The organism is Nocardiopsis codii, assembly GCF_036327455.1.
In the GTDB taxonomy this organism is placed as follows: domain Bacteria; phylum Actinomycetota; class Actinomycetes; order Streptosporangiales; family Streptosporangiaceae; genus Nocardiopsis; species Nocardiopsis codii.
Window position 1 is genome coordinate 57,532 of sequence record NZ_JAUZMY010000009.1, and the last position, 57,671, is coordinate 115,202.

General features: G+C 72.1%; 40 protein-coding genes, 3 tRNA genes and 1 pseudogene (1 of these 44 running past the window's edge). 11 read left to right on the forward strand and 33 right to left on the reverse strand.

Annotation, left to right across the window (positions count from 1 at the left end):
* Nucleotides 1-137: 137 nt before the first annotated feature.
* Complete coding sequence (locus Q8791_RS11200; RefSeq protein ID WP_330091581.1) at nt 138-401, reverse strand: hypothetical protein; 264 nt, start codon at nt 399-401, stop codon at nt 138-140.
* Between the two features lie 482 nt (nt 402-883).
* Between Q8791_RS11200 and Q8791_RS11205 the strand changes: the two genes are divergently transcribed.
* Both Q8791_RS11205 and Q8791_RS11210 read left to right on the forward strand, forming a co-directional pair.
* Entirely contained in the window at nt 884-2,785 is a 1,902-nt protein-coding gene (locus Q8791_RS11205) for an SDR family oxidoreductase (protein WP_330091582.1), read from the forward strand.
* A 161-nt stretch (nt 2,786-2,946) separates the two neighbouring features.
* On the forward strand, nt 2,947-3,549 hold the full coding sequence (locus Q8791_RS11210) for a TetR/AcrR family transcriptional regulator (RefSeq protein ID WP_330091583.1): 603 nt from the start codon (nt 2,947-2,949) through the stop codon (nt 3,547-3,549).
* A gap of 110 nt (nt 3,550-3,659) precedes the next feature.
* Here the strand turns inward: Q8791_RS11210 and Q8791_RS11215 are convergent.
* From Q8791_RS11215 to Q8791_RS11240, 6 genes are all read right to left on the reverse strand, one after another.
* A tRNA-Glu gene (locus tag Q8791_RS11215) sits at nt 3,660-3,735 on the reverse strand.
* Nucleotides 3,736-3,844: 109 nt separating this feature from the next.
* Nucleotides 3,845-3,920, reverse strand: a tRNA-Glu gene (locus Q8791_RS11220).
* A gap of 47 nt (nt 3,921-3,967) precedes the next feature.
* A tRNA-Gln gene (locus Q8791_RS11225) sits at nt 3,968-4,039 on the reverse strand.
* Between the two features lie 142 nt (nt 4,040-4,181).
* On the reverse strand, nt 4,182-5,627 hold the full coding sequence (gene gltX / locus Q8791_RS11230) for a glutamate--tRNA ligase (RefSeq protein WP_330091584.1): 1,446 nt from the start codon (nt 5,625-5,627) through the stop codon (nt 4,182-4,184).
* 63 nt (nt 5,628-5,690) lie between these two features.
* The gene (locus tag Q8791_RS11235) at nt 5,691-6,728 is read right to left on the reverse strand and encodes a GDSL-type esterase/lipase family protein (protein ID WP_330091585.1); all 1,038 of its coding nucleotides are present in this window, start codon (nt 6,726-6,728) and stop codon (nt 5,691-5,693) included.
* A 95-nt stretch (nt 6,729-6,823) separates the two neighbouring features.
* Nucleotides 6,824-7,624: a fumarylacetoacetate hydrolase family protein gene (locus Q8791_RS11240; RefSeq protein WP_330091586.1), complete on the reverse strand. Its 801-nt coding sequence runs from the start codon at nt 7,622-7,624 to the stop codon at nt 6,824-6,826.
* Nucleotides 7,625-7,945: 321 nt separating this feature from the next.
* Here Q8791_RS11240 and Q8791_RS11245 point away from each other — a divergent pair, with 321 nt between their 5' ends.
* Nucleotides 7,946-8,764, forward strand: coding sequence for a DUF3152 domain-containing protein (locus Q8791_RS11245; protein ID WP_330091701.1), 819 nt, complete (start codon nt 7,946-7,948; stop codon nt 8,762-8,764).
* A gap of 170 nt (nt 8,765-8,934) precedes the next feature.
* Nucleotides 8,935-9,510, forward strand: a complete 576-nt coding sequence (locus Q8791_RS11250) for a Rieske (2Fe-2S) protein (RefSeq protein WP_330091587.1) — start codon at nt 8,935-8,937, stop codon at nt 9,508-9,510.
* Between the two features lie 43 nt (nt 9,511-9,553).
* Here Q8791_RS11250 and Q8791_RS11255 read toward each other — a convergent pair whose 3' ends face one another.
* From Q8791_RS11255 to gatB, 16 genes and pseudogenes are all read right to left on the reverse strand, one after another.
* Nucleotides 9,554-10,954 (reverse strand): ABC transporter substrate-binding protein, encoded by a 1,401-nt coding sequence (locus tag Q8791_RS11255; protein WP_330091588.1) that lies wholly within the window; start codon nt 10,952-10,954, stop codon nt 9,554-9,556.
* A gap of 61 nt (nt 10,955-11,015) precedes the next feature.
* On the reverse strand, nt 11,016-11,927 hold the full coding sequence (locus tag Q8791_RS11260) for a carbohydrate ABC transporter permease (protein WP_330091589.1): 912 nt from the start codon (nt 11,925-11,927) through the stop codon (nt 11,016-11,018).
* Entirely contained in the window at nt 11,924-12,778 is an 855-nt protein-coding gene (locus Q8791_RS11265) for a carbohydrate ABC transporter permease (protein ID WP_407941984.1), read from the reverse strand. Before Q8791_RS11265 ends, Q8791_RS11260 begins: the two co-directional genes overlap by 4 nt.
* 485 nt (nt 12,779-13,263) lie before the next feature.
* Entirely contained in the window at nt 13,264-14,874 is a 1,611-nt protein-coding gene (gene cimA / locus Q8791_RS11270) for a citramalate synthase (protein ID WP_330091591.1), read from the reverse strand.
* Nucleotides 14,875-15,268: 394 nt separating this feature from the next.
* Nucleotides 15,269-16,384, reverse strand: coding sequence for a branched-chain amino acid aminotransferase (locus Q8791_RS11275; RefSeq protein WP_330091592.1), 1,116 nt, complete (start codon nt 16,382-16,384; stop codon nt 15,269-15,271).
* A 235-nt stretch (nt 16,385-16,619) separates the two neighbouring features.
* Nucleotides 16,620-17,684: a 3-isopropylmalate dehydrogenase gene (locus Q8791_RS11280; RefSeq protein ID WP_330091593.1), complete on the reverse strand. Its 1,065-nt coding sequence runs from the start codon at nt 17,682-17,684 to the stop codon at nt 16,620-16,622.
* A 715-nt stretch (nt 17,685-18,399) separates the two neighbouring features.
* Nucleotides 18,400-19,899: a glycosyltransferase gene (locus Q8791_RS11285; RefSeq protein WP_330091594.1), complete on the reverse strand. Its 1,500-nt coding sequence runs from the start codon at nt 19,897-19,899 to the stop codon at nt 18,400-18,402.
* A gap of 143 nt (nt 19,900-20,042) precedes the next feature.
* The gene (locus tag Q8791_RS11290) at nt 20,043-21,527 is read right to left on the reverse strand and encodes a glycosyltransferase (protein ID WP_330091595.1); all 1,485 of its coding nucleotides are present in this window, start codon (nt 21,525-21,527) and stop codon (nt 20,043-20,045) included.
* Nucleotides 21,528-21,646: 119 nt separating this feature from the next.
* Complete coding sequence (locus Q8791_RS11295; protein ID WP_330091596.1) at nt 21,647-23,632, reverse strand: glycosyltransferase; 1,986 nt, start codon at nt 23,630-23,632, stop codon at nt 21,647-21,649.
* Nucleotides 23,629-24,516 carry a class I SAM-dependent methyltransferase gene (locus Q8791_RS11300; protein ID WP_330091597.1) on the reverse strand — a complete coding sequence of 296 codons (888 nt, stop codon included), beginning with the start codon at nt 24,514-24,516 and terminating at the stop codon, nt 23,629-23,631. Before Q8791_RS11300 ends, Q8791_RS11295 begins: the two co-directional genes overlap by 4 nt.
* A gap of 562 nt (nt 24,517-25,078) precedes the next feature.
* Nucleotides 25,079-26,668 (reverse strand): phosphoglycerate dehydrogenase, encoded by a 1,590-nt coding sequence (gene serA, locus Q8791_RS11305; protein ID WP_330091598.1) that lies wholly within the window; start codon nt 26,666-26,668, stop codon nt 25,079-25,081.
* A gap of 164 nt (nt 26,669-26,832) precedes the next feature.
* Nucleotides 26,833-27,828, reverse strand: coding sequence for a ketol-acid reductoisomerase (gene ilvC, locus Q8791_RS11310; RefSeq protein ID WP_330091599.1), 996 nt, complete (start codon nt 27,826-27,828; stop codon nt 26,833-26,835).
* A gap of 129 nt (nt 27,829-27,957) precedes the next feature.
* A complete protein-coding gene (gene ilvN, locus Q8791_RS11315; RefSeq protein ID WP_267946497.1) occupies nt 27,958-28,482 on the reverse strand; it encodes an acetolactate synthase small subunit in 525 nt (174 codons plus the stop codon).
* 20 nt (nt 28,483-28,502) lie between these two features.
* Nucleotides 28,503-30,287, reverse strand: a pseudogene (locus Q8791_RS11320) (acetolactate synthase large subunit); the annotation flags it as partial.
* A gap of 561 nt (nt 30,288-30,848) precedes the next feature.
* Entirely contained in the window at nt 30,849-33,554 is a 2,706-nt protein-coding gene (locus tag Q8791_RS11325; RefSeq protein WP_330091600.1) for a putative bifunctional diguanylate cyclase/phosphodiesterase, read from the reverse strand.
* A 433-nt stretch (nt 33,555-33,987) separates the two neighbouring features.
* The gene (gene gatB, locus Q8791_RS11330) at nt 33,988-35,484 is read right to left on the reverse strand and encodes an Asp-tRNA(Asn)/Glu-tRNA(Gln) amidotransferase subunit GatB (protein ID WP_330091702.1); all 1,497 of its coding nucleotides are present in this window, start codon (nt 35,482-35,484) and stop codon (nt 33,988-33,990) included.
* 327 nt (nt 35,485-35,811) lie between these two features.
* Here gatB and Q8791_RS11335 point away from each other — a divergent pair, with 327 nt between their 5' ends.
* The 4 genes from Q8791_RS11335 to Q8791_RS11350 all read left to right on the forward strand — a co-directional run bounded on the left by Q8791_RS11335 (nt 35,812) and on the right by Q8791_RS11350 (nt 41,764).
* Nucleotides 35,812-36,981, forward strand: a complete 1,170-nt coding sequence (locus Q8791_RS11335) for a thioester domain-containing protein (RefSeq protein WP_330091601.1) — start codon at nt 35,812-35,814, stop codon at nt 36,979-36,981.
* A gap of 410 nt (nt 36,982-37,391) precedes the next feature.
* Complete coding sequence (locus tag Q8791_RS11340; protein ID WP_330091602.1) at nt 37,392-38,597, forward strand: thioester domain-containing protein; 1,206 nt, start codon at nt 37,392-37,394, stop codon at nt 38,595-38,597.
* A gap of 464 nt (nt 38,598-39,061) precedes the next feature.
* On the forward strand, nt 39,062-40,279 hold the full coding sequence (locus Q8791_RS11345) for a thioester domain-containing protein (protein ID WP_330091603.1): 1,218 nt from the start codon (nt 39,062-39,064) through the stop codon (nt 40,277-40,279).
* A 303-nt stretch (nt 40,280-40,582) separates the two neighbouring features.
* Nucleotides 40,583-41,764, forward strand: coding sequence for a thioester domain-containing protein (locus tag Q8791_RS11350; protein ID WP_330091604.1), 1,182 nt, complete (start codon nt 40,583-40,585; stop codon nt 41,762-41,764).
* 156 nt (nt 41,765-41,920) lie between these two features.
* Here the strand turns inward: Q8791_RS11350 and gatA are convergent, their stop codons facing one another.
* The 7 genes from gatA to mnmA all read right to left on the reverse strand — a co-directional run bounded on the left by gatA (nt 41,921) and on the right by mnmA (nt 52,223).
* Nucleotides 41,921-43,417 (reverse strand): Asp-tRNA(Asn)/Glu-tRNA(Gln) amidotransferase subunit GatA, encoded by a 1,497-nt coding sequence (gatA, locus tag Q8791_RS11355; protein WP_330091605.1) that lies wholly within the window; start codon nt 43,415-43,417, stop codon nt 41,921-41,923.
* Nucleotides 43,418-43,420: 3 nt separating this feature from the next.
* Entirely contained in the window at nt 43,421-43,720 is a 300-nt protein-coding gene (gene gatC / locus Q8791_RS11360; protein ID WP_267946504.1) for an Asp-tRNA(Asn)/Glu-tRNA(Gln) amidotransferase subunit GatC, read from the reverse strand.
* A 259-nt stretch (nt 43,721-43,979) separates the two neighbouring features.
* Nucleotides 43,980-46,028, reverse strand: a complete 2,049-nt coding sequence (locus Q8791_RS11365) for a putative bifunctional diguanylate cyclase/phosphodiesterase (protein ID WP_330091606.1) — start codon at nt 46,026-46,028, stop codon at nt 43,980-43,982.
* 382 nt (nt 46,029-46,410) lie between these two features.
* Nucleotides 46,411-48,687 (reverse strand): NAD-dependent DNA ligase LigA, encoded by a 2,277-nt coding sequence (ligA, locus tag Q8791_RS11370; RefSeq protein WP_330091607.1) that lies wholly within the window; start codon nt 48,685-48,687, stop codon nt 46,411-46,413.
* Between the two features lie 49 nt (nt 48,688-48,736).
* Nucleotides 48,737-49,786, reverse strand: a complete 1,050-nt coding sequence (locus Q8791_RS11375; RefSeq protein WP_330091608.1) for a methionine synthase — start codon at nt 49,784-49,786, stop codon at nt 48,737-48,739.
* 590 nt (nt 49,787-50,376) lie between these two features.
* Nucleotides 50,377-50,982, reverse strand: a complete 606-nt coding sequence (locus Q8791_RS11380; RefSeq protein WP_330091609.1) for a DedA family protein — start codon at nt 50,980-50,982, stop codon at nt 50,377-50,379.
* Between the two features lie 152 nt (nt 50,983-51,134).
* Nucleotides 51,135-52,223 (reverse strand): tRNA 2-thiouridine(34) synthase MnmA, encoded by a 1,089-nt coding sequence (gene mnmA, locus Q8791_RS11385; RefSeq protein WP_330091610.1) that lies wholly within the window; start codon nt 52,221-52,223, stop codon nt 51,135-51,137.
* 176 nt (nt 52,224-52,399) lie between these two features.
* On the opposite strand from mnmA, the gene Q8791_RS11390 reads away from it, so the two are divergent.
* A complete protein-coding gene (locus Q8791_RS11390; protein WP_330091611.1) occupies nt 52,400-53,566 on the forward strand; it encodes a DUF695 domain-containing protein in 1,167 nt (388 codons plus the stop codon).
* A gap of 145 nt (nt 53,567-53,711) precedes the next feature.
* On the forward strand, nt 53,712-54,656 hold the full coding sequence (locus Q8791_RS11395; RefSeq protein ID WP_330091612.1) for a hypothetical protein: 945 nt from the start codon (nt 53,712-53,714) through the stop codon (nt 54,654-54,656).
* A gap of 24 nt (nt 54,657-54,680) precedes the next feature.
* On the opposite strand, the gene Q8791_RS11400 is transcribed toward Q8791_RS11395, so the two are convergent.
* Entirely contained in the window at nt 54,681-55,538 is an 858-nt protein-coding gene (locus tag Q8791_RS11400; protein ID WP_330091613.1) for an ion transporter, read from the reverse strand.
* Between the two features lie 470 nt (nt 55,539-56,008).
* On the opposite strand from Q8791_RS11400, the gene Q8791_RS11405 reads away from it, so the two are divergent.
* Nucleotides 56,009-56,560, forward strand: a complete 552-nt coding sequence (locus tag Q8791_RS11405; RefSeq protein ID WP_330091614.1) for a thymidine kinase — start codon at nt 56,009-56,011, stop codon at nt 56,558-56,560.
* A 57-nt stretch (nt 56,561-56,617) separates the two neighbouring features.
* Here Q8791_RS11405 and Q8791_RS11410 read toward each other — a convergent pair whose 3' ends face one another.
* Both Q8791_RS11410 and Q8791_RS11415 read right to left on the reverse strand, forming a co-directional pair.
* Entirely contained in the window at nt 56,618-57,370 is a 753-nt protein-coding gene (locus tag Q8791_RS11410; protein ID WP_330091615.1) for a hypothetical protein, read from the reverse strand.
* A protein-coding gene (locus Q8791_RS11415) for a C40 family peptidase (RefSeq protein ID WP_407941988.1) crosses the window boundary here: on the reverse strand, nt 57,363-57,671 show its final stretch. It continues 777 nt past the right edge of the window; only the last 309 of its 1,086 coding nucleotides appear in the window; its start codon lies beyond the right edge, outside the window; its stop codon occupies nt 57,363-57,365. The genes Q8791_RS11410 and Q8791_RS11415 overlap by 8 nt, the downstream gene beginning before the upstream one ends.

Consider the following 57,671-nt stretch of genomic DNA (forward strand, 5'->3'; position numbering starts at 1 on the left):
TCGCACGCCTGCGAGCCGGGCTGTCGCGACCACCACCGGAACCCGGGCAGGGCGCTCCGGCCCGCCCGGAGGCCGCTCACCCGAGGCGCGGCCGCACCGGCGTCCGCCCGCGGGTGACTCCCGGGGCGGTCCCTCGGTCACTCCTGGGGGCCGCGCGCCCCGCGCCTGGGGTCGTCCGGCGGCATCGGGCAGCGCCGGGCCTCCTGGCGGATCCGGCGCGCGGCCCGGCCGGAGTCCCTCGGCGTCCCGGGCACCTGGATGCGGGTGCAGCCGCAGTCGCAGTACAGCCGCCCCCAGTGCCCCTCTCTCCTGAGCACCCACCCCTGCTCCCCCAGGTCCTTGAGGACCTGGCGGACCTCCTTGTCCTGGTGGCTGCCGGGGCCGAGTTCACGGCCGGTCACGGCGCACCGCCCTCCCTGCGGGGAGGGGCGTGGGGCCGGGTCGCCCGGCTGGTGGGAGGAGGTCGCTATTCATACGCTCCGACAGGGGGTTGGGCGGTCGGGGGACTGCGCCGCCCCAGTATTCCAGGGGCGGCCCGCCCGCGCGGGCACACCGGTGCAACGCGCGGAGGCGCCCCGCGGTTTCCCGGGCAGATCGAGGACCCGTCTCCGCGGGTCGGGCTCCGCACCCCGAGGCCGTGCCCCGCGACCGGGGCCGCCGCCACGCCGCACCGGGATTCCGCCCCACCCGTGGACACTTGTTGACACTCTGTCTAACATGACGGCATGTCGCACAAGAGCGTGACGGGGGCTACATCACCTCCGGGCGAATGCACCGAGGACCATGCCTTCCGGCCGGACGGGGGCCCGCCGCACGCGCGCCGCAGGGCCGGCCGCGTCCCGCTCGCGACCGACGCCGCCCCGGCGGCCGGGGAGAGGTCCGCATGACCGCGCGACCGGGCCGCGACGGCCGGAACCCCCCGCGAGACCGGAGCGGCCGCGAGCGCGACCGCGCCCGCCGCTACATCACCGCCTCCGACGGCCAGCGCCTCGCCGTCTACTCCTCCGGCCCCGCCGACCGGCCCACCCTCCTCTGCGTCCACGGCTACCCCGACAACGCCTCCGTCTGGGGCGCCCTCACCGACGAACTCGGGGACGGCTACCGCGTCGTCTCCTACGACGTGCGCGGAGCGGGACGCTCCACCGCACCCGACCACCGCTCCGGCTACCTCCTCGACCAGCTCGCCGACGACCTCGCCCTCGTCGCCGCGACCGTCAGCCCCGACCGCCCCGTCCACCTGCTCGCCCACGACTGGGGGTCCATCCAGGCCTGGCACGCCGTCACGGCGCCGGAGCACGCATCCCGGTTCGCGTCCTTCACCTCGGTCTCCGGGCCCGCCCTCGACCATGCGGGCCAGTGGTTCCGCAGCCGCCCCGACGGCGCCCGCACCGTGCTCCGCCAAGCCGTGCGCTCGGGCTACATCGGGTTCTTCCACCTGCCCGGAGTCCCCGAGGCCGCCTGGCTGACGGGGGTCGGCGGCCTGGTGCTGTCCGCCGCCGAACGCATCGGAGGCGGCCCCGCCGTCCCGGCCCGGCGGGACGTCCGCGACTACCTCAACGGGCTGTCCCTGTACCGGGCCAACATGATCCCCCGCCTGACCCGGCCCGTCGACCGCCGAACGGACGTGCCCGTCCAGGTGCTCGCGCCCACCGACGACGCGTTCATGGTCGAGCAGATCCAGTCCAACGCGGGGAGGTGGGCGCCGGACTTCCGCTTCCACCGCTTCCAGGGCGGTCACTGGTCGCTGCGCTCGCGCCCCGCCCCCGTGGCGGCACGCCTCCGCGCGTTCGTGGACGGGGTCGAGTCCGACGCGCCCCGCCCGCGCCTGAACCTCACCGCCCGGCGGTCCCGGCGCCGCGGAGGGGCCTTCGCCGGACAGGTCGCCGTCGTCACCGGAGCGGGCAGCGGCATCGGCCGCTCCCTGTGCTCGGAGCTCGCCGGACGCGGGGCGAGGATCGTCGCCGTCGACGTCGACGGGCCCGCCGCCGAGCGCACCGCCGAGCTCGCGGACGCGCTCACCCCCGGGGCCCGCGCCCGGCGCGTGGACGTCACCGACTCCGCCGCCGTGGAGGAGCTCGCCGCGTGGGTCCGCGACGAGTACGGCGTTCCCGACCTGGTCTTCAACAACGCGGGCATCGGCGTGGCCGGTCCGTTCCTGGAGACCACGGCCCAGGACTGGGCGCGGGTCGTCGACGTCAACCTGTGGGGCGTCGTCCACGGCTGCCGGGCCTTCGCACCGATGATGGTCGAGGCGGGGGGCGGGGGCAGGATCGTCAACACCGCCTCCGCGGCCGCCTACCTTCCCTCGCGCGTGTACGGCGCCTACGCCACCACCAAGGCCGCCGTGCTCATGCTCAGCCGCACCCTGCGCGGCGAACTCGCGGAGAAGGGCGTCGCCGTGACCGCCGTCTGCCCCGGACCGGTCGACACCGGGATCGTCTCCCACGCACGCCTCTCGGGCATGGGCCCTGTCTCCGCGGCCAGGGAGCGGCTCGATAGGCTGTACCGGCTGCGCGGCTACACCCCGGAGAAGGCCGCCCGGCGCATCGCCGACGCCGTCGCCGACGCTCCCGAGATCGTGCCGGTGACCGGTGAGGCGCATGTCGGCCTGTGGCTGTCCCGGCTCGCCCCCGGCGTGCTGCGCCGCGCGGCGCGCGTCTCCCCCCCCGGTCTGACGTCCGCCCGCCCCCGCCCCGTCCCCTCGTGCCCCTCACTCCGGTCCCGGGCCTCCGGGGCGGCGGACCGTCCCGGAGGCCCGGGGAACGGCGTCGGGACCGGGCGGTAGTTTCGGAGGGGACCCCGGCAGACAGGCCGAGGGGCGGAGGCGAACGGCCACGGGAGGCGGCGACAACGGTGGTGTCCCAGGGGTCGGACCGGCGCCCGGCGCGGGTGACGGGTTCGCAGGACCCGGCTCGGGGACCGGGTCCCGGGCGGCGTCCGCGCCGCATGGCGCCGCACGAACGCCGGGACGACCTGATCCGCGCGGCGCTGCGCGTGTTCGCCCGGCGCCCTCCCGACCAGGTCACGCCAGAGGAGGTCGCGGAGGAGGCGGACGTGTCCAGGGCCCTGGTCTACCGCTACTTCCCCAGCATGGCGGAGCTGCGCCGGGCCGCGCTGGAGCAGGCGATGGCGGAGCTGATACCGATGCTCCTCCCGCCGAGCGACCTCCCGCCGCTGGAGCAGGTGCGGGCGGGGCTGCGCGCCTTCATCGGGTTCGCCGACTCCTACGCACCCTCCTACGCCGCGCTGCTCCGCACGGGCTCGGTGATCGCCACCGAGGAGACCGAGGCGGAGATCGACCGGGTGCGCGGGACCGTGCGGGACCTGGTGCTGGAGCGCGCGGGCGTGGCCGACCCGTCGGTGCGGCTGGTGCTGGCGCTGCGCTGCTGGATCTCGGCGGTCGAGACCGCTGTGCTGGTCTGGTTGTGGGAGCGGGGGATGAGCGACGCCGAGCTCGCGGACTGGCTGCTGGACCAGATGGTCGCGATGCTGTCGTGCTCGGGGGCGCCCCGGGAGGAGCTCGGCCCCCTGGTCGCGCACGCGGACTGAGCCGGTTCCACCGGGCGGGGCCTCCGTCCGCCACGGACCGCGGACCGCTGCGCCGGACGGTGCCGGCCCCGGACACACGAAAGGCCCCATCCTGGCGGATGGAGCCTGACTGGTACCCCCGAGCGGATTCGAACCGCCGTTACCGCCTTGAGAGGGCGGCGTCCTAGGCCACTAGACGACGGGGGCCGGACTGGTCCGGGTGCGACCGTGAAACTACGATACCCACCCCAACCGGACATCGGTGACATGCACCGACCCAGAAAAAAACTCCCACACCGTGGGAGCTTCTCCCTGTTGGTACCCCCGAGCGGATTCGAACCGCCGTTACCGCCTTGAGAGGGCGGCGTCCTAGGCCACTAGACGACGGGGGCGCACTGGATCAGAGATCCGTGAGACTCACGGAAACCGTGAATCTGCGCTGGGGTACCAGGACTCGAACCTAGACTAACTGAACCAGAATCAGTCGTGCTGCCGATTACACCATACCCCAGTGCTTTGGGAGGACCCGGTAGCTTTTCGCTTCCCTGTCCCCCTCGGCGACGTGGATAACTCTAGCGGACATTCCGAGTGGTCGCGAACCGAATGCGGGGCGGCCGGCCTGTGGCTCCGACCACCCCGATCCGGGCGTGCGCCTAGGCGGACGCGGGGCCCTCCTGTGCGCGCAGCCGCGCCAGCGCGGCCTCCATCCGCGCCTGGACGCGGTCGCGGCCGAGCAGCTCCAGCGACTCGAACAGGGGGAGCCCGACCGTCCGCCCGGTGACCGCGACGCGCACCGGCGCCTGCGCCTTGCCCAGCTTGAGGCCGAGGGTCGCTCCGGTCTCCTCCGTGGCGGTCTTGAGGGCCTCGGCGGTCCACGGGAGCTCCGGGTCCGCGAAGCGGGCCAGGGCGGCCTCCAGCATCTCCGCGCCGACGCCCGGCTTCATGGCCTTGGCCCAGCTCTTCTCGTCCTCGACCGGCTCGGCGAGGAACAGGAAGTCGACGTTGGGGACGATCTCGCTGAGGACCGCGACGCGGCTCTGGGCGAGCGGCGCGACGGCCGCGAAGACCTCGGGGTCGTAGTCGGCGGCGTCCCACGGCACGGCGTCGCCGGTCAGCCACGGCCGGCAGCGCTCGACGAACTCGTCGACGGACAGCGCGCGGATGTACTCGCCGTTGAAGGCGCGCAGCTTCTTCTCGTCGAAGAAGGCGCTGGAGCTGTTGACGTCCTCGATGCGGAACAGGGGCACCATCTCCGACCACGGCATGATCTCGCGGTCGTCGCCCGGGGCCCACCCCAGGAGCATGAGGTAGTTGACCATCGCCTCCGCGAGGTAGCCCTCCTCCTGGTAGGACTCCAGCGCGACCTTGTCGCGGCGCTTGGACAGCTTCTTGCGCTGTTCGTTGACGATGACGGGCAGGTGCGCCCACACCGGCGGGGTCAGGCCCAGCGCCTCCCACAGCAGCTGCTGCTTGGGGGTGTTGGACAGGTGCTCCTCGCCGCGGATGACCTGGGTGATGCCCATCTCCACGTCGTCCACGACGTTGGCCAGGACGAACAGCGGAGAGCCGTCGGCGCGGGCGATCACGAAGTCCTCGATGGCGGAGTGCTCGAACTCCACCCGGCCGCGGATCCGGTCCTCGACCACGGTGGGACCGCCGTCGGGAACCCGGAAGCGCAGCGCCCGGCCGGGGCCCGGCTCCAGGTTGCGTTCGCGGCAGTGGCCGTCGTACCCCAGGTTGGGGTTGTCGCGCCGCTCCTGCACCTGCTCGCGGGTGCAGTCGCAGTAGTAGGCGCGGCCCTTCTTGTACAGCTCCTGCGCGGTCTCGCGGTGCTTGTCGGCGTAGGCCGACTGGAAGTAGGGACCCTCGAAGTGCGGGTCGTCCTCACCGATGCCGAGCCAGGCCATCGCGCGGATGATGCCGTCGGTCCACTCGGGACGGTTGCGGGCGGCGTCGGTGTCCTCGATGCGCAGCACCAGGCGGCCCTCGGAGCGCTGTTGTGCCAGCGCCCAGTTGAACAGCGCGGAGCGGGCGCCACCGACGTGGAACATGCCCGTGGGGGACGGGGCGAAGCGGGTACGAAGCGAAGTCTCAGTCACGCAGCCCAGGGTATCCGTGGTGCGTGGGGGCCCGGTGGGAAGTCCGCTGGTGGCCGGGCGGCCTCACCCCGCCGGGGGCCTCACCGCCAGGGGGCGCGGGAAGCCGAAGCCGATCCCGTACCCCTGGGCCAGGGCGTCCGCGAACGCGGCGGCGATCTTGGTCTCACCGCCTGCGTTGGGATGGGTGCCGTCGTAGGTGTCGGCGGACACGTCCCAGCCCTCCCGGCCCGCGACGTCGAGGCTGATCACGGGCGAGGCGTCCGTGGACAGGTCGGCGGCGACCTCGCGGACGAGCTCGTTGTAGGCGTACACGCGCAGCGCGAACCCCTCGTCGGACTCGGCCAGGGCGATGGGGAGCGCCTCGGCGATCACGATGCGCAGGTTCGGGTTCGCCGCGCGGGCCGACTCCGCGTAGTGGCGCAGCCGGTACTCCATCTCCTCCATGGTGACCGGCCACAGCAGGTCGTTCACGCCGAGCATGACGCACAGGACGTCCGGCCGGTGGACCCTGACCTCCTCCTGGATGGACGCCGCGGCGTCGCGGAGGGTGCGCCCCCACAGGGCGTTGTGGTTCTGGTCGAAGTCGGGGTCCCGGTACTCGACCGTGTGCGGGTCGCCGTCGGCGCCGGGCCAGACGGTGTCCTCCAGCTCCTCCAGCTCCTGCTGGGAGAGCCCTGAGGACTCCCCCGACGGCCGGTCGGCGGGGGCTCCGTCCGGGGCGCCGCCCTCGTCGTAGCCCTCGGCCGGGTCCCCCTCCGGGGTCTCCACGGCCTCGTCCCCGGTGGTGGGGACCGGCAGGATCATGTCCCGGGTGGCGGGATCGGTGTAGGGGCCGACGAAGTCGAGCCCCTCCACCTGCGGGGAGAGGTGGTTCCACAGGTGGTAGCGCCAGGTCCGGTCGCCGTTGGCGCCCTGGGTCATCGAGTCGCCCGCCAGCATGATGCGGCGCGGGTCGTCCACTGGTCCCTCCGCTTCCCGGGCGGGCTCACCGCCGTCGTCGCGCGTGGCCGCCCAGTAGGTGGTCCCCGCGGCCAGGAGCACGAGCGCGAGCGCGCCGGCGAGGACGAGGGGGCCGGTGCGGGGGCGTCGGGGGGTGGTCACGTGTGGGCCTTCCGCTTCTCCGGGGGCCGGCGGCGCGGTGCGCCGCCGGCCCGTGGTCGGGCCGTGCTCCGCGGACTCCCGCGCACGGCGCCCGGTCAGTCGCGGGCGACCACCCGGTTGCTGATGGTGCCGAGCCGCTCCACCGTCACCGAGACCTCCTGGCCGACCTCGACCGGGCCCACCCCGGCCGGGGTGCCGGTGAGGACCACGTCACCCGGGAGCAGCGTCATGAACGAGGTGACGTAGGCGATGATGCCCGGGATGTCGTGGATGAACTGCGAGGTCCGTCCCGCCTGGCGGACCTCCCCGTCCACGGTGGTGGTGAGGGCCAGGTCCTGGGCCTCCTCGATGCTCAGCCCGGTGGTGATCCAGGGTCCGATCGGGCAGAAGGAGTCGAAGCCCTTGGCCCGCGTCCACTGCTTGTCCGTCTTCTGGAGGTCGCGGGCCGTCACGTCGTTGGCGACGGTGTACCCGAAGATGACGTCCTTGGCGCGCTCGCGCGGCACCTCCCGGCAGGGCCGGGAGATGACGATGGCCAGCTCGCCCTCGAAGTCGACCCTCTCGGAGACCGAGGGGTAGAAGATCGGGTCCCGGGGACCGGCCACGGACGTGGACGGCTTGAGGAACACGACGGGCTCGTCGGTGGTCTCCCCCGTGATGTCCTTCATCTCCGCGACGTGGTCGGCGTAGTTCTTGCCGATGCAGACCACCTTGGTGGGCAGGACCGGCGAGAGCAGCCGCACGTCGGAGAGCTTGGCCCTCTCACCGGTCAGTGTGATGTCGCCGAGGAGAGGGTGTCCGCTCAACCGTGCGACGAACTCCTCCCCACTGTCGGAATCGGTGTCGATCAGCCCGAAACCGACCTCGTCCCCGACCGCGAACCGTGCGATGCGCACCTGATGCCTCCCAGCAGCCCCGTTGTCTCGCTTGCGGTTGAAGCGTATCCGCGGGCCGGCGCCGCGGTGCGGGCGGGACCGGGTCCGGAACCCGGACGGAGCAGGACCGGAACCCGGATCGGCGCGGGTGGGAGGCCCGGCGGCGCGCAACGACCGAGCTCCGGGACACCCGCGACGGCCCGGTACCGGCTTGGCCCGAACTCCGGGTGAACTCTGGCATGCTGGGTCCGATAATCCACTGTCGAGAGGTTGCTCGTCGTGCCCACGTCCGCTTCGCCCACGGGCCGGTCCCGTGCCAGGCACCGCCGACGCCGGTACCCGATGGGTCTGGCGCTGGGCCTGTGCCTGGTCTCCGGGGCCTCGGCCGTGCTCATGCTCAGCGTGCCCGCCCCTCCGCCCGGCACCGACTCCTCCGAGACCTCCGCCACCGCTCCCGTGGGCGACGGCGTTCCCGAGGACTCCGGCGACGGCCGCACGGGGGCGGAGCCGCCGGCGGACAGCGCCACGGGCCAGGGCCAGGAGGCGTCGCCGGGCCCGGAGGGCTCCGAGGAGGAACCGGTCCTCCTCCGCTCCGTCGAGGAGGAGGTCGACAGCGCCGACGGCGAGATGACCGTGGTGGAGGGTGAGAGCGACGTCATGGGCGACGGCCCGCTGACGACCTTCGCCGTGGAGGTCGAGGACGGGCTCCCCGGGAACGGGGACGACTTCGCGGCCGCCGTGGAGGAGATCCTGGGCGACCCCCGCAGCTGGGGCGACGACGGGGAGCGCTCGCTCCAGCGGGTGGACGGCGACGACGCGGACATCCGGGTGCTGCTGGCGGCGCCGGACACCGTCGACCGCATGTGCGCCCCGCTGAACACCAACGGGTACGTGTCCTGCGCCAACGGCAACCGGGCGATCATCAACCAGAACCGCTGGGTGGGGGGCGTCCCCCACTTCGACGACGATCTGGAGACCTACCGGATCTACCTGATCAACCACGAGGTGGGGCACACGCTGGGCCACGGCCACGTGAACTGCACCGGCAAGGGCGACTCCGCCCCCGTGATGCAGCAGCAGACCCTGGACCTCCAGGGGTGCGAGGCCAACGGCTGGGTGCACCCCGACAACGAGCCCGCCGACGACTCCGACGAAGACTGACACCCGGGTTCACTCGCTGATGCCTCTGTGACCCGTGGCGGGTTTCGCGACCGATCCCCGCCCCGGGCGCGGGATCACGGTGAGGGCGAGGGGTTGGCAACACCGCGGGCCGCCGCTCCGAGCGGCCCACCGTGCCCGGCGGCCCTCGGGCGTGAGAGAGCGAGGCCTGTATGTGCGACTGCCCCAGGACCCCGACCACCGGAGCCGACCCCGACCCGGGCACCGCCGCCCGCGCGGAACGGGACGCGGCCACGAGCACGGACGCCGGTCCGGGGGGTCCGCGCCCGGACGGTTCCGCGTCGGCGCCCTCCCGGACCCGGCTGACCCGGCGTCTGGCCTTCGGCGCCGTGGGGGGCGGGGCGCTCGCCGGTGTCCTCGCCGCGTGCGGCGGCGGGGAGGACCCGGACTCCGCGCCCGGCGGCGAGCAGAGCGGCACCCCCGGACCGACCCCCGGCGCGACCGAGGAGCTGGCCTCCACAGAGGAGATCCCCGTGGGCGAGGGCAAGGTCCTCACCGAGGAGGGCCTGGTCCTCACCCAGCCCGAGGAGGGCACGTTCCACGCCTTCTCCTCCACCTGCACCCACGAGGGCTGCCCGTTGGACGCGGTGGTCGACGGCCGCATCCAGTGCCCCTGCCACGGCAGCCGCTTCTCGATCGAGGACGGCTCCCCCCTGGAGGGGCCGGCCACCCGGGCGCTGGAGGAGTTCGAGATCAGCGTGGAGAACGGGGTCATCAGGCGGGTGTGACCTGTCCGCGGGGCCGCCCCGGAGGGGGCGGCCCCGCGGCGGGCTACTCCGCGACCGACTCGTTGTACTCCGTGATGGGCGTGCGCACGCCCTCGGCCGCGTTCGCCATGGCCTCATCGGCCGGGGTGTCGCTGGTCAGGGCGGTCTCCCACCCCTCCTCGGCGGCGACCCGCGCCTCGGACATGACGCCCATCATGCAGCCCGCGGTGTTCTCGTCGATCTCGGAGTCCGCCAGCTGGTTCGCCGCCACGGCGAACTGCGGGAACTCCTCCGCGCGGGCCGACGCCTCGGGGCCGTCGTACCCCTCGGTGTTGACCGCCAGGTAGCCGGTCCCCGCGTGCCACACCGACTGCGCCTCGGGGGTCAGCAGGTACTGGACGAACTCCCAGGACGCGCGGACCTCCTCGTCGGTGTGGCCCTCGCCGTTGATCCACAGCGAGGCGCCGCCGATGATCGAGCCTCCCGGGTCGTCCGCGGCGACCAGCGGGAAGTAGCCCGCGCCCACCTCGAAGTCGGACTGCTCGATGAAGCCGCCCAGAGCCCCGGTCGACTCCAGCGTCATCGCGGCCCGGCCCGACGTGAACGCGGCCTGCCCGTCGTCGGTGTTGCGGCCGATCTGCACGGCCAGTTCGTCGTCGATCATGTCGCCCCACCACTCGACGAGCTCCACGACCTTCGGGTCGTCGAAGAGCACCTCGGTGGCGCGACCCGACCGGCCGTTCGCGCTGTCGCAGTACGGGGCGCCGGCGCGGGCCATGAACTGCTCGACGAACCAGCCGTACACGGCGGCGCCGAACCCGTACTGGACGACGGTCCCGTCGTCGTCCCGCACCGTCAGCGCCTCAGCGGCCTCGCGGATGCCCGCCAGGTCCGTGGGCGGGGAGTCCGGGTCGAGTCCGGCCTCCTCGAACGCGTCGCGGTTGATGTACATGAGGGGGGTGGAGTTGTTGAACGGGAAGGAGCGCAGCTCCTCCTCGACGGTGAAGTAGTTGAGGAGTGCGGGCTCGATCGCGCCGGTGTCGTACCCGTCCGCGTCGACGAACGACTGGGCCGGGACCGTCTGGCCGGAGTCGATCATGAACTGGGTGCCCAGGTCGTAGATCTGGCTGATCTCGGCGGTCTCGCCCTGCTGGATCGCGGCCCGGTGGCTCGCGAGGGCCTCGTCGTAGTCGCCCTGGAAGGAGCCGGTGACCTCGATCCGTCCCTCGTTCTGCGCGTTGAAGTCCTCGATCAGGCCGTTCAGCACCTGGCCGTTGGTGGCGTCCATGCTGTGCCAGAACTCGACCCGGACCGCCTCGTCCAGGCCCTCCAGGACCTCGGCTCCGGGGGCGGTGAGGTCGTTGGTCCCGCCGCCTCCGCCGCCGGAGCAGCCGCTGAGGACCATGCCCAGACTCGCGAGCAGGGCGACGGCGGTGACGCCGCGCCGCTGGGGGGAGAGTCTCATGTTTCTCGCTTCCTCTAGGTCGGACCGCGCCCGCTCGGGGAGCGGTCGTGTGTGACGCGCCCTACTTGACCGCGCCCGCCGTGAGCCCGCGGACGATGAAGCGCTGTCCGAGGACCACGAGGGCGAGGGTGGGGATGACGGAGAGCGCCGCGCCCGCCAGGAGCAGGCCGGGGTTGGCCGCCTCGCCCGTCTTGAGGCTGTTCAAGCCGATCTGGAGGGTCTGCATCTCGGTGCTGCGGGTGATGATCAGCGGCCAGAAGTACATGTTCCAGCTGGTGATGAACACGTAGACGCCGACCGCGCTGAGCGCGGGCCTGCTCAGCGGCAGGAGGACCGTCCACAGGAACCGGAGGTGTCCCATGCCGTCCATCCGCGCCGCGTCGTACAGCTCCCGGGGGAACTGCCTGAAGCTCTGGCGGAGCAGGAACGTGCCGAACGCGTACGCCAGGAAGGGCAGGACCAGCCCGGCGTAGGAGTCCGACAGGCCCCACTCGGACAGGGTGAGGTAGTTGGGGATGAACGTGGCCTCGCCCGGGATCATCAGCGTGGACAGGAACAGCGCGAACACCACGGCGCTGCCCCTGAACCGCAGGAACACGAACGCGTAGGCGGCCAGGGCGGAGGAGGCCAGCTGGCAGAACGTGATGATCCCGGCCGTCACCAGCGAGTTGGTGTACATGCGGGCGAGGGGGACCGCGTCGAGCGCGCCCAGGATGTTGCCCGTGTCGACGCCGGTGGGCAGCAGCCTCGGCGGGAAGGTCGAGAGCTCCCGCGGCTCCATGACCGCTCCGGCGAACACGTAGTACACGGGGAACAGGACCGGGACCAGGCACACGGCGAGCAGGGAGTAGAGCAGGACCCTGCCGAGCACGTGCCCGGGTCCGTGGCGGTGCCTCCTCCTGGCGGGCCGCTCCGGGGCGGGGGTCCCGCCGCCGGGGGACGCGGGGACGGGGGTGGTGGACGTGGCGGTCACGCGTAGTGCACCTTCCGCTCGATGACGCCGAACTGGACCGCGGTGCACACCAGGACCACCACCAGCAGGACGAGCGCCTGCGCGCTGGCACGGCCGAAGTCGCTCGTGCCGTAGGCGAAGGCCTCCTCGAAGACGGAGTAGACGAGGGTGCTCGTGGAGCCGACCGGACCGCCCCTGGTGAGGATGTGGATCTGTCCGAAGCTCTGGAGTGCGTTGATGGTGGAGATGACGATGAGGAAGAAGAGCTGCGGGCCGAGCATCGGGACGGTGACGTTCCAGGCGAGCCTGACACCGGTGGCTCCGTCGATGCGGGCGGCCTCGTTCACCTCGCGGGGGATGGAGCCGATTCCGGCGGCGAGGACCAGCACCCCGTAGCCCAGGTTCATCCAGACCGTGGTGATGCAGACCGACCACAGCGCCATCTCCTGCGAGGTGAGCCAGGGGACCTCGGCGAGCCCCAGCCGGTACAGGATGCCGTTGAGCACGCTGTTGCCGGGGCTGTAGAAGACCGAGAAGATCACCGACGCGCTGGCCACGGAGAACGCGAAGGGGAGGGCGAACGCCCCCCGGAGGAAGCGCTGGCCTCGGACGACACCCTCGAGGAGGAGGACCACGACCAGTGCGCCGACCACGCCGGGGACGACCACCCCGAGGGTGAACAGGAGCGTGGTGAGCAGGACCCCGGCGAACTCGGGGCTCGCCATCTCGGCGAAGTGGCTCAGCCCGACGAAGCGGTTGGGCCGCCCGATGATGTCGTTGCCGTGCAGGGACAGGTAGACCGTGCGGCCCAGCGGGTAGGCGAGGAACAGCGCGAAGACCGCCATGGAGGGGGCCAGGAAGGCCCACGCCATCGCGGACTCCCTCCCCCGTTCGCGTCCGCGTCGCCGTGGTGCGGGGGTTCCGGCGGGGGACTCCGCGACCGGAGACGCGGTCACGCCCCTCCCCCCGCCTCGGAGGATGCTTGGTGAGGACACGTCCCGAAGTCTTCAGGGGGCAGGTGACCTGCGCTTCTCCCGAAGGAGAACAGCGCGACAACGCGAGGACGCACAACAGTTCTTGCGGACATCTATCACCACTCGGACTTCGCGGGACACTTCTTCCAAAGTCCGCAGTATCGAGTGATCCAGGACACACTGGCTATACCCTTTCGGCCAGGCATCCCTTACCGGTAAGTAAGTTTCAGTCCGGGCCGGGAAGGGCAGACACTGCGGGTTCCTCCGAAGGTCGCCGCTGCTGGGGACACCCGGGGGCACGACGACGCCGGGGCGGAGGGCACATCTCCCGCCGCGCGCCCTCCGCCCCTCGTCGGCCCCGGCCTCACCCCGGGGTCACCCCGTCAGCCCTGCGGGTAGCCCTGCCGGAGCAGCCCGTAGGTGACGGCCTGCTCGAGCGCCACCCAGGACGCGTCGATGACGTTGGGGCCGACGCCGACCGTGGTCCACTCCCCCGACCCGTCGCTGAAGGTCACGAGGATGCGCGTGATGGCATTGGTCCCCGAGCTGCCCTCCAGGATGCGGACCTTGTAGTCCGTCAGCTCCAGCCCCGCCAGAGCGGTGTACACGCCCTCCATCGAGCTGCGCAGCGCACGGTCCAGGGCGTTGACGGGACCGTTGCCCTCGGCCGTGGCGATCACGCGCTCATCCTTGACCAGCAGCTTCACCGTGGCCTCGGTGAGGCTGTCGTAGTCGTTGGACAGGGGGCCGGCGCCCGCGCCGGGCCTGCGCTCGGTGATGACCCGCCACGACTCGGTGTCGAAGTAGCGGACCGGCTCCCCGAGCTCCTCGCGCAGCAGCAGCTCCAGGGAGGCGTCGGCCGCCTCGAAGCTGTAGCCGGAGAGTTCCAGGGCCTTGACCCGCTCCACCACCCGGCCGGACAGCGCCCGGTCGCCCGCCAGGTCCAGACCCAGTTCCTGGGCCTTGAGCTCGATGGAGGCGCGGCCGGCCATGTCGGAGACGAGCATCCGCATGGAGTTGCCGACCAGCGCCGGGTCGGTGTGCTGGTACAGGTCGGGGTCGACCTTGATCGCGGAGGCGTGCAGCCCGGCCTTGTGGGCGAACGCCGACACACCCACGTAGGGCTGGTGCGTGTCGGGGGTGAGGTTGACGATCTCGGCGATCGCGGTGGCGACGCGCGTCATCTCCGGCAGGCAGCCGTCGGGGAGGACGTCGAGGCCGCGCTTGAGGGCGAGGGCGCCGACCACCGAGAACAGGTTGGCGTTGCCGACCCGCTCGCCGTAGCCGTTGGCGGTGCACTGCACGTGGGTGGCCCCGGCGTCCACGGCGGCGAGGGTGTTGGCGACCGCGCAGCCGGTGTCGTCCTGGGCGTGGATGCCGAGGCGGACCCCGGTGGCCTCGCGGACCTCGGTGACGACGCGCGTGATGTCACCGGGGAGCATGCCGCCGTTGGTGTCGCAGAGGACGACGACGTCGGCCCCGGCCTCCGCGGCGGTGCGGACCACGTCGAGGGCGTGGTCGCGGTTGTGGTGGTAGCCGTCGAAGAAGTGCTCGCAGTCCACGAACACGCGCTGGCCGTGTTCGCGCAGGTGGGACACCGTGTCGGCGATCATGGCGAGGTTCTCGTCGAGGGTCGTGCGCAGGGCGCGTTCGACGTGCCGGTCGTCACTCTTGGCGACAAGGGTGACGACCGGGGCGCCGCTGTCGCGCAGGGCGGCCACCTGTGGGTCGTCGGCGGCCTTCACACCGGCCCGGCGGGTCGCGCCGAACGCGGTGAGTTGCGCGTGCTTCAGCGTGAGCTCTCGTGAAGCCCGCTGAAAGAACTCGGTGTCCTTGGGGTTCGCCCCCGGCCACCCTCCCTCGATGAACGCCACCCCGAAGTCGTCGAGCAGCTGCGTGATGGCCAGCTTGTCGGAGACCCGCAGATTGATCCCCTCACGCTGGGCTCCGTCGCGCAGCGTGGTGTCGAAGACGTGGAAACTGTCGTCCCTCATGGGCGGAACTCCCGAAGGTGGATGCTGTGGTGTGGCCGACCCGCCCCCGCCAACAAAAAAGACCCCCCGTGGACACGAGAGGTCAGCGCGCTGGCGAGGTCCGTTGGTCAGCCAGCGCGCCTCACGATAATGAGAACCTGAGACGGCATGAGGTCAGTGTGCCACAGCCCGACGGAGTACTCGGTGTTCAGGGGCCGATTGTCCCATTATTCGAGACGCGAGTTTCTCACATCGGACGTTTTCCCCATGAGCCCCGCGGGCGAAGGGGGCCGACGGCCGCGCCGGAGCGGGCCGGGCGGGCCTCTGCCGCGCGGGGCCGGCGACCGGTTCCGGACCACGTGGGCGGCGGTGCGGGCCGCCCGCCGGGGGCGGCCCGCACGCGGTCACACCGGAACTAGAACTTGGTGATCCAGCCGTGCTTGTCGGGGCGCAGCCCCGTCTGGAGGCCCACCAGCTCCTCGCGGAGGCGCATGGTGACCGGGCCGGGGGTACCGTCGCCGATCGCGAACTCCCCCTCGTCGCTCTTGACGAACCCGACGGGCGTGATCACGGCCGCGGTGCCGCAGGCGAACACCTCGGTCAGCTCGCCCGACTCGGCCGCCTCACGCCACTCGTCGGTGGAGATCGGCGCCTCCTCCGCGGGGATGCCGAGGTCGGGGGCCAGGGTCAGCAGGGACTCCCGGGTGATGCCGGGCAGCAGGGTGCCGGTCAGCGCGGGCGTGCGCAGGCGCGCGTTCCCGCCCGAGCCGAACACGAACCACAGGTTCATGCCGCCCATCTCCTCGACCCAGCGGTGCTCGCGGGCGTCGAGCCAGACGACCTGGTCGCAGCCCTTCTCGACCGCCTGGGACTGGGCCAGGAAGCTCGCCGCGTAGTTGCCCGCGAACTTGGCCGCGCCGGTCCCGCCCGGGGCCGCGCGCGTGTAGTCCTTGGACAGCCAGACCGTCACCGGCTTGACGCCGCCGGAGAAGTACGAGCCGACCGGGGACGCGATCAGCAGGAAGAGGTAGCTGCGGGAGGGGTGGTTCACGCCCAGGCCGACGTCGGTCGAGATCATGAACGGGCGCAGGTAGAGGCTGAAGTACTCCTTGTCCGGCACCCAGGCGCCGTCGTGCTCCAGCAGCAGCTCGATGGACGTGAGGAACAGCTCCTCGGGGAGCGCCGGCATGGCCATGCGCGCCGCGCTCCTGTTGAGCCGGGCGGCGTTCGCCTCGGGACGGAACGACGCGAGCGAGCCGTCCGGGTACCGGTAGGCCTTGAGTCCCTCGAAGATCTCCTGGGCGTAGTGCAGCGCCGACGTGGCCGGGTCCAGGCTCAGCGGGCCGTACGGCTCCAGCCTGGCGTCGTGCCACCCCGTGCCCTCGGTGTAGCGGATGGTCACCATGTGGTCGGTGAACACCTGCCCGAAACCGGGATTCTCCAGCAGTGCCTCCCGCTCCTGCGGGGTCTTCCGCCGGTCGGAGAGCTGGATGTCGAACGTCAACCCCGCTGTGGTGGTGTCGTTGTTCATGTCGTCGGTGGTCCTCTCGGGTGCATCAGGTCGGCAGCGCCGCCGACCTGGAATCTAGTCTGACGGAAGAGCGCACCCGGTGCCAGGGCCGGAGCAGGGCCCGGACGTGGCGGCAGGCGCGCTCGGTGGTTCCGGGCGCGCCTGCCGGTGTTCGCCCCAGGGGCCGTCCCACGTGTCCGTGTGACCCCCGGCGGTCGGCCGCGCCTCGGAGAAGGGCAGGGCCGACGGAGGTGTGTCAGCCCTGCTCGGCTACTCGTGCGGCGAGGTCCTCACCGATCTGGGCCGTGGATCGCGTCCCACTGTTCTGGGCGCGGGTCTTGAGGTCCGAGGCGACCGCGTTCTCGATGCGGCGGGCCGCCTCGGGGACCCCCAGGTGGTCGAGCATCGTCGCGGCCGACAGCACCGTGGCGGTCGGGTCGGCCTTGCCCTGGCCCGCGATGTCGGGCGCGGAGCCGTGGACGGGCTCGAACATGCTGGGGAAGGTGTTGTCCGGGTTGATGTTGCCGCTCGCGGCCAGCCCGATGCCGCCGGTGATGGCGGCGCCGATGTCGGTGATGATGTCGCCGAACAGGTTGTCGGTGACGACCACGTCGAAGCGCGCGGGCTGGTTGACGAAGAACATCGAGGCCGCGTCGACGTGGCAGTAGTCCACCGCGACCTGCGGGTACTCGGCGCCGACCTCCCGCACCACGCGCTGCCACAGCTCACCGGCGAAGGTCAGAACGTTGTCCTTGTGGACCAGCGTGAGCTTGCGGCGGGGGCGGGACGCGGCCTTCTCGAAGGCGTAGCGGACCACGCGCTCCACGCCGAAGCGGGTGTTGACGCTGTCCTGCGTGGCGATCTCGTGGGGCGTGCCCTTGCGCAGCACGCCGCCGGCGCCCGCGTAGGGACCCTCGGTGCCCTCGCGGACCACGAGCATGTCGATGTCCTCGGGGCCGACGCCCGCGAGCGGGCTGGCCACGCCCGGGTACAGCCGGACCGGGCGCAGGTTGACGTAGTGGTCGAAGTCGAAGCGCAGGCGCAGCAGCAGCCCGCGCTCGAGCACACCGCTGGGCACCGACGGGTCGCCGACCGCGCCGAGGTAGATGGCCTCGTGTCCGGCCAGCTCGGCCTCGACCGACTCGGGCAGCGTCTCCCCGGTGCGGTGCCAGAGCTTCGCGCCCAGCTCGTACTCGGTGGTCTCCACGGCGAGGTCCTGCTGGGCGGCCGCGACCTCCAGCACCTTGAGCCCCTCGGCCACGACCTCGGGGCCGATTCCGTCGCCGGGGATGACTGCCAGTTTCACGGTGCGAGCTGCCATACGGACTGCCTCTGATTCGGGTACGACCCCACCGGGCGCTTCTCAAATGGTGAGATCAAAATGAACACTGAATGAGACAACCCTACCGGCCCCCGGGACCCGGGTCGCCCCCTCTGGCGATTTCCGGCCCGCTCGCGGATCGGCCCCCGGACGCGGACCGGCCGCACGCCGTCGCGCACCCGGCGGTGGTCACCGGACACGGGGCGCCGACCCCGGACCGCGGGGCGGCGCCGGGGTCGGCCCGGGAGCGGACCCCTGCGGGAGGTGGCCCTCAGGCCCGACGGTTCAGGGCGTCCTGGAGGGCGCGGTTGATCTCGTCCTCGGAGTCGGGCGTGGTCGGGTACTCGATCAGGTCGTACATGCGATCCTCCGAATGCTGTGCGTGACCGCCCCTGGGAGCGGATCGGCCACGGGCCTTCGCGGTTGCGCGCCCTGCGGCGCCGCGCGCTCGGTGTCCGCGGCACGGCACGATGGCGCCGAACGGCGGTGGAGCGCGGAACGTGGGCGACGGTGCCCACCGAGAAAGGAGCTCGCCCCCGGCGGGATCGTCTGCCGGAATCACCTGCGCGGGCCCCGGTCGGGGCGAGCGCGGCACTGGGTGGCGGCGTCAGACGGTGGAGCCGACGCCACCAACTCCTAGGACTTCAGAATATCGGAGGTCCAACTATATGACCAGCAATTCTCACCATGTGAGACGATCTGGTGTCGTTGCAGCTCATACGGCCGAAATCGCCCCCCTCCGGGTCCGGCGCACGCGCGAGCCCCGGACGGGCCGACCGAGCAGCAGCCGCACCCCGCGCCCGCGGACGAGCACCCGGATACGGCGCTCCCAGCGGTCGGCGGCGGCACGGTTGCGGTCCGCCGCCCTCGCGGCCCGCCTCATCCGCCGGTGCCAGTCGGCAGGCGGCCCCTCCTCACCGGGCCGGTGCCCGGTCAGGACCTCGTCCCGGTCCACGTCGTGCTCGCCCCACAGTTCGGCCACCGTGACGTCGAGCTCCGGGCCGGTCGCCCCCAGGCGCCGGGCCCGGGCGAAGGCTGCCTCCCGTTCGAGGCGCATCGCCGCCGTTCCCCCGCCCGTACCGCGTACGAGGACGACACCCGCGTCGCGGGCGTCCGCCGCGGCCGTCAGCGTCCGCACGGCCCCGGAGCCCACGGGAAGTCCGGCGAGCAGGAACAGCCGGAAGGGGACGTCCGGGTCCGCCCGCGGCACCTCCTCCGCGAACACCACCCGCGACTCACACCGGAAAGCCTCCCGAACCAACCTCAACTCCACATCCGGATCATCCAGAACCGCATGCCGACCCCCCGCCGACACACGCCGCCACTCACCCACCAACGTCACCCGCACATCCGCCACATCACCCCCCAACACACGCTCCACCGTGTCCGAGACCACCTCGAACACCACACCCGACACCTCCACCACCACATCCACACAAGGCACCTGCCACTCACGGCCGGGTGAGACCCGGCGGGAGTGCCTGCGCGGCACGCGGTTCTCCAGGAACGGTGCGCCGAACCGGTCGGCCTCCTCCGGGCGGTCCTCCGGCCGCGGCCCGCCCGGGCGGCGCCCCGTCGCGGCGGGCTCCGGCACGAACACCGCGCCCCGCTGCGCCAGCCGGTATCCCAGGTGCGTGTCCTCGCCCAGGAGCAGTCCGGGATCCATGCCGCCGCACTCCGCCAACAGCTCCCGCCGCACCGACCAGGCGGTCCCCGCGAAGGCCTGCCAGGCCCGGTGCCCGGCGGTCCTCAGGCGGTCCGCGCCCGCGGTGTCCGCGGCCCACTCCCCCTCCGCCGCCTCCGGTCCGCAGGACGCGTCGGGTTCCCCGCACCCGACACCGTCGCCGCCCCCGGCGCGCACCACTCCGCCCAGGACGGCGAGGTGGTCGGCGAGGTGGTGCCAGCGCATCTGCGCCTCGACGTGGACCGGAGCGACCTCGATACCCGCGTCCAGCCGCAGCACCACAGCCCCGGACGAGGCGTCCGTCCCCGCCCGTACCGCGCGCGCCGGGCCCCACCCGCCCGGCGGAACCACCACGATCCGCGTGTGGGGCGGACGGACCTCCGGCAACCGGATCGGCGGTTCACTGCCGTCGTCCACCACCACGACCTCCATGAGGCCCACCGGATAACTCTGCGCCGCCAACGACGCCAACGTCAGATCCAACCTCTCCTGACCACCGAACGCCCGCACCACCACACTCACGTCCAGCACCGGAACCCACCCACCCAGCGCAGGCGGCTCCAACACCGAATAGTCGTTGTGACGGACCCGGGGAGGCCCCGTCCCGGTCCGTCCCGCCACCGCGCCCCCGTGGTCGCGCGCACCGCCCGCCGCCGCCATACCGCCGGTCCCCCTCATTCGATGATCCGGCGCAGGAGCCGGCCGCTGCGCGTCCCGGTCAGCCAGCGGTACCTGCGTTCCAGGCGCCCCGCCCTCGCCTCCTGCTCCGCGGCCTCCCGCTCGGCTCGCGCGAGTTCCGCCCGCCAGTCCTCCGGGGGGCGGGGCGGCCCGTCCTCCTCCGTGAGCAGTTGCGTCTCGCCGTCGATCCAGTGCACCTCGCTGACCTCGCCCACCAGGGCGTCCACGTCCTCGGCGCCGGCTCCCAGGCGCCGGGCCCGGGCGAACGCCGCGGTCCTCTCGAGGCGGGGTCCGCCGCGGTCGCTCCCGGGCACGGCCGCGCGGAGCAGTCCGGCGCGGGCCTCGTCCGCCCTCTGGACCATGCGGCGCACGGCGTGCCGGGCGAGGGGCAGCCCCGTGGGCAGGAACAGCCGGAAGGGGACGTCCGGGTCCGCCCGCGGCACCTCCTCCGCGAACACCACCCGCGACTCACACCGGAAAGCCTCCCGAACCAACCTCAACTCCACATCCGGATCATCCAGAACCGCATGCCGACCCCCCGCCGACACACGCCGCCACTCACCCACCAACGTCACCCGCACATCCGCCACATCACCCCCCAACACACGCTCCACCGTGTCCGAGACCACCTCGAACACCACACCCGACACCTCCACCACCACATCCACACAAGGCACCTGCCACTGGCGTACGCCCGTACCCCTGCGCACGCCGAACCGGGGGATGCGGTTACCGACGAAGGGAACCCTGTACCGGACACCCTCCGCCTTGCGGCGCTCCATCTCGGGGAGGCCCAGGTGCCAGCTGCGGCTGTCGGGCTCGGGGACGAACACGGCGCCCCGCTGCGCCAGCCGGTACCCCAGATGCGTGTCCTCTCCCAGGAGCAGTTCGGGGGCGGTCCCCCCGCACTCCACCAGCAGCTCCCGCCGCACGGACCCCGTGGCCCCGATGAAGTAGGTGAACGCCTCGTACCCGGCGGCGCGCAGGTTCTCCTTCCGGTCGTAGGCCCTGCGCAGCCATGCCATCTCCTCGCCCGGGCCGTCGACGAGGGCCTCCGGTTCGCCCCGCCCGACGGCGTCGGCGACCTCGACGGGGCTCAGCGTGCCGAACCGGTGGTCGACGCAGCGCAGGTGGCCGGTGACCACGAGGTAGTCGGCGAGGTGGTGCCAGCGCATCTGCGCCTCGACGTGGTCGCGGAAGGCGATGATGTCGGCGTCGAGGAACAGCACCACGTCCGCGTCCGAGGCGGCCACGCCGGAGTTCACCGCGTGGCCCCGGCCCCAGCCGCCCGGGGGGACCACCACGATCCGCGTGTGGGGCGGACGGACCTCCGGCAACCGGATCGGCGGATCACTGCCGTCGTCCACCACCACGACCTCCATGAGGCCCACCGGATAACTCTGCGCCGCCAACGACGCCAACGTCAGATCCAACCTCTCCTGACCACCGAACGCCCGCACCACCACACTCACGTCCAGCACCGGAACCCACCCACCCAGCGCAGGCGGCTCCAACACCGAATAGTCGTTGTGACGGATCAGCGGCCGCGGCCCCCCGCCGGCCGGCCTCCGACTGTCGAGGGCGCCGTCATGGACGAGCGTCATCGTGTGCTCCCCTCCTTCGTGCCCCGCTCCTCGGCGGGCCCCCTCCACACCACGCCTTCGGGCGCGTCGGCCGCGTCGGACTCCAGCAGCGCGCTGGGCCGCCACCCCCGGTGCCGCTCCGCCTCGCGCCTCAGGAAGTAGCCGGCGCCGACGTCCCAGGTGTGCCCCGAGGCCTTGCGGCGCAGGACGTAGTTGAGGCCGTGGCCCCGGTAGACGCGACCGCCCAGAAGTTCGATCCCGGTGAGGAGGCCCGTGTCCTCGGCCGTGCCCACCGGAGGGAAGCCGCCGACCGCCTCCAGGGTCCCGCGGTCCATGAGCAGGGTTCCCCCCGCGGCCCGCCCCCACAGGCACTCCGTCCGGGCCCTCCGCCGCACCGTCAGGTCGAGGGCTTCGAGGTAGACGAACTCGGCCGCGCTGCCCACGAGGTCGGCGCCGGAGTAGTGGCGGGCGAGCACCAGGTCCGCGAGGTGGTCCGGCCCGTACCAGTCGTCGTCGTCCATCTTCGCGACCCACGGCCCGCCCGTCCGCGCGATCGCCTCGTTCAGCACCGACCCCAGGACCGCGTCGGGATCGGGGCGGAACACCTCCAGGTCACGGCCCTGCGCCCCGAAGCCGGCGATCGCCTCCCCGACCCCCGGGGCGTCCTCTCCGAAACCGTGCAACCCCAGGACCAGCTCCACCCGCACCCCCCGCTGGCGGGCCACCTGGCGCAGCGCGAACCCGACCATCTCCGGCCGCCGGGTGCACAGCACCACTGAGACCGCGGGATCGGGCGGGACCGCGACGCCCGCCGCCTCTCCCAGGTCCCGCCAGCGCGCACGCACCCCGTGCGTGCGCAGCGCCGCCCTGCGCAGGCGGACGCTGTGCTCCTCCCGCACCAGTTCGTCCGACAGATCCCGGGCGTCGACGGCGGTGACCAGCCCGCGCAGCTCGGCCCCGAGGCAGTCGGCCCACAGCGGTGCCGGGCCGCCGACGAGCGGCACCCCGGCCGCGGCCAGTCCCGCCACCGCCCGCACCGCCGACAGCGGGCCGCTGTGCCGCCCCCACTCCACACTCACCGCCCGCAGATCCCGCAACCGGGCGGCGTCCACGTCCGTCAGGGTCCCGTCGTCGGGCACGCTCCACCGCACCGACTGGCCCGCGACCAGCACCCAGCGCCCGTCCCGGGAGACCAGCCGCCCGACCTTCGGCCCCGCACGGCGGACGAACCCCGCCGGATTCACCAGCCGCTCGTCGATCGGGGGCACGTCCTCCACCCGGAAGCGGTTCGGGACCGCGCCACCCGGCTGCCCCGCCACCTCCCACGAGGACTCCGCCACGCTCAGACGGCGGACGCCGCGCCCCCGTGCGCCTTCGAGGACACCGGAGTCCTCCGGCACCGCCGGTCCGACCCTCAGCACCACGTCCGCCCCGCGCGGATCCGCCACCCGCGGCCCGCCCGGGCACCACAGACCCGTGTCCTCGCCCAGCACCGACACCGCCGGAACCTCGGCGGCCCCCGGCCGACCGCCGACCGCTCCCCTGGCCAGCGCCCCCACCACCCGCTGCACCGGCACCGGATCCCCGAAACACGCCTCGCACGACCAGCCTCCGGAGCCGAGGCGCCGCACCCGCAGGTCCAGCAGGTCCGACCACTGCCCCAGCCCCGGAACCACCGGAACCGGGGGGCCCAGGTGGGGGGAGGCCTCCAACAGGACGACCGCCACGAACGACGCGGCGGGCAGGACTCCGAGAGGGACCAGCGCCCTCCTCAGGTCGGTCGGGGTCGCCGCGACGACGGCGACCACGCCCGTGTGCGGGTCCGTCGTTCCGTCCTCGGCCCCGCCCTCCCCGAGAACGACCCGGTCCAGGTCGACCGCCCTGTCCTCCGCGCCGAGGGCGAGGTCACCGACCGCGCCCGCCGCCGCGGCACCGGCGTGGCAGACCAGAGCGGGAAGGGAGCCCCGGAACCGCAGGGCGTCAGCGACCTCCGCCCCGGTCACGAGGCGGCTCGGGCCGGCACCGCGCTCTCGGGGGCAGCCACCTCGAAGACGAGGTCGGGGCGCTGGACCCGCAGCTTCTCGCGTACCGGGCCGTGGGCGCCGCGGTTCTCCCAGGGGATGACCAGCGCGCCCGGGGCGCACCGCTCGACGAGGTCCGGACGGACCGGATCGCTCCCCTCCGCTCCCGTCGCCCGGCTGACGTGCAGCAGGTCGATACCGTGCAGGCCCTCGAGGTCCGAGGGGCAGCGCACCTCGACGATCTCGGAGAGGCCGTGTGCCGCAACCATGGCACGGACCAGCCCCGCGCACCGCAGGTCGCTCTCCAACGCAACCATCCTCCCGGTCCGGAACCGGCGGAGCGCCAGTCCCAGCCAGAGTGTGGACGCGCCGCTGCCGACCTCCACCACCAGGTGCGGGCGCCGGTCCCTGACCGCCCTGACGACCAGGCCCATCGTGTCCGGGGAGACCCCGCCGCCTCCGAGGGGCGGCATGTACGCGTCGGGTCCCAGGAGTTCTCCCAGTTCCCGGATGGCCTCCGACTCGCCGGAGGTCCCCGCCGCCCAGGGGGCGGGATCCGTCCCGTCCCCACCGCTCTCCGACGGTGTGCCGTGCGCCGCGGTCGCGTCGACCAGCACGCGCACCGACTCCTCCATCCGTGCCATGCGACCGGTCAGGTCGTCGGCGCGGGCGAAGAGCTCCGCGCGGTTCTCCCCCGCGATCTCGGTGATCTCACGTGCGTGGCCGTCGAACCGGCGCCGGAGCGCCCGCACCTGGGCGGTGTTGCGGCGCACGACGACCGCGAGGAGCCCGACCGCGCCGAAGGCCCCCGCCAGAGCGGTGAGGTGGAGCGCGGTCCAGGCGTCGATCACCCCGTACCCGAGCATCGCGAGAAGTGTGCCGGTCCCGGCCGCCCCGGCCGCCCCCAGCGCTACCGCGAATCGTCGACGTGGAAACTGCAATTCAGGCCCCCCAGCATCGGATCCAAACCATGGAGGCGGGAGCCAGGACATCGAACCCGCCCACACCCGAAACCGTTCGAAAAAGACTCCACAAACGCGGAACCGGACGGGGACCAGCACTCCAGCCAGCGATAGTTTTACACAGATGCAGAAATCACCTTCGCATAACACGAGACCGAGAACCGTCTCCGTCATTCGCCGGGCGACCATTATTCACACCCGGGACATTTCCCCGGAAAGAACATGTACAGCCAGAGACCGGACCATCCTCGCCCTTCCTGCCTGAGCCCCGGGGGCGCCCCACCGGCTGTCCGCCCTCCAGGACCCGCACACGCAGAAGGGCCGTTCCCGCCGACCCTCGTCGGTGGAAACGGCCCCTCCCGGGCTGCCCGTGGGGAGGACCCCAGGGCGTGTTCCGTGGATGCTTTCGGTTGACCCGGCGCTTGCGCCGATCGACGCGAGCCCGGAACGATCCGCGGAACGCGGCCTAGTCCTCCAGGTCGATCTGACGGCTGATGTCGGCGTCGATCTCGTCGGAGATCGACGACAGGATCTCCTCCGGCACGGCGGAGTCGACGGTGAGGGCGATCAGCGCCTTGCCGCCCTCCTCGTCACGGATGACCTGCATCCCCGCGATGTTGACGCCCGCGTCGCCCAGCAGGGCGCCGACCTTGCCGACGATGCCGGGACGGTCCTCGTAGGAGAGGAACACCATGTGCTCGGCCAGGCCGATCTCCATGGTGTAGTTGTTGATCTCGACCAGCTTCTCGATCTGGCGAGGCCCGGTCAGGGTTCCGGACACCGACACCCGGGTGCCGTCGGCCAGAACGCCGCGCACCGAGATCAGGTTCCGCCAGTCGCTGCTGTCGTCGCTGGTGACGAGGTTGACCTCGACACCGCGCTCCTTCGCGAGCAGGGGGGCGTTGACGAACGTCACCGTGTCCTCGACGACGTCGGCGAACACGCCCTTGAGGGCGGCCAGCTCCAGGACCTTCACGTCGTGGGCGGCGATCTCCCCGCGCACCTCCACGTCGATGCGGCTGGCGATGGTGCCCGCGAGGGAGGTGAACACCCGTCCGAGCTTCTCGGTGAGGGGCAGCCCCGGCTTGATCTCCTCGGCGACCCCGGTGCCCTGCACGTTCACCGCGTCCGGCACGAACTCGCCCGACAGCGCCAGCTTGACGGAACGGGCGACCTGCGTGCCCGCCTTCTCCTGCGCCTCCTCCGTGCTCGCTCCCAGGTGGGGGGCGACCACGACGTTCTCGAACTCGAAGAGCGGGCTGTCCGTGCACGGCTCCTTGGCGAACACGTCGATGCCCGCGCCCGCGACCCGGCCGTCCTTGAGCGCGCGGTACAGGGCGTCCTCGTCCAGGATGCCGCCGCGTGCGGCGTTGATGACGCGCACGGTCGGCTTGACCTTGCTCAGCGCCTCGTCACCGATCAGGCCCAGGGTGTCCTTGTTCTTGGGCAGGTGGATGGTGATGAAGTCGGAGCGCTCCAGCAGCTCGTCGAGCGTGGTCATCTCCACGCCGATCTGCGCCGCGCGGGCGGGCTGCACGAACGGGTCGTAGGCGATGACCTTCGTGCCGAAGGCCGACAGGCGCTGCGCCACGAGGGCGCCGATCCGGCCGAGGCCGACGACGCCGACGGTCTTCTCGTACAGCTCCACACCGGTGTACTTGGACCGTTTCCACTCGCCGTTGATGAGGGCGTTGTGGGCCGGAGCCGTGTTGCGGGCGCTGGCCAGCAGCAGGTTGATGGCCTGCTCGGCGGCGCTGATGATGTTGGAGGTCGGGGCGTTGACCACCAGGACGCCCGCCTTGGTGGCGGCTTCGACGTCCACGTTGTCCAGACCGACGCCGGCGCGGGCGACCACCTGGAGTCGGGAGGCCGCGGCCAGGGCCTCGGCGTCCACCTTGGTCGCGCTGCGCACGATCAGGGCGTCGACGTCGGCGAGGGCGGGCAGGAGCTGGGACCGGTCGGCGCCGTTGACGTGGCGCACCTCGAAGTCCTCTTCGAGCAGCGCGATTCCGGCGGGCGAGAGTTCTTCCGCGACGAGTACGGCGGGTTTGGGCACAACGGTTCCTTTTCGGGTGGTGCGACCCGATCGCGCAGGTGGTTGGCACTGCCCGGATCGGGGGAGACGGCCGATCAAAAGTCTACTGCCCGGGTAGGGAAGCCCGACGGGGGCAGGTGGTGTAGTCCACCTGCCCCCGGTTCACGGGGTCTTCGCCCGACCCTCTAGGCCTTGAGCCAGCTCATCAGCGGGCGCAGTTCGGCGCCCACCTTCTCGATCTTCTCGTTCTGCTCGGCCTCGCGGCGCTTCTTGAAGGTCGGCTGACCGGCGTCGAACTCGTCCATGAGCTCCTTGGCGTAGGAGCCGTCCTGGATCTCGCCGAGGATCTTGCGCATCTCCTCGCGGGTCTGCTCGGTGATGACGCGCGGGCCGCGGGTGTAGCCGCCGTACTCCGCGTTGTCGGACACCGACCAGTTCATCTTGGAGATGCCGCCCTCGTACATGAGGTCGACGATCAGCTTGAGCTCGTGCAGGCACTCGAAGTAGGCGATCTCCGGCTGGTAGCCCGCCTCGACCAGGGTGGCGAAACCGGCCTTGACCAGCTCCTCGGTGCCGCCGCACAGCACAGCCTGCTCACCGAACAGGTCGGTCTCGGTCTCCTCGGTGAACGTCGTCCTGATGACGCCGGCCTTGGTGCCGCCGATGCCCTTGGCCCACGCCAGGGCCAGGTCCCAGGCCTGTCCGCTGGCGTCCTTCTCGACCGCGACCAGGCAGGGCACGCCGCGCCCGGCCTCGAACTGGCGGCGGACCAGGTGGCCGGGGCCCTTGGGGGCGACCATGGCCACGTCCACGCCCGCGGGCGGCTTGATGAGGCCGTAGCGGATGCTGAAGCCGTGGCCGAAGAACAGGGCGTTGCCCTCCTCCAGGTTCGGCGCGATCTCCTCGGCGTACAGGTCCCGGTGGATGTGGTCGGGGACCAGGATCATGATGACGTCGGCCTCGCGGGTGGCCTCCGCGGGGGTGACGACGCGCAGGCCCTCCTCCTCGGCCTTGGCGCGGCTCTTCGACCCCTCGGCGAGGCCGACCCGCACGTCCACGCCGGAGTCGCGCAGCGACAGCGCGTGCGCGTGCCCCTGGCTGCCGTAACCGATCACGGCGACCTTCTTGCTCTGGATGAGCGCGAGGTCCGCGGCGTCGTCGTAGTACATCTGTGCTGCCACTTGGGAATGCTCCTTGTTCTTACGTACGTGTGGGGTCGCGGCGGGGGCTCGTCCGTGCCGACTCGCCGTCCGCCGCCGCCCCGGGACGAAGCCCTGCGGCTCCGGCGCCTTCGTTGACTCCTGGCGGCCTCAGGCGCTGCGGTCGACCGTGCGGAGGGAGCGGTCGGTGATCGACCGCGGCCCGCGGCCCAGGGCGACCAGCCCTGACTTGACGAGTTCCCTGATGCCGAACGGCTCCAGGTTCCTCACCAGGGCATCGAGTTTCTCGGGGTCGCCGACGGCCTCGATGACGACGACGTCCGGGCTGACGTCCACGATGTGCGCGCGGAACAGCTCGGCCGTCTGAAGCACATGGGTGCGGCTCGACGCGTCGGCCTTGACCTTCACGAGCAGCAGCTCGCGCCGGACCGACGCGGTGGTGTCCATCTCCACGATCTTGACGACGTTGACCAGCTTGTTGAGCTGTTTGGTCACCTGCTCCAAGGGGTGGAGGTCGCAGTTGACCACGATTGTCATCCGGGACAGTCCTGGGTACTCGGTGGTGCTGACACTGAGTGAGTCGATGTTGAAGCCGCGGCGGGAGAAGAGGGAGGAGGCACGGGCGAGGATACCCGGGGTGTCCTCCACCAGAACGGAAAGCGTGTGACTGCTCATGGTGGTTCGGCCTTCTCCTCTTAGTCCTCGTGTTCCCAGTTCGGCGCCATGTCGCGCGCGTACTGGATGTTGTCGTTGCTGACGCCGGGGCCGACCATCGGCCAGACCATGGCGTCGTGGTTGACCGTGAAGTCCACGACGACGGGGGCGTCGTTGATCGACATGGCCTTCTCGATGGTGGCGTCGATGTCCTCGGCGCGCTCGCAGCGGAGGCCGACACAACCGTACGCCTCGGCGAGGCGGACGAAGTCGGGGATCCGGACCTTCTCGTCCTTGGGCGAGGTCTGGAGGTCGGTGTTGGAGTAGCGGCCCTCGTAGTACAGGGTCTGCCACTGGCGGACCATGCCCAGGTTGCCGTTGTTGACGACCGCGACCTTGACGGGGATGCCCTCGATGGCGCAGGTGGCCAGCTCCTGGTTGGTCATCTGGAAGCAGCCGTCGCCGTCGACGGACCAGACGACCCGGTCGGGGTCGCCGACCTTGGCGCCGAGCGCCGCGGGGACGGAGAAGCCCATGGTGCCGAGTCCGCCGGAGTTGACGAAGGATCCGGGGCGCTCGTAGTCGATGAACTGGGCGGCCCACATCTGGTGCTGGCCGACGCCGGCGACGTAGGTGGCCTCCGGTCCGGCGATCTTGCCCAGGCGCTGGATGACGGCCTGCGGTGACAGGCTGCCGTCGTCGGAGGCCTCGAAGCCCTTGGGGTAGGTGGTGCGCATGCGGTTGAGCTGCTGCCACCAGGCCTCGTAGTCGCCCTGCCGGCCCTTCTCCTGGTCGGCGCGGACGGCCACGACCATGTCGGCGAGGACCTCGCGGCAGTCGCCGACGATGGGCACGTCCGCGTGGCGGTTCTTGGAGATCTCGGCCGGGTCGATGTCGGCGTGGACGATCTTGGCGTCGGGGGCGAAGCTGTCGAGCCGCCCGGTGACGCGGTCGTCGAAGCGCGCGCCCAGGGCGACGATGAGGTCGGCCTTCTGGAGGGCGCCGACGGCGCTGACGTCGCCGTGCATGCCGGGCATGCCCACGAACTGCGGGTGGCTGTCGGGGAAGACCCCCCGGGCCATCAGCGTGGTGACGACGGGGACACCGGTGATCTCGGCGAGGACGCGCAGCTCGGCGGCGGCCCCGGCGCGCAGGACGCCGCCGCCGACGTACAGGACGGGGCGCCTGGCCTCCGCGATCATGCGGGCTGCCTCGCGGACCTGCTTGCCGTGGGGCTTGGTGACCGGGCGGTAGCCGGGCAGGTCGAGGCGTTCGGGCCAGACGAAGTCCGAGGAGGCCTGGAGGGCGTCCTTGGAGATGTCGACCAGGACCGGCCCGGGGCGGCCGCTGGAGGCGATGTGGAAGGCCTCGGCGATGGTGCGGGGGATGTCCCGAACGTTCTTGACCAGGAAGTTGTGCTTGGTGATCGGCATCGTGATGCCGCAGATGTCGGCTTCCTGGAACGCGTCGGTGCCGATCATGGGGGCGGCGACCTGCCCGGTGATGGCGACCATCGGAACCGAGTCCATGTGGGCGTCGGCGAGGGGCGTCACCAGGTTGGTGGCGCCCGGTCCGCTGGTGGCCATGCACACCCCGGGACGGCCGGTCGCGTAGGCGTAGCCCTCGGCGGCGTGTCCGGCGCCCTGCTCGTGGCGCATGAGGATGTGGCGCACCTTGGCCGAGTCGTAGAGCGGGTCGTAGGCCGGGAGGATGGCGCCGCCGGGAATTCCGAAGACAGTGTCAACGCCGACCTGCTCCAGCGACCTGATCAGCGATTGGGCGCCGGTCATCTGCTCGGTCATCTCAAGATCCTTCAGCGAGGTACCAGAACGGTGCTGGGGCTCTGGCGTGGTGGGTCTGACCCTGGTCTGGCAATAAAAAAACCCCCACCGCCCTGTGGCGGTTGAGGGGTGGCGCGCAGCAGAAGAAACTCAGTGGGCTGCGCGCCGACCAAGTACGAGAATCAGGGAGGTGTTCTGCACGTTGACCACATTGGCCGACGGAGGGGGTGCCCGTCAACAAGAACGTCATAATGTCTCATTATGTGAGATCGATATGTCAACATGCGACCGCCCCCAGCGCTGAGATGCCCGTCTGAACTGGACGAACCGCCGCAAGACCCCCGCCGCGTGTAACACAGAACACGTGGGGGGTCGTCGTGCGCGAGACCGGCCCGTCCGCCGGCGTCCCGAGGGTCCGGGCCCGCGGCAGGACGCCCGGGGAGGCGGACGCCCGGGGAGGCGGACGCCCGGGGAGGCGGACGCCCGGGGAGGCGGACGCCCGGGGAGGCGGACGCCCGGGGAGGCGGACGCCCGGGGAGGCGGACGCCCGGGGAGGCGGACGCCCGGGGAGGCGGACGCCCGCGCGCCGCGCGGGCGTCCGCGGGGTCAGAGGTTGACCCCGGCCTCGCCCCCGACGAGCGACTCGACGCCGCTCGCGGGCATCGGCCGGGCCACCAGGAAGCCCTGGCCGTGGTCGCAGCCCATGGCGCGCAGCTGCTCCAGCTGCTCGGGGCGCTCGATCCCCTCCGCCACCACCTGCACCCCCAGGTCGCGGCCCAGCTGGATGATCGTGTGGGTGAGCAGCGTGACCGTGTCGTCGCGCCCCAGGTCGGCGATGAACGCCGGGTCGATCTTGATCGCGTCCACGCTCAGCAGCCGCAGGTGGGCCAGCGACGCGTAGCCCATGCCGTAGTCGTCGATGGCCAGCCGCACGCCCAGCTCCCGGAGCTCCGCCAGACGCTGCACGGCCTCGCCGCCGTCGTCCAGCAGGACCTCCTCGTCGACCTCCATCGTGAGCACCTCGGCGGACAGACCCGTCTCGGCGAGGACGCCCGCCACCGTCTCCACGAAGCGGGGGGACAGCACCTGCTTCACGGACAGGTTGACCGACAGGCCGATGTCCCAGTCCGAGAGCCGCCACACGGCGACCTTCTCGCACGCCTCCCGGAGGATCCACTCCCCCAGCGGCACGATCAGCCCCGACTCCTCCGCGGCGCCGAGGAACGCGTCCGGCCCGACCGACTCCCCGTCCCGGTCCCAGCGCACCAGCGCCTCCACGGAGGTCACCTGGGAGCTGCCCAGGTCCACGACCGGCTGGTACTCCAGGAAGAAGTCGCCGTTGGCCAGCGCCTCGCGCAGCCGGATCTGCAGCTCCAGGCGGGACACCACCATGTCGTGCATGTGGGCGGCGTAGACCTCCACGTGTCCGGCGCCGCGCTCCTTGGCCCGCGTCATGGCCACGTCGGCGTTGCGGAGCAGCTCACCGCTGTCGGTGGTGGGCTCGGCGAAGGCCACCCCGGTGCTGGCGGTCAGCATGATCTCCCGGTCGGCGACCTGGAAGGGCTCGGAGGCGATCACCCTTCCCAGCCGCTCGGCCAGGTCGACCACCCGCTGGGCCAGGGGCACGCCCTCCACCAGGACCGCGAACTCGTCGCCGCCCCAGCGGGCCAGGGTCGCGTTCGAGTCCACCTCGGCGCGCAGCCTGCGGGCGGCCTGCCCCAGCAGGTGGTCGCCGCGCACGTGTCCGGCGGAGTCGTTGACCGACGTGAACCCGTCCAGGTCCAGGAAGATCACCGCGATGTCCTCGTTGGGCTCGTCACTGATGGCCCGGTGCGCCAGCACGTCGCTGGCCCGCTCCTCCAGGTACGCCCTGTTGGGCAGCCCGGTCACCCCGTCGTGGAACGTCAGGTGCTCGACCTCGTCCTGGAGGGCCACCTGCGCGCTGATGTCGCGGGTGGTCACCAGCAGGCGGTCGGGCTCGCCCGGCTGCTCGTACAGGGACGCGGTCGACTCGGTGTGCCGCCACGTCCCGTCGGCGGCCCGCACCCGCAGCCGCAGGTGCACGCCCTGGGAGCCTCGCTCGGAGAACAGGTCCGTGACGGACTTGGTGCGTGCCAGGTCCTCGGGGTGGATGAGGGCGGTGACGGGTGCGGCGAGCACGTCGTCCAGCCGGTACCCGAACGCCTCGGCCGTCCCCGGGCTGACGTAGAACACGCCACCGTCCCGGTCCAGGATGAGGATGACGTCACCGCTGTTGCGGGCCAGTTCATGGAAGTGGCCCTCGCGGTTGCGGACCATGCGGGCGAGGGTCGCGTTCTCCTCCAGCATGCCCAGGACCCGCACCAGGAGCACAATGACGGCGGTTCCGGCGGCCAGCGGAAGCACCGGCGCCACCCCGGACAGCCGGACACCGGCCACTGTCAGCACCACCGCGGCGACGGCCACCGCTCCCACCGCCGCGAGCTCGGGCGCGAACCGGTACAGGCCCCGCCCGGTGATCCGGCGCGGCTCGGAACCCGGCCGGTGCTCGACCAGCCAGGGCAGGGCCCCCAGCAGGGCGAAGCCCAGGAACTTGATCGGGTGCTCGACCCCTCCGGCGATGGGCATGCCGGTCAGGCGGGTGAGCGCACCGATCATGTCCGACCCCGCGATGACGATGAGCGCCCCGATCGCCAGCAGCACCGCGCGCCGCGTGCTGTGCGGCGACATGAACACCAGCGGGACGAGCAGGCACAGCACGACGATGTCGGCGACCGGGTAGACCAGGGCGAACCCCAGGAACCCGGCCCCCTCGCCCAGCTCCTCGTAAAGCGGGGAGAACAGCAGCAGCCACACCACGGAGAACACCGCGGCGGCGCATACATAGCTGTCGGTGATGTGGCGCATCGCGGTCCTCAGGCCGCCCGGCCAGGGGGCGAACCGCGTGAACCCCACCACGAAGAGTGGCAGCGCGGCGAGCGCGAAAAGGTCACCCAGGGTGAGCGAGAGCACCGAGCTGGAGCTGAGGAGACGGGTCAGACCGTGAGTGACGCCACCCGCGCACCAGGCGAGTGCGGCGAACCCCAGGTGCCGCAGCGCGGCGGGGCCGTCCGCCCCGTCGACGTGCGCCTCCCGGTCGGCACCGGTCGTGGCCCAGCGACGCGAGGCAAGGAGCAGGGAGAGCCCGGCGGCGCCCGCCGCCAGCGCCGTCGGCCACTCGCCGAACGTCGCGGTGACGGTGGTCGGGCCCATCGGCACGAACGCGCCCGCCACGTAGACCAGGAACAGCACGCCCAACCCGACGATCCACAGGCGGCGTGCCCGGGTTCCCATCACCGACCTCCCCGCGGGCCCGTCGCGTCCCTCGCGGCGCGCCGCCGTCGCGCTCTCTCCTCGGACATGGAGCACCCACCTCGCGTCGTTCGAGTCCCCGGCACGGCACAGCACCGGGCACCGCAGTCTGCCGCCCAGGTTCTCGCGGGACTGGGACGAGCCTGGTGGCGGGACGGTTCGCGCGACCGCACACACCCCCGTGCGTCGCAACCCTACGCAACCAAGGTCACACAGCGATTGAGGACCGGATGAGAGATGACGACAGAATGGTGACCCAGGGTCACCCTCGCGCGTCGGCCGCGCGCCGTGCGCACGGCGCGCCGTGGACCCCCTCCGAGTCCACGGCGCCCTGATGACACCAGGACCCGCCGGGTCAGGGGCGGGTCGGTTCCCCGGGGTCCGGTCGGGCGGCGCCCGACCGGACCGGGGGCGGTCAGCCCGCGGCGAGCCTCTCCAGGATGAGCTCCCGGGCCCGGCCGGCGTCGGCCTGGCCGCGGGTCGCCTTCATGACGGCTCCCACGAGGGCGCCGGCCGCGGCGACCTTGCCGCCGCGCACCTTGTCGGCCGCGTCGGGGTTCTTGGCGATCGCCTCGTCCACGGCCGCACCCAGTGCGCCGTCGTCGCTGACGACCTGGAGCCCGCGGTCCCGGACCACCTCGTCGGGGCCGCCCTCACCGGCCAGCACGCCCTCCACGACCTGGCGGGCCAGCTTGTTGGTCAGCGTGCCCTCGGCCACCAGGGCGATGATCCGCGCGACCTGGGCGGGGGTGACGGGCAGGGCGCCCAGCTCGACCTCCTGCTCGGTGGCGCGGCGGGACAGCTCGTTGAGCCACAGCTTGCGGGCCTCCGCGGACGGGGCGCCGGCGACCACGGTCGCCTCCACCAGCTCGATCGCCCCGGCGTTGACCAGGTCGCGCAGCTCGGTGTCGTTGAGGTCCCATTCGGCCTTGACCCGGGCGCGCTGGGCGGCGGGCAGCTCCGGGAGGGTGGTGCGGAGCTCCTCGATCCACGCCTCGGACGGGGCCACCGGGACCAGGTCGGGGTCCGGGAAGTACCGGTAGTCCTGCGCCTCCTCCTTGGAGCGGCCGGAGATACTGCGCCCGGTGTTCTCCTGGAAGTGGCGGGTCTCCTGCACGACCCTGTGCCCGGCGTCGAGGACGCCTGCCTGGCGCTCGATCTCGGAGCGCACGGCGCGCTCGACGGAGCGCAGCGAGTTGACGTTCTTGGTCTCGCTCCGGGTCCCCCACTCGCTGGTGCCGACCGGCTGGATGGACACGTTCACGTCGCAGCGCATGGAGCCCTCCTCCATGCGCACGTCGGAGATGCCCAGGGAGCGGACCAGGTCGCGCAGCTCGGCGGCGTAGGCGCGCGCCACGAGGGGCGCGAGGTCGCCGGTGCCGGTGATGGGCCGGGTGACGATCTCCAGCAGCGGGATGCCCGCGCGGTTGTAGTCGACGATCGAGTACGCGGCGCCGTGGATGCGTCCGGTCGCACCGCCCACGTGGGAGGTCTTGCCGGTGTCCTCCTCCATGTGGACGCGCTCGATCTCCACGCGGAACTCGCGCGGACCGTCGGGTGTGTCGACGGTGACGTCGAGGTGGCCGTCCACACAGATCGGCTCGTCGTACTGCGAGATCTGGTAGTTCTTCGGCATGTCCGGATAGAAGTAGTTCTTCCGGGCGAACCGGCCCCAGGGCGCGATAGAGCAGTCCAGCGCCAGCCCCAGGCGGATCGCGCCCTCGACGGCCTTCTCGTTCACGACCGGGAGGGAACCCGGGAACGCGAGGCAGACAGGGCACACCTGCGTGTTCGGCTCGGCGCCGAACCCGGTGGGGCAGGAGCAGAACATCTTGGAGGCGGTGCCCAACTCGATGTGGGTCTCCAGACCGAGTACGGGCTCGTACCTGGTGAGCGCCTGCTCGTAGGCCACCGGGGTGGGTTCGCCACCGCTCTTGGCAGGGCTAGGAGTTACCGCGTGGGCCATCGCCGCAAACCCGTTTCCGTAGAGGACATACCTTCCAGGTCAGCCTACCGAGCGCCCGGGGGTGGAGCGCCCGGTCCGGGGCACCGGCGCCTGCCGGGCCACCCGCCGGCGGCGCGGACCGCGCCCGCGCATGTCACGGCGAGTACACGATTGGGCTGCTGTACAGGCGTCGACCGATCACCCAGGGTGCCGGGCGGTTAGTCTGGATCTCCCAGGAAGACGACTCCGCCGGTCGGCCACGGCCCTCCGTCCTTCGCACGGGAGCGCAAGAGCATGTCCCGCATCCTGCGTCGGTGCGCCGCGCTGCTGTCCTCGGCCGCCCTGACCGGCGCCCTGGTCGGCGCACCGGCAGCTGACGCCGACGACTTCTCACGTGTGGACCGCGACCCCGTCGAGGGAGCGGCACTCGTCCTCGCCGACGGCCACCGGGCCGACACGGCGCTCTTCAGCCTGCGCGTGGCCGACGAGACGTCGGTCAGGGCCTACGCCGCGCAGGTCGACGAGGAGGTCCGGCCCCGCACCGCCTACGTGGAGTCGGCGTGGTCGGACAACCCGGGGTGGACCGGGACCGACCAGGCGCCGGACCCGGCCGACCGCGCCAACTGGATCGTCTCCCACTCCTACCCGACGGTCGACCTCCCGCTCCTGACACAGCTGACCGGGCTGGTCCAACTGGACGAACGGCAGGCCATCGCGGGCACCCAGGCCGCCCTGTGGCACGTGTTGGACGGGGCGGAGCCGGACCGTCTCGCGAACGACCTCGTGGTCGTCGCCCTCTACGAGTTCCTGGTGGCCGGCAGCGAGGCGGCGTCCGACAACGCGACGACCCGCTCGGTGGAGGTCGCCCCCTCCCACATGGAGGCGGTCGCGCCCGACGCACCCCTGGGCCCGCTCGCGGTGAACAGCGCCGGGGCGGACCCGGTCCAGGTGTCGGTCCGCGGGGCCCCGGCGTCATGGCTGGTGAACGCGGACGGCGAACAGGTGACCCAGGCGTCCGACGGCGACGAGCTCTTCCTCGACGTGGACCCGTCTGTCCCGGCCGGGGTGGTGACCCTGCACGTGCTCGGCCAGGACGTGCCGCTGCCGGAGGGGCGCCTGTTCAGCGGCCGGGACGGTGTGCGCACCCAGCCCCTCGTGACCGCCGAGGAGGTGTCCGCGACGAGTTCGACCACCGCGACGTTCACCTGGCATCCGGAGCAGACCGCGGAGCCGAGCTCCGAGGAGCCCCCGGAGCCCACCCCGACGGAGGCGCCCCCGGCCCTCGGGGAGGCGCCTGACGACGCACCCACCGAGGTAGCGACACCTCCGGAAGCGGATGACCGAATCCCCGGGGACGGCCTGGCGCGTACCGGCACCTGGCTGTCCGGTCTCCTCATCATCGCGGGCGCCCTGGTGGTATCCGGCCTGCTCATCCTGGTTCTGGGTCGTAAACGACGCGGTTGACCCCGAATGTCACGGCCGTTCCCGGGCTCCCGGTCCCCCACTTCAGGTCGTAATGCGGATTTGCCCAGCTCGGGTTTTTTCCGGCCCGTATAACGTCACATTTTCAGCGAACCGGGTTGGAAGTGGCGAAGGGGGTCGCTAGTATCGGCCGGGCGGTTGGCATTCCACGGCGAGCGCGGCCCGCTCCCGCGTCACAGCGAGCCCCCACCGGACGATCGCGCCCACCCCACACGGCGCCGCGTCCCCGACCCCGACGTGGTGACCCCGGAAACGGGCGAGCGAGCACGGCGAATCCAGAACTCCCCTGAACGCGTCGTGCGCCGTTGCCCACCGCAACCGTCCCACCGGCCCGTTCGGCCTCTTGGACGGGCCATCCATCCGGTTACCCCTAGAACACACCGGGACACAACTTGACTAACTCCTCATTCCCCCGCACCGTCGGGCGCGCGGGCCTGGCGGCCACCGCCGCGGCGTTCCTGGCCCTCGGCCTCGCGGCCCCCGCCTCCGCCGAGCCCGTGGAGACCTACGAAGGTTCCGTCCGCGGCCAGTACGTCGACAACGCCGAGAACGGCACCCGGGTCAACATGGACGGCGGCGGTGCGCGCACCAGCCTGTTCAACCTGAGGTTGGAGGACGGCACCGTCCTCACGACGTACTGCATCGACTACCACACCAACATCGTCAGGGATGCCTGGTACCGCGAGGACAAGTGGGAGAACTACCCTGGTCAGGGTGACTTCGCCGAGCCCGGCAAGGTCCACTGGATCCTCCAGCACGGCTACCCCGCGCTGAGCGCGGCGGAGCTGGGCTCGGCGGCCGAGTTCGAGGGCCTCAGCGACGCCGACGCCCTGGGCGGCACCCAGGCCGCCATCTGGCACTTCAGCAACGGCATGGCCCTCGAGGGCGAGAACAGCGACGGCGTCACCGCCGTCTACGAGTACCTGATCGGCGAGGCCGACGACCTGCCGCAGACCGTCGAGCCCGACGCGGCCCTGAGCATCACGCCGGGGACCGCCACCGGCACCGCGGGCGGGACCGTCGGCGAGTTCACCGTCGAGACGAACGCCGCCTCCATCCAGGTCAACCTGGAGGCGCCCGAGGGCGTCACCCTGGTCGACATCGAGACCGGCGAGTCCGTGGACACGGTCGAGAGCGGCGACACGGTCGGCTTCTCCGTCCCCGCCGGCACCGCCCCGGGCGAGGCGTCCTTCTCCCTGGAGGCCACCGCGACCGTCGCGACCGGCCGCCTGTTCAAGGGCGAGTCGGACGAGCCCACCCAGACCCTGATCACCGCCCAGGGCGGCCAGACCACGGTCACCGCCTCCGCGTCGGCCACCTGGGAGGAGGGTGGCGAGACCACGCCGCCCACCGACGAGCCCAGCGAGCCGACCGAGGAGCCCAGCGAGCCGGAGTCCCCGGCCCCGAGCCCCAGCGACGAGCCGAGCGAGACCCCGTCGGCCCCCGCTGACGACAGCAACGAGCCGACCCTCCCGGTCACCGGTGGCGCGCTCGCCGGCCTGGTCGCCGCGGGCATCGCCGCGCTCGGCGCCGGCGGTGGAGCGATCTACCTGAGCCGCAAGCGCAAGGCCGCCAGCACCGAGGGCCTGGAGGGCTAAACCCCTTCTGCCGCCGTCGATCGGTGGCGCCTGAGGGCCCGTTCCCGTGGGAGACCACGGGGACGGGCCCTTCGCCGTTCCCGGGACGGGGACGCCCCGCCGTGGACGCTTCAGGAAAACCCGAGGTCGTCGCCGGACGGGGACAACCGAATGCGGGTGCCCCACGTCTTTCTCTACGCACCCCTCCGCTCTCCTCCTGCGCGGCGCGACGATCGGACCGCACCAGGTGGAGGCGACGGTGCGCATCACCCACAACCCACTCAGCTCTGCCGTGTCCCGGGCGTCGACCCGTGACCGGCCGCCCAGGAGACGCGCGCGCCCCACCGGGCTCCGCTCCGCACCTCCTCCGCGGCCTCCCCGCTCCCTGGCGCCGTTCCCGGCACCACCCCCGTGAGTCGACGCCGCCGGCCCGCCTCCGGACCCGGACCCGTCCGCCGACACCGCAGAACTCCACAGGAAGAGACGTGACACACGTGTCCCTCCCCCGCACTGCCGGGCGCGCGACCCTCGCCGCCTCCGCCGCCGCACTCCTCGCCCTCGGCCTGGCCGCTCCGGCCTCCGCCGACCCCGCCGAGGTCTACGAGGGCTCCGTCCGCGCGCAGTACGTCGACAACGCCCAGAACGGTGACACCATCACCGTGAACGGCTCCAGTGTCGGCACGAACCTCTTCAACCTCGAACTCGAGGACGGCACGGTACTCACCACGTACTGCATCGACCTCGAGACGGGCATCCGCGGGGGCGCCTGGTACCGCGAGGACAGCTGGGCGAACTACCCCGGCGAGGGCGACTTCGCCGAACCCGGCAAGGTCCACTGGATCCTCCAGAACTCCTACCCGGCCGCGTCCGCCGCCGACCTCGGCCAGGCAGCCGGTGTCAGCGGCCGCGCCACCGAGGCCCAGGCGCTCGCCGCCACCCAGGCGGCGATCTGGCACTTCACGAACGGCGCCCGCCTCGACCGCGCCCACGGCAACACGACCAGGATCTACGACCACCTCGTCGCGAGCGCCGAGGACCTCCCGCAGGAGCCCGGGGCCACGCTGAGCGTCACCCCCGGCACCGCCACCGGCACCGCGGGCGGGACCGTCGGCGAGTTCACCATCGAGACGAGCGCCACCGGGATCGCCGTCGACCTGAACGCCCCCGAGGGCGTCACCCTGGTCGACGTCGAGACCGGCGAGTCCGTGGACACGGTCGAGAGCGGCGACACGGTCGGCTTCTCCGTCCCCGCCGGCACCGCCCCGGGCGAGGCGTCCTTCTCCCTGGAGGCCACCGCCACCGTCGAGACGGGCCGCCTGTTCAAGGGCGAGGACCCGGACAAGGCGACCCAGACCCTGATCACCGCCGAGGGCGACGAGACCACCGTGTCCGCCTCCGCGTCCGCCACCTGGGAGGAGGGTGGCGAGACCGCGCCGCCCACCGAGGAGCCGTCGGAGGAGCCCACCGAGCAGCCGTCCGGGGAACCCAGCGAGCCGGAGTCCCCGGCCCCGAGCCCCAGCGACGAGCCGAGCGAGACCCCGTCGGCCCCCGCCGACGACAGCAACGAGCCGACCCTCCCGGTCACCGGCGGCGCGCTCGCCGGCCTGGTCGCCGCGGGCATCGCCGCGCTCGGCGCCGGCGGTGGAGCGATCTACCTGAGCCGCAAGCGCAAGGCCGCCAGCACCGAGGGCCTGGAGGGCTAAACCCCTTCTGCCGCCGTCGATCGGTGGCGCCTGAGGGCCCGTTCCCGTGGGAGACCACGGGGACGGGCCCTTCGCCGTTCACACGGTGACCGGTTCCGGACACCCCGCGATTATTCCGCTACACCGGGTTGGACGGACCGGCGCCGGTCACTACCATCGGCCGGGTACCCCGCTCTCCGCCGTGACCGGAACTCCCTGCGCGCCCCCGCTCCCGCGGCCGTTCCACTCCTCCGCCGTCCCGTGCCGCACCGGCCGGCCGCTCACGGCGACTCCTGTCGGCACAGCAGAACCACAGGAAGAGATGTGACGCACGTGCCCATCCCCCACCCCGGTCCCGCACGCGCCGTCCTCGCGGCCTGCGCCGCCACCGCGCTCGCCCTCGGCCCGGCCGCCCCGGCGACAGCCCTCCCCCTCCCGGTGGAACCGCAGGTCTACTCGGTGCGCGGACAGTACACCGGCGTCGCGGAGCACGGCCACGCCGTCACCATGAGGGGCGAGACGTACACGACCACGAGCACGTTCAACGTGGACCTGGAGGGCGACCAGCTCCTCACCACCTACTGCATCGACTTCCGTACCGGCATCGTCGCCGACTCCTGGTACCGCGAGGACCAGTGGGACACCTATCCCGGCGAGGGCGACTTCGCCGAGCCCGGCAGGGTCCACTGGATCCTCCTCAACTCGTATCCGGTCACCGACATCCAGGACCTGCGCGGGGCCACGGGGATCGCGAGCGTCGACGAGGCCGAGGCGCTGACCGCGACCCAGGCGGCGATCTGGCACTTCAGCAACGGCCTGGACCTGGAGGAGGTCCACCAGGGGCCGGACCTGGGCGAGGAGGTCATCGAGAACAACGTCGTCCGGCTCTACGAGCACCTGGTGGAGAACGCGGAGGACCTGCCCCACGAGCCGGGATCGGCGCTGACCGTCAGCCCCGACCGCGACTCCGGGCTGGCCGGGGGGACCGTCGGCTCGTTCACCGTGGAGACCAGCGCGCAGGACGTCCCGGTGACCGTGGACGCCCCCGAGGGCGTGGAGCTGGTGGACGCCGCGACGGGGGACCCCGTCACCGAGGTCGGCGACGGCGACACGGTCGGCTTCGCCGTCCCCGCGGACGCCGGGGCCGGCGAGGCGTCCTTCACCCTGGAGGCCGAGGCCACCGTCCAGGCGGGACGGCTGTTCAAGGGCGAGGACCCGGACGACCCGACCCAGACCCTGATCACCGCCCAGGACAGCGAGATCGTCGTGGCGGACTCGGGCTCCGCGGCCTGGGACGAGCAGGGCGGAACGCCGCCGGCGGTCGAGACGACCGGGGAGCCCACCGCCGCGGCGGCCCCGGCCCCGGACGACAGGTCGCTGCCCCTGACCGGCGGCGCCGTCACCGCCCTGGTCGTGGCGGGCACGGTCGCCCTGGGCGGCGGCGCCGTGCTCGTGCACCTGGCCCGCAGGCGCAGGGCCGCGAACGGGGTCGGGACCACCGAGTAGTCGGCTGCCGCCCCGCATCCCCTCCGGAGGCCGAGGGACCGTTCCGCACGGGACGCGGGGCGGTTCCGGCCCCGTGCGAGCGCTCCGGCGAACACGTGTGCCCGCCACCCCCTGGGGGGCGACGGGCACACGGGGTACCGCTGGGACGTCCGGCGCCTACACGACCGCGTAGGGGCTGCGGGCGATCAGGGCGCCGTCGCGGTCGGTCAGCGCGCGCTCGACCGCCGAGGCCACCCGGTAGGTCCGGTCGTCGGCCAGCGGCGGGGCCATGATCTGGAATCCGACGGGCAGGCCGTCCTCGGGGGCCAGGCCGCACGGGACCGACAGCGACGCGTTCCCGGCCAGGTTGGACGGGATCGTGCACAGGTCGGCCAGGTACATGGCCATCGGGTCCTCGGAGCGCTCACCGATCGGGAACGCCGTGGTCGGCGTGGTCGGCGAGACCAGCACGTCCACGCTCTCGAACGCGGCGTCGAAGTCCCGCTTGATCAGCGTGCGCACCTGCTGGGCGCTGCCGTAGTAGGCGTCGTAGTAGCCGCTCGACAGGGCGTAGGTGCCCAGCATGATCCGGCGCTTGACCTCGGGGCCGAAGCCCTGGGCACGGGTCAGCGACATGACCTCCTCGGCGCTGCGCGTGCCGTCGTCGCCCACCCGCAGGCCGTACCGCATCGCGTCGAAGCGGGCCAGGTTGGACGAGCACTCGCTCGGGGCGATGAGGTAGTACGCCGACAGTGCGGCGTCGAAGCTCGGGCAGGACAGCTCGACGATCTTCGCGCCCAGGGACTCCAGGAGCTCCAGGGTCTCGTGGAAGCGCTGGCGCACACCCGGCTGGAAGCCGTCGTTGTCCAGCTCCTTGACCACGCCGACGCGCAGGCCGTCGATGTCGCCCAGGCGGGCGGCGTCCACGACCGGCGGGACCGGGGCGTCGACGGAGGTGGAGTCGCGCGGGTCGTGGCCGGAGAACGCCTCGTGGAGGAGGGCGGCGTCGAGAACGTTGCGCGCGAACGGGCCCGGGGTGTCCAGGGACGACGCGAACGCGATCATCCCGTAGCGGGACGCGCCGCCGTACGTGGGCTTGGCGCCGACCAGCCCGCACACGGCGGCGGGCTGGCGGATGGAGCCGCCGGTGTCGGTTCCGGTGGCCAGGGGCGCCTCGAACGCGGCGACGGCCGCGGAGGAGCCGCCGGAGGAGCCGCCGGGGATGCGGTCGGTGTCCCACGGGTTGCGGGTGACCTGGTAGGCGGAGTTCTCCGTGGAGGAGCCCATCGCGAACTCGTCCATGTTGGTCTTGCCCAGGATGACCAGGCCGGCCTCGCGCAGGCGCGCGGTGACGGTGGCGTCGTAGGGCGGCTGCCAGCCCTCCAGGATCTTGGAGGCGGCCGTGGTGGGCATGTCCTTGGTGGTGAACACGTCCTTGTGGGCGACCGGCACACCCGCGAGCGGACCCAGTTCCTCACCGGCGGCGCGGCGGGCGTCCACCGCGCGGGCCTGGTCGAGGGCGGTCTCGCGGCGCACGTGCAGGAAGGCGTTGATCTCGCCGTCCACCGCCTCGATGCGGTCCAGGTAGGCGGTGGTGGCCTCCTCGGAGGTCACCTCTCCCGCCTTGATGGCCGAGCCGAGTTCGGCGGCGGTCAGGCTGACGACGTCGCTCATCTGCTACTCACCCTCTCCGAGGATCCGCGGGACCCGGAAGCGCTGTTCCTCCACCGCCGGGGCCCCGGCCAGGGCCTGCTCGGGGGTGAGGCCGGGCCTGGCCTCGTCGGGGCGGTAGACGTTGGTCAGCGGCAGGGCGTGCGAGCTGGGCGGGATGTCGCCCTGGGCGACCTCCTGCACCTTGGCCACGGCGGTGAGGATGTCACCGAGCTGGGCGGCGAGCGTGTCGAGCTCGCCCTCGTCGAGCGCCAGCCGCGACAACCGGGCGAGGTGTGCGACCTCATCGCGGGTGATGGCGGTCATGAATGCGAACCGTTTCTTCGGCGGAAGGACTGATCGGGTCAATCCTATGGCGTTTTCCGGGGCCGCCGCCCGTCGGGAGCGGAGCCCCCCGTGCGGCCGCCACCGGGCAGGGGGAGGTCCGGGCGGGTACGCGGGTCTGCGGCGTCCCGTACGGCGGGCCGGGCCCTGCGCGGGACGGCGTCCGGGACACGGGCACGCCCGGCCGCCGCGGCGGTCCGGAGGGCGTCCGGCCGGTGCGCCGGGCGGGGGGCGGCCGGGGTCAGACCCGGCTGTCGGCCGGGGCCCCGCCCTCGTGGGCGGCCACCCAGGCGACGACCTCGTCGGCCGTGAGCGGGGGCGAGTAGTAGTGCCCCTGCGCGGCGTGGCAGCCGGTGGCCCGGGCGGCCGTGGCGAGTGCGCGGCTCTGCACTCCCTCGGCGGTCGCGCGCATGCCCAGCGCCCTGACCAGGGCGATGGCGGCGCGGACGACGGTGTGGCCGTTGTCGGAGCCGTCCACGAGGCGTGTGGTGAAGGACTCGTGGATCTTCACCTCGTCCAGGGGGAGGCCCGCGAGCTGCGCCAGGGTGAAGTGGCCGGTCCCGAAGTCGTCGAGGGACAGGCCGACGCCGAGGTCGCGGAGCCGTCGGACGGCAGCCGTCGCGGCGTCGGTGTCGGTGATGAGGGCCCGCTCGCCGATCTCCAGGACGAGCTGTCCGGGCGGCACACCGTGTTCGCGCAGTGCGGCGGCGACGGTGGCGGGCAGTTCGGGGTCGAGGAGTTCGCGGACGCCGAGGTTGACGGCGACGGGCAGGCGCAGGCCCTCCTCCCGCCACTGGGCGGCCCGGGCCAGGGTGATGTCGAGGACCTGCCCCGTGAACGCGCGGAACAGGTTGGAGTGCTCGACCACCGGCATGAACTCGTCGGGGGCGAGCAGCCCGCGGGTGGGGTGGCGCCACCGGGCGAGGGCCTCCAGCCCGACTGCGCGCTCGTCGTCGAGGGACACCTTGGGCTGGTAGTACATCTCCAGCGCGCCCTCGGCCAGGCCCCGGCGGAGCTCGCTGTAGAGGCTGAGCCTGGCGGTGGAGTTGCGGTCCTTGCCGGGGTCGTAGGACTCCACTCCGGTGCGGGCGGCCTTGGCGACGTACATGGCGACGTCGGCGCGCTGCATGAGGAGTGCGAAGTCGGGCGCGTCGTGGGGGAAGATCGCGATCCCGATGCTGGCCTCCAGGTCGAAGTCCATGCCGTCCAGGCGCACGGGCTCGGCGAGGGCGCCGCGCAGGCGGGCGGCGACCTCGCGTGCGGCGGAGGTGTCGCGGACCTGGGGCAGGAGCACGGCGAACTCGTCGCCGCCGAGCCGGGCGACGAGGTCGCCGGGGCGGACGCTGTGGGTGAGCCGGTAGGCCACGGTCTGGAGGAGCCGGTCGCCGGTGGGGTGGCCGAGGGTGTCGTTGACCTCCTTGAACCGGTCCAGGTCGAGCAGGAGCAGGCCGACGCTCCCGCCCCGCTGGTGGGCGTGGGCGATCTCCTGGTGCGACCGGACGGTGAGGAGCTTGCGGTTGGCCAGCCCGGTGAGCTCGTCGTGGTTGGCCTGGTGGTCGCGCTTCACCGACAGCATGGCGCTGGTGTAGAGGGCGCCGAGCGGGAAGGCGAACAGGGGCACGTAGAGGACCGAGTGGGCGGTGGCGACCACGACGAGCGGGGCGAGGCTGATGAGGACGCCGTTGACGTAGACCTGCTGGCCGATCCCCTTGAAGAGGACCTGTCTGAGCGGGACGCGTTCGTGCATGGCCACCGCGCAGACGACCAGGACGCGGTTGACCGCGAAGTAGGCGGTCCCGGCGAGGGCGACGGCGACGAGCTCGCCCGCCGCGGGGACGGGCCCGTCGGCGACGAGGCCGGGCAGGGCGAGGCGCAGGACGGCGTCGGCGACGCCCAGGGAGAGCGTGTACTGGGCGGCGTTGAAGGCGGTGCGGTGGGGTGCGTGGCCGCGCGCGAACCCGGCGACGGTCGTGGCGGCCGCCTGGACGAGGGCGGCGACGGGCAGCCCGAGGAGGAGGACCAGCGCGAAGGAGAAGGGCAGCGACGTGGGCGCGCCGCTGCCGGGCGCCTGTCCGGTCATGGAGATGGGCCGGAGCTCCCCGAGGACGATCATGCAGAGCAGGACCCAGGTGAGCGGTTCGCCCGCGAGGCCGCGGACCTCGCCGGGGCCCAGGCCGGAGCTGGAGACGACGAGCAGGCCCGCACCGGCGACCGTGGTGCCCAGCATGTACAGCCAGAGCGGTGTCCCGGCACGGGGACCGATGTCCCTGGTGTTGATGGGGTCCTTCATCCGTGGTCCTCGCGAGGGGCCGTGGGGCGGTGGCGGCGCGGCGCCAGCGGTCCCGCGCTCAGGGTTCCCCGGATCCGGCCACCCCTCGTGACCGAATCCGGGTTTTGGATGTGTCCACATCCAACGCGTTCGTGTCCAGCTTACGCGGCTTCGTCACCAACTGTCGCTTGCTCGGAACTATCAGTTAACCAAGGTGTCGGTCTCACGGGGAGGGGGACGCACAAAATGGAACGCCGACCCGCCGTGACCCCGGGAACTGACCAGGCTGTTCACCGAGGTACGGACACGGGTTCGCCCGGCCTCGCGGTCGTCCCGCCGCCTCCCCGCCGCGAGGGTGCGGGCCCCGATTTCCGGACCGGGGCGAACCCCCGCGACACCTCGGCTACGCGTCGGCCGCCTCGGGACCCGCGCCGGCGGCGGAGTCCTCGGTGCTCGCGCCGACGGAATCCGCCCCGTCCTCGGGCGAGCGGTTGATCCGCGCGGCGACCGCCGCGTCGGCGCCCTCCCGCAGGAGCACCCCGAACCCCTGCTCGTCCAGGACCGGCACACCCAGCTTGACGGCCTTGTCGTACTTGGAGCCGGGGCTGTCGCCCACCACCACGAAGCCGGTCTTCTTGGACACCGACGCCGTCGCACGTCCGCCGCGCTCGGCGACGGCCTCCTTGGCCCCGTCGCGGGTGAACCCCTCCAGGGAGCCGGTCACCACCACGGTGACCCCGTCCAGGAACCGCGAACCGAACTCGGGCTCCTCGTCCTCCATGCGCACCCCGGCCGCCGCCCACTTGCGGACGATCTCGGTGTGCCAGTCCACGGAGAACCACTCGCGGATCGACGCGGCGATGGTCGGTCCGACCCCGTCCACCGACGCCAGTTCCTCCTCGGTGGCCTCACGGATGGCGTCCATGGAGCGGAAGTGACGGGCGAGGTCCTCGGCGGCGCGGGGGCCGACGTGACGGATCGACAGCGCCACGAGCACCCGCCACAGGGGCTTGGCCTTGGCCTCCTCCAGCTGGTCGAACAGCTTGTCGACCGTCTTCTTGGGCTCGCCCTTGAGGTTGGCGAAGAAGGACACCACCTTGGGGTCGCCGGTCCTGGGGTCGGTCTTGGGCTCGGTGGTGTCCGGGTCGAGCACGTGCGTGCGGATGGGCAGCAGCTGGTCGACGGTCAGGTCGAACAGGTCGCCCTCGTCCCGGAGCGGGGCCTGGGCGGGCTCCAGCGGCTGGGTCAGGGCGGTGGCCGCCACGTAGCCGAGCGCCTCGATGTCCAGCGCCTTGCGGCTGGCGATGAAGGCCACCCGCTCGCGCAGCTGCCCGGGGCAGGAGCGGGCGTTGGGGCACCGCAGGTCGACGTCGCCCTCCTTCTGCTGGCCGAGCGGGGTGTCGCACTCGGGGCAGCGCTCGGGCATGACGAACTCGCGCTCGCTGCCGTCGCGGCGGTCCAGGACCGGGCCGACGATCTCGGGGATGACGTCGCCCGCCTTGCGCAGCACCACGGTGTCGCCGATGCGCACGCCCTTGCGGGCGACCTCCTGGGCGTTGTGCAGGGTGGCGAACTCGACCTCGGACCCGGCCACGACCACCGGCTCCATGACGCCGTACGGGGTGACGCGTCCGGTCCGGCCCACGCCCACCTTGATGTCCACGAGCCGGGTGGTGACCTCCTCCGGCGGGTACTTGTAGGCGATCGCCCAGCGCGGGGCGCGGCTCGTGGAGCCGAGCCTGCGCTGGAGGGCGAAGTCGTCCACCTTGATGACGATGCCGTCGATCTCGTAGGCGGGCTCGTGGCGGTGCGCCGCGTAGTACGCGACGTACTCGCGCACCGCGTCCATCGTCTCCACGACCTTGTAGCGGTCGCTGAGCGGCAGCCCCCACTCCCCCAGCAGCGCGTAGGCCTGCGACTGGCTGGTGAACGCGACGTCCGCGCCCCCGTCCGCGGCGGGGGTGTACGCGCCCACCCCGTGCACGATCATCGACAGCGGCCGGGTGGCGGTGACCCTGGGGTCCTTCTGGCGCAGCGAGCCGGCGGCGGCGTTGCGGGGGTTGGCGAACGGGGTGTGCTCGCCCGTCTCGGCGATCCGCTTGTTGAGGGCCTCGAAGTCCTCCACCGGGAGGAAGACCTCACCGCGCACCTCCAGCAGCTCCGGGGCGGGGCGCACGTCCTCGTTCAGCCGCTCGGGCACGACCCCGATGGTGCGGACGTTGAGGGTGATGTCCTCGCCCACGCGGCCGTCGCCGCGGGTGGCGGCGCGCACGAGGCGGCCCCGCTCGTAGACCAGGTCGACGGCCAGGCCGTCGATCTTGAGCTCGCAGAGGTAGGCGCCGACCGGGACCTCGGCGGCGGAGCGGTCGCCCCAGGCGTTGAGCTCGTCGGTGTCGAAGGCGTTGCCCAGGCTCTCCATCCGCACGAGGTGCTCGACCTCGGCGAAGTCCACGCTGATGGGGGCGCCGACCTTCTGGGTGGGCGAGTCCTGCGTGATCAGGACGGGGTGCCGGTCCTCGATGCCGCGCAGCTCGCCCATGAGCGTGTCGTACTCGGCGTCGGAGACGATCGGGTTGCCCAGGTAGTAGCGGTAGCTGTGGTCGTCCAGCTCCCGGCACAGCTCCTCGTGGCGGGCGCGTACCTCGTCGGGGATGTCGGTGGTGTTGTCGGGCGCGCTCACTCGCTGCCTTTCTGCTGCTCTCGTGCTCACCTGTCGCGGTCGCGGACTCTCAGGACGCCTGTCTGCGGGGCTCGTCCCGCAGCACCCGGGCACCGGCTCGCGACGCGGTGAGGGCCGCGCGCGCGTGCCCCGGTGAGGCGCCCGCCAGTCCGCACGTGGGTGTGGTGACCACCGCGCGGGAGAGCAGGTCAGGGGTGATTCCCAACCGGTTCCAGAGGTCGCGAACAGGATCAACGGTAGCGGCCGGGTCGGACATTCGAGCGGCTTGCGCGGGGGTGCCCTCGGTGGCCGGGACCACCCCCAGGAGGAGGCCGACACCCGCCTCGACGGCGGTGCCGACCATCTCGTCGTGGGCGCGGGTGAGGAGCAGCGCGTCGAGGCTCAGGACGGCGGCGCCGCTGCGCCGCAGGAGGTCGACGGGCACCGCGGGGTCGCAGCAGTGGGCGCCGGGGACGGCGCCGGTGCCGGCGATCGCGGCGAAGAGGGTCCGCAGGACGCCCTCGGCCCGGACCCTGTCGACGGGCCGCAGCCGGCTGAGCCCGCTGGCGGTTGGCAGGGAGCCGAGCAGGACGGAGGGCAGGGAGGGTTCGTCGACCTGGACGAGGAGCCGGGCGCCGGGGACGCGTCCGCGGACCTCGGCGATGTGCGCGAGGACGCCTTCGAGGTGGGACTCGGCGAGGTCGCGGCAGGCGCCCGGGTCGGCGACCAGCCGCTGGCCGTTGCGGAGTTCCACGGACGCGGCGAGGGTCCAGGGGCCGGCGACCTGGATCTTGAGGGTGCCGGTGAACGCGTGGGCGTGCTCGGTGAGGGCGTCGAGGTCGTAGGACATGAGGCTGGTCGCGCGGGCGATGTCGCGTCCGGGGGTGTCGGCGACCCGCCACCCGCTGGGCTGCACCTCGACGGGGAGGTCGACCAGGAGTCCGGCGGTGCGGCCGACCATGTCGGCCCCCACGCCTCGTCCGGGGAGTTCGGGGAGGTGGGGAAGGGCGGGGAGTTCGCCGAGGATCGTGCGGACGGCCTCGTCGGGATCGTCTCCGGGCCAGGAACCGACCCCGGTCGAGGAGGCGTCTGGCCAGGGGTAGGACTGCTGTTCGCTCACGCTGCCCAAGGTTAGGGCAAGGGGCGCCGGGGGGTGTTGCCGCCGACCCGCACTGGCGTGGTGCGGGTCGGCGCCCGGCACGGCGGTCACCGTCCCCTCCCGTGGTTCAGGACCGGGGCTCTCTCGTCGGGGGCGTGGCGGACGGTCGGCTCCACGTGCGCGGGGTCGGGGCGGACGGGTCCTCGCACGGGTCCTCCCGGGGTCGCGGTGTCCTGGTCAGCGGTTGCCGCCGGGGCGGAACGGCCGCCGGGGGTGGGGCACCGGGCGCGGCTGGGGGTGGTTCCGGCGCCGCTGGTCGGTCCTGGCGCCCGGAAGGCCCCGTACGGCGGGGGCGGGCGTCGTCCGGTGCTCGGCGGTCGGTGCGACGACCGGGAGGTACGGCGCGGTGAGGGGGACGGCGGTGGGGCGGACTCGCATGAAACTCTCTCTCATACAGCTTGATCCGTAGTACTTCTCTTGAAGTGGTTTGAATGTAGTACTACACACGGAGTGGTGTCAATGCGCGGAGAGGACAACGCCCGGGAACGGCGAAAAGGGCCCGACCGTCGAGGTCGGACCCTGGGAGGAGAGCCGGTGGGAGGGGCGGGGCGTCAGGCGGGCCGCGCGGCCACGGCCTGCGCCCGGCCGTCACCGCGCTCGTCGCGCGGGTCGGACGCCTCGGCCTCGGCCGGGGCCGTCGAGGAGGCGGGGGAACCGCCGGTCCGGTCGTCGTCGGCCCTCCTGGCGGAGGACCGGGCGCGGCGCCCGCGCAGCACGAGGACGCCCACGAGCACACCGGCGGCGGCCACGACGCCCAGGGCGGTCCACGGCGAACCCAGGAAGAGCTCCAGCCAGGTTCCGACCACGCCTCCGATGATGACGCCCCACAGGCCCGCCCAGATCAGGCAGCCGACGAACATCGCGGCGAGGTAGCGCGGGAAGCGCATCCTCATGGCGCCCGCGGACAGGTTGACGGCGGTCTGCACGCCGACGGTGCAGAAGCTCAGCGTCACCACGGGCGCCCCGTAGCGGTCGATGCGCCGCCGGGCGGCGTCCAGCCGCGGGCCGAGCCTGGCGCCCACTCGGCTGCGCGTCACACCCGCGCCGAGTCCGCGGCCGATCCAGTACGTGGCCTGGGCGCGGCACAGGATCACGCCGAGCAGCGTGAAGTAGACGATCCAGAAGGGCTGGCCGTCGAGGAAACCGAACTCTGGCATGGGCAAGCTCCCTAACCTCAGCCAGCAACTATGCTATGCCTAACCTAACTTCGACAAGGGGTCGCAGGTCACCGGTCGAGTGCTTCGTCCCACTCCCCGGGTCGGGCCGGCCGGCCCCTCGGCGAGGTCCGCGCGGTGCCCCGGCCCGGGTCTCAGACGGAGGCCGCGGCCCGCGAGGTGGAGGCGATCGTCGCCGAACCGAGGACGGCGTCGCCCTCGTAGACCACCACGGCCTGGCCCGCGGCCACACCCGTGGCGGGCTCGGCCAGCCGGACGACCAGCTCCTCGCCCTCGGCGCCCTCGCGCTGCCACACCGTCGCCGGGTAGACCTCACCGTGGGCGCGCAGCTGCACGTGGCACTCGGTCGGCTCCGCCAGCGGCTCGCTGCCGCTCCAGACCGGCCGCACACCGGTGATCCGGTCGACGCGCAGCGACTCGCGCGGCCCCACCGTGACGGTGTTGCCGACCGGCTCGATCGACAGCACGTAGCGCGGGTTGGGCGAACCGCCCAGCCCCAGCCCCTTGCGCTGGCCGATCGTGAAAGTGTGGGAGCCGTTGTGCGTGCCCACGACGTTGCCGTCCTCGTCCTGGATCGGACCCGGCTTCTCACCGATCCGCCGGTTGAGGAACCCCGCCGTGTCTCCGTCGGCGATGAAGCAGATGTCGTGGCTGTCCGGCTTGTCCGCGACGGACAGCCCCCGCCGCTCCGCCTCGGCCCGCACCTCGTCCTTGGTGCAGTCCCCCAGCGGGAAGAGCGCGTGCTCCAGCTGCCCGGCGTCGAGCACGCCCAGCACATAGGACTGGTCCTTGGCCTGGTCGACGCTGCGCACCAGGCGCCCGTCGATCTTGCGGACGTGGTGGCCGGTCGCCACGGCGTCGAAGCCCAGCGCGACCGCCCGGTCCAGCACCGCCTCGAACTTGATCTTCTCGTTGCAGCGCAGGCACGGGTTGGGCGTGTTGCCCGCCTCGTACTCGGCGACGAAGTCCTGCACGACCTCGCGGTCGAACTCCTCCGACATGTCCCACACGTAGAAGGGGATGCCGATGACGTCCGCCGCGCGGCGGGCGTCGTGGGAGTCCTCCACGGTGCAGCAGCCGCGCGCACCCGTTCGGTAGGACTGTGGGTTCTTGGAGAGTGCCAGGTGAACGCCGGTGACGTCGTGGCCCGCCTCGGCCACACGGGCCGCGGCGACCGCGGAATCGACCCCGCCGGACATGGCGGCCAGTACACGCAAAGTCATAGTGGGTCCAGCGTATGCGCCCGCCGGAGGTCGCGGCCACGCATATCCGGGCCCCGGGCACGCCGGGGCGGGGCGCGGCGCGGACGGGAAGCGCGGCGGGGCGCGGACGGGCGCCGCCGGGGACGCGCCCGCCGGCGAGGGCGAGGGTGGTCGCCCGGTTCTGCGAAAATCAGGGCATGGCTCTGTTCCGTCGTCGCCGCTCCGCCGACCCCACCTCGTCCGTCACCGCGTTCTGGGACTCGTGGCCCTCCACGCGCGAAGTCCTCGCGGGCGCGGTCGACGAGGACCGGCCCGCCCCCTCCGAGGTCTCCGAGCGCGTCACCGCGCTGGTCCGGGCGATCCACCCCGACCTGGACTGGGAGGTGGGCCCCGCCCCCAAACGGCAGGGCGGCCTGGAGGACATCGACCTGTCGGCGGACACCGACCCCGACAAGCTCCTCGAGCAGCTGGCGGCCCTGGACGACCCGTCCAGGCTCACGGACGGCCCCGCCTACGCCCTCACCCTGCGCCCCGGCCCGTCAGAGGAGGCGCGCATCCAGTCCGAGCGCTGGGCCCGGTCCGCCCCCGAGGACCCCCAGTGGCTGTTCCAGCCGGTGCGCCCGGCCGACCACGAGCGGCTGTCCTCCGTCGTCCGCTGGGACGACCACGAACTCGACCTGTCGCACGTGTCGGTGTCCATGCGGGTGAACCAGGGGACCGGCCGGATCGAGGTGGGCGTGTACCACCCGGACAACATGTTCCTGTCCCAGGAGACCCGCGAGGGCGTCGCCGAGCACGTGACCATGCTGGCGCTCGGCGAGGACGACCTGGTCCGGTGGATCGGCCGGATGGCCCCGCTGGACGAGCCCCCGATGGACCCGCTGCCGCCCACGTCGATGCCGTCCGTGGTCCACCAGATGGCCGACCTGCTCGGCGGCTCCGGCGGCTGGGCGACCCTGCACGGGCGCATCCCCATCCAGGGCGCGGTGGAGATCATGCTCCGCCACCCGCTGACCCGCCGCGACTTCCCGGCGTTCTCCCTGTTCGTCCAGGTGGTCGTGCCGTACACCCACGCGGACGAGGACAAGCTGCCCACCGGCGCCTCCGCCACCGCACTGGCCGACCTGGAGGCGCGCGTCGCGGGCGTACTCGGGGACAACGGCGCGCTGTTCATGCAGCAGACCGTCGGCGGCCGGCGCGACTACCGCTACTACCTGGACCCGGACTCGGGCGTGCTGCCGGAGTTCGAGGCCGTCCTGACGGACTGGCCGGAGGGCGAGGTGAAGCTGCGCAGCCAGCTGGACCCGAACTGGTCCCAGTTCAACGCCGCGCGCAGACCGTTCCGCCGCCAGCTCGGCGAGTAGGCCGCCGACCCCGGGAACCGGATCCCCGACCGGCCCCGCACCCCGTCGGGGCGCGGGGCCGGTCGGGGATCCGGGGCAGCCCACCTGGCGTCCTGACCTCGACAGGCGTAACGTTTCTCCCAGCCAGGAGAATGGTTCGGGTCTGATGGACGGTGTACTGCCGAGAGCGCCCACGGGCCGGCCCCGGGCAGCCGCGGTCGGCGCGATCTTCACCCTGTGCCTCGTGGGAGCTCCGCTGATGTCGCTGTTCCCGGTCGGGGTGTGGGACACCGCCCGCGCCCTGGCGATGAGCGGCGCGGGCCTGGGGGTGCTGCTGCTCGCCCCCGTGGTCGCCGGGGTCATCCTGCTGATGGCCTGGCTGGGAACACAGTGGTTGAAGAGGGCCGGTGTGAACTTTCCGGCCGCGTCCGCCTCCCTCGTGACGGCCACCGCCATGGTGACGCCCGTCGTCGTGGCCTATCTCGCCCCGGAAGCCACCCCGCTGCCCGCCGGATCCACCGCCGGCACCGCCCTCGTCACCGCGGCCGTCATCACGCCGGGCATGGGCGCCGCCATGCTGGTGCGGCGACGGCCCGACCGCCGGCAGCCCGGGGTGTTCCCCGCCGTCCTCGTGGTGGCCGCACTGCTCACCTCACTGCCCTCCGTGTCTGACCTGGGGCGCGCGGAGGCGGCCGACGAGCGTTCGCGCGCGCGGATCATGTCGTACGAGCGGCCCCTCGCGGTGCTCGACCACCCGGACTGGGCCCTGACCCAGGCGCACGAGGTGCACGACGGCCTCCGGCTCACCTACCGCGACCGGGCCGGGGATCCCCTGCACATCGTGACCTGGGGCGCGACGCGCTCGGAGCAGCCGGACATCCGCGACGGGTGCGAGCTCTCCGGGACGTGGTGCCGCGACCTGGACGGCGCGGTGGTCGTGCACCACGGCGACGGCCACCCCAGCGAGCTGCGCCTGCGCCTCGACGACGGCACCGTCGCGAGCGTCCTTCCGGAGCCGGGGACGGCGGGCGGCCTGCCCGACACCTCCCGCGGCCTGCGGACGGAGCGGCCGGGAGAGCGGGAGCTCCTCGCCGAGTCCGTCACCGGGTGAGCCGGGGGCTGCCCCGGGGCCGCCCTACCGTCCGGGCGGCTGCGCGGTGTCCCCGCAGCGAGGGCCGGCGGCCTGTTCCAGGGCGGGGCCGCCGTCGCGCTCGACCAGCATCCTGTTGAGCTGTTCCACCTGCTGTCCGAGCTCCGTCAGGCGGGCCATGACCGCCTCGTGTTGGACCTCCTCGATCTCCTGGTCCTCGGCCCAGCGGCTCTCGCTCACCTCCTGCTCCATGGAGGTGACGATCACGCCGATCACCAGGTTCAGCATGATGAACGCCGTCAGCACGATGTAGAGGACGAAGAAGACCCATCCGAGCGGGTGCTCCTCCAGTACGGCGTCGGAGACGTCCGGCCAGTTCTCCGTCGTCATCAGCAGGAACATCGTGTACAGCGACGTGCCCAGGTTCCCGAAGAACTCCGGCACGTCCTCGCCGAACAGCTGCTGGGCGATGATCCCCGAGGTGTAGATGACCACCAGGAGCAGCCCTATGACCGTTCCCATCCCCGGGACGGCCTTGAACAGGGCGGTGATGATGATCCGCATCTGCGGTACCGCGGTGATGACGCGCAGGATCCTGAGGACCCTGAGGATGCGGAGCACCGCGAACGGACCGGTCGCCGGAACGAGGGAGATCGCGACGACGAAGAAGTCGAACCAGTTCCAGCCGTCGCGGAAGAAACTGCCCCTCCACGCATAGAGCTTGAGGGCCATCTCGACGACGAACACACCGATGACGACGCGTTCCGCGGCGATGAGATACGGAAGTGCCGAACCTCCATAGGTAGCCCATCCCAAAATCACCGCATTGACCAGAATCACCACGAGCATCGTGTTGGAGAACCACCGGCTCTCGACCAACCGGGTGACCTGATCACGCCGCAATGTCACTTCCCCCTCAGAAATTCCACCCCGAATTCGGACTCCAATGACCTGAATATATCGAAGTGGACTCGGTCGCTTTCCGGCGCACCACCCGTGGACCGGTCGGTCACGCGTCTCCGCACCCCGGCGAAGCCGTCGCGCCCGGTGCCACCGTCCCAGACGGGTCGCCTCGCGGCGCGGTGCCCACGCGGCGTCCACACGGACTCGGAGGCGGCCACAGCCACGGGGAACCGCGGGTGGAACATCCCACACACCTGGATCGCATCCCGGTGGGCCGGATCCCGCACATGACGGGAAACGCCGCACGCGGCGGGGCTCCGCCCCTGCCGGGAGAGCCCCTTCCGAAGGGTGGGACGTCCGAAGGCGGACGGTGGTTCGGGGCCCGGGGCCGACCGCTGATATCTTCACAGCTGGCCACGGCAGGAGTCCGACCCGTCGACAGCGCCGGAGCCCGCGACCCAGGAAGAGACATGGCGGAGCTGAAGTACTTCACCGGTTCGATGAACTCGGGCAAGAGCACGATGGCTCTCCAGGAACACCACTCACGCGGCGGTGAGGGGGTGCTCTACACGAAGCAGGACCGCGCCGGAGCGGGCATCATCTCGTCCCGCCTGGGACTGGAGTCCCCCGCGATCGAGGTCGGGGACCACCTGGACCTGTACGACGACGTCGCCGACCGCAAAGCCCCGTACGTGATCTGCGACGAGGCCCAGTTCCTGTCCTACAAACAGGTCGGCCAGCTCGCGGGCGTCGTGGACGGCATGGGGATCGACGTCTACTGCTACGGGATCCTCACCGACTTCCAGGGCCAGCTGTTCCCGGGCTCCAAGCGCCTGGTCGAACTCGCCGACAAGATAGAGGTCCTACCGGTCTCCGCGAGGTGCTGGTGCGGCGGCCGAGCCACACACAACGCACGCGTGGTGGACGGCGTCATGGTCTACGAGGGCGCGCAGGTGCACATCGGCGGCAACGAGTCGTACGCGACCCTGTGCCGCCACCACTTCATGGCCGGAGTCGCCTGACCACCGTCTCATTCGAGTCTATTCAGCCAGGCCAAGAGGAACTGGACCTTCGGTTATTCATCCCGGAATCATGCTTCCCAGGTCGTTATCCAAGCGACTGTCCAACTTCATGATCTCGTACGAGAACTCGGCCACTGAAGCCCCGTCTTCGGCAGTGAGGTTGATCATGAAAATACCACTGCGCTTCCTTCCGAGCACAGAAAAAGCATTCCCCATTCCGCTTTCCGGAACCCCATAGAAATAATAGGCTTCATCGACCATATCAAACCGCCCACTCTCCTCGACCGCGAACTCTGCCCCCTCAGCGTCCGCCAGCCAATCCTGAAGATCGACCTCAGCCAATTCATCGCGATCATCTTCCGGCGAGTAGATCACGGCACGGTAAGTAAAATCAAATTCCCATGGAACAACGTAGGTCGCTTCTGGGCGCACAATCCCACCACACGAACCCGAGCGCACCAGGTCATCACTCCCCGGAGGGCCGCCGCCGATGGATTCATCCCTCGGTGACTCAGAGCCGGATGTAAGACTCAGCTGGATCGAACTGATTGAGTCGATTATTTCACAGAGGTCAAAATCTTCTTCCCGGAACTCATCGCGCGGAGCGGATGGCCGAGCAGCAACGGCCCCACCCCCCGGAGGTGCTTCAGTTTCAAACCCCGAGGAAAGAGCTGAAAGGAATGTTCCAAAGATAGCGACAACGAGACCGAAGACCGCTAGCCCAGCCAGGCTTCCGCACCCGAAGACCGCGACGGCGGCCCTCCACCCGTGCAACCCCTGCTTCCTGGGCGGTGCCTTCTCGTCAACCACGGTTATCCTGTGCCTCCAACTGGGCGCGCACGTCCGGATGTTCGAGCGGTCGCGTGAATCCCACAATGTCCGAACGATTGGGGTCATCGTACTCGCGCACCGCGATCGGCCCACAGTTGGTACACCAGGCCTCGACCATCAGCCCGTCGCCGATCACCATTCCCATGTGCCCGGGACCAGGCGGTTCCCCCGCCCGGGTCACGTCGAAGAAGACCAGGTCGCCGGGCTGCTCCTCACCGATGGGAATCTCGGGGCCGAAGTTCCACTGGTCCTGGGAGACGCGGGGGACGGTGACGCCGAT

Coding starts and splice junctions, on each gene's coding strand:
- Q8791_RS11300 (WP_330091597.1), bottom strand. CDS start 24,516: ATGCTCGGGTACGGGGTGATCGACGCCTGGACCGCGCTCCACCTCACC.
- Q8791_RS11390 (WP_330091611.1), top strand. CDS start 52,400: ATGGCTCTGTTCCGTCGTCGCCGCTCCGCCGACCCCACCTCGTCCGTC.
- Q8791_RS11325 (WP_330091600.1), bottom strand. CDS start 33,554: ATGGGAACCCGGGCACGCCGCCTGTGGATCGTCGGGTTGGGCGTGCTG.
- ilvN (WP_267946497.1), bottom strand. CDS start 28,482: ATGAGCAGTCACACGCTTTCCGTTCTGGTGGAGGACACCCCGGGTATC.
- Q8791_RS11250 (WP_330091587.1), top strand. CDS start 8,935: ATGTGCGACTGCCCCAGGACCCCGACCACCGGAGCCGACCCCGACCCG.
- Q8791_RS11280 (WP_330091593.1), bottom strand. CDS start 17,684: ATGGCAGCTCGCACCGTGAAACTGGCAGTCATCCCCGGCGACGGAATC.
- Q8791_RS11405 (WP_330091614.1), top strand. CDS start 56,009: ATGGCGGAGCTGAAGTACTTCACCGGTTCGATGAACTCGGGCAAGAGC.
- Q8791_RS11275 (WP_330091592.1), bottom strand. CDS start 16,384: ATGAACAACGACACCACCACAGCGGGGTTGACGTTCGACATCCAGCTC.
- Q8791_RS11210 (WP_330091583.1), top strand. CDS start 2,947: ATGGCGCCGCACGAACGCCGGGACGACCTGATCCGCGCGGCGCTGCGC.
- Q8791_RS11335 (WP_330091601.1), top strand. CDS start 35,812: ATGTCCCGCATCCTGCGTCGGTGCGCCGCGCTGCTGTCCTCGGCCGCC.
- Q8791_RS11395 (WP_330091612.1), top strand. CDS start 53,712: ATGGACGGTGTACTGCCGAGAGCGCCCACGGGCCGGCCCCGGGCAGCC.
- cimA (WP_330091591.1), bottom strand. CDS start 14,874: ATGAGGGACGACAGTTTCCACGTCTTCGACACCACGCTGCGCGACGGA.
- gatA (WP_330091605.1), bottom strand. CDS start 43,417: ATGAGCGACGTCGTCAGCCTGACCGCCGCCGAACTCGGCTCGGCCATC.
- Q8791_RS11365 (WP_330091606.1), bottom strand. CDS start 46,028: ATGAAGGACCCCATCAACACCAGGGACATCGGTCCCCGTGCCGGGACA.
- Q8791_RS11205 (WP_330091582.1), top strand. CDS start 884: ATGACCGCGCGACCGGGCCGCGACGGCCGGAACCCCCCGCGAGACCGG.
- Q8791_RS11245 (WP_330091701.1), top strand. CDS start 7,946: ATGGGTCTGGCGCTGGGCCTGTGCCTGGTCTCCGGGGCCTCGGCCGTG.
- gatC (WP_267946504.1), bottom strand. CDS start 43,720: ATGACCGCCATCACCCGCGATGAGGTCGCACACCTCGCCCGGTTGTCG.
- mnmA (WP_330091610.1), bottom strand. CDS start 52,223: ATGACTTTGCGTGTACTGGCCGCCATGTCCGGCGGGGTCGATTCCGCG.
- Q8791_RS11265 (WP_407941984.1), bottom strand. CDS start 12,778: ATGGCGTGGGCCTTCCTGGCCCCCTCCATGGCGGTCTTCGCGCTGTTC.
- Q8791_RS11380 (WP_330091609.1), bottom strand. CDS start 50,982: ATGCCAGAGTTCGGTTTCCTCGACGGCCAGCCCTTCTGGATCGTCTAC.
- Q8791_RS11255 (WP_330091588.1), bottom strand. CDS start 10,954: ATGAGACTCTCCCCCCAGCGGCGCGGCGTCACCGCCGTCGCCCTGCTC.